Origin of the sequence: Phaeobacter sp. 11ANDIMAR09 (genome assembly GCF_001294455.1) — a bacterium.
In the GTDB taxonomy this organism is placed as follows: Bacteria; Pseudomonadota; Alphaproteobacteria; order Rhodobacterales; family Rhodobacteraceae; genus Pseudophaeobacter.
The window spans coordinates 1-54,899 of the sequence record NZ_LIKT01000026.1 but is presented as its reverse complement, the minus strand read 5'-3'; the positions used below and the strand labels follow the sequence as shown (position 1 = coordinate 54,899).

Genomic DNA, 54,899 nt, shown 5'->3' with positions numbered 1-54,899 from the left:
TGGCCGTCTGGGTGGTGCTGAAATCGCCCGTACCGAATGGTACCGCGAAGGTCGTGTGCCTCTGCACACTCTGCGCGCCGACATCGATTACGCTCACAATGAGGCCATGACACCTTACGGTATCATCGGGATCAAAACCTGGATCTTCAAAGGCGAGATCATGGAACACGATCCTCAGGCACGTGACCGTAAAGCACAGGAACTCCAGGACGGCCCTGCACCTCGTGGTGCTGGTGGCGGTCGTCGCTAAGGAGAGAATAGATGCTTCAACCAAAGCGTACAAAATTCCGCAAGATGCACAAAGGCCGGATCAAGGGCGAAGCCAAAGGCGGCTCTGATCTGAACTTTGGCACCTACGGCCTCAAGGCAACCACACCTGAGCGCGTCACCGCGCGTCAGATCGAAGCTGCCCGTCGTGCCATGACCCGTCACATGAAACGTCAGGGTCGTGTCTGGATCCGTATCTTCCCAGATACTCCAGTCACCTCCAAGCCCGTCGAAGTTCGTATGGGTAAGGGTAAAGGTTCCGTGGATTATTGGGCATGCAAGGTCAAACCTGGCCGCGTGATGTTCGAAATCGACGGCGTCAACGACGACATCGCGCGCGAGGCCCTGCGTCTTGCTGCGATGAAGCTGCCGGTGAAAACCCGCGTCGTGGTTCGCGAAGACTGGTAAGCCCGGTCATCGAGAAAAATCAGAAACCCCCGCTGAGCAATCGGCGGGGGTTTTTCTTTGTCTGGTCCTATCTGCTCTGCTCTCCGGGCCGCAAAGGGTAGCTTGGGGTGGGCGAAACGAGGTCTGCAAGATCTGGCAGTCAAGATCCCTCTTGCCAGGCAAACCCACTTCAACCCTTGGAGAGATTGGTGACAATTTTACTAAACGAAAGATTGTTTACGCATGTTCCATTCTTTGTCTCCAAATTGGCAACAGTTGATGTTTTTATGGAGTAAAGAGTGATGAAGATGCTGCTGCCTGTATCTGCCCTAACCCTCGTGTCAGTCACCGCCTGTGGCGAGGCTGAGTTTGGAGGCAATGACCTGTCTGGAACCTATGGTCCGGCCACCAATTATCGTAACCCGGTTGTACAGCGTCAAAGGATCGATTCCGGGTTGTCGCAGGAAAACATCTCGTTCAGTGGCAATGCCGCCCATTGGACCACTGCCAATGGCTGCACCTATTCGCGCACCCATGACGCTGGCGGCCGTGTGGTCTGGTATCTTGTGCAGAATCCGCATCACGTCGGCCAGCCCAACGCCCATGCGGGCTGTGCGATCTCTGTGGTCGGAGGCTAGCGCACCCTATTGGTATTGCGCGGCAGTGATGAATTCGCCAAAGGCCTCGCACCAGATGACGACGCTGTTGTAGCGCGTGATGTCAACTCCGTCGGGGACGTCGAGGATCAGCCCGTTGAACATCTGGACGTCTCCAATTCGGACCGCCTCGGATTTGAGCGCCAGGAAAGTGGCTTCGTCCTCGACAAAAGCCGGGGTCAGATAGAGTTTGTAGTCAGGCCCCGGCGCCAGGGTTCCGATATGGGTGATCCGCTCAGGTGACAGGCTGATGCTGCCGTCGCCCCAATGCAGAAAGTCGCTGCCTTTCAAATCGCGGGAAAATGCGGCGCTGAACTGTGCCTCATTGGCGGCGCTTTGCAAGCTGCCAGGATCCGGGCCGTCAGGTGCGGTGAGGATCGGCAAGATATAGATGCCAAGCGCGATACCCGCCACGAGAGCGGCACCATGGGTGATAATCCGAAAGATCCATTTCATGTCTTCATCCCTCTGTCCTGTTCCCCACTTTAGGCACAGGCGATGGGATGGGGAAGTGCTGCGATGAACAGGCTCGCGCTCGTGATTTGGATGCTGTAAACCGCCCATATGGCCCAGATAGAATCCCTCTTTGTGACCCGCTTGTACCGTGCTGCTCTGTCCGAATGCGGACCGGCAATTGATGCGCAGGAAATGGAAACCTCTTGCATTGTTATCGCTGAAGATGACGAGGCTGGACAGGATTGGTGCGAGGAGAACGGCTATCCCGGCTATACCTCCTATGCCTCACTCACGGATCTGCCCTGGCGCTTTCCGGTCTTTGCCGATCTGGTGAAGTCGCTGGATGAACATGTGATGAATTTCGCCAAGGATCTGGAGTTTGATCTGGATGGCCGCAAGCTGGTGCTCGAGGATCTCTGGATCAATATCCTGCCAGAGGGCGGCATGCATTCCTCGCATCTGCATCCCCACTCAGTCATCTCTGGCACCACCTATGTGGCGATGCCCGAAGGGGCGAGCGCGCTGAAACTGGAAGACCCGCGTTCTGGCCGGATGATGGCCGCCCCCACCCGCACCAAAGAGGCGCGGCGTGAGCTGAAGCCCTTTATCTACATGAAGCCCGCCGTGGGCGATGTGCTCTTGTGGGAAAGCTGGCTGCGCCACGAGGTCCCGATAAACATGGCCGAAGACGAGCGTATCTCCGTCAGCTTTAATTATCGCTGGGAGTGAGCCCTGGTCAGCGAAGCGGCAATCGTTCCGGGGGAACGATTGAGGGGCGAACGGTCGGAGACCAAAAGCGTCTTGGAGATGGTCCGGGGGATCATGTCGCCTGAGAACAGGCGGAGCTTATCTGGTTGGCCAATGACAAGCCCGTCCCTTTTGGCTCTAAATGGGAGCCTAAAGCATCACATGCAACACAAGGGCGGTGCCTGACCCTGGGTGGGCGTGAAGCGCTCACCTGTAGGGAGGGTCGGGCGGCGCCTATCTTAGCAATTTACACATAAGCCTGGCACAAGGTGGATTCGAGCTGCGTCAGCCTTCTGAAAAAGGTCGGGAATAGTGATCCCTTCGGGCGGAAGCGTATTGTTTTCCTTCTCTTTTTGATGCCCGCATTCTTCAAAACCGTGCTCCAAGCCTCTACAAATGAAGGCAACATGGATGCCATCCTTATCCAATAGCTCAACGGTCACAGAATCTAGCTCATGGGACCGTGAACCCTGTGCTGGTGTTTGAGCGATGGTCGCTGTGAAGGTTGCGTGGTTTTCAGACGTGACTCTAACCTTCAAGTCTTTCCAAGCGATCCAGTGGTGGCCTGTCGCGATGGTCTCAAATACAGCGTATTTGCTGGTTCCTCGCGTCACGAGTTTAGCAGTTTGAGTTGTTTCCGGTCCTCGGCCTGACATATGCTGTTCCCCCTTGCGGTGACTTCCGTTATAAGATTGCAGAATGGGTGAATACCCCCTTTAGATTGTGTTGTCGCGGTGGCAACTTTGCAAGACTAACCTTTCCCTTGCCCCCACCCCCTATCTCCCTTATAGGAGCACATCGCTTGGGCTAAATTCACCTTGGATTTGGCCCCGGCGATTCTTTTCTGCACTTCTCAAGTGCGGGTTTTACATAACCCACCAGATGACAAGGTGACCCTCACGGGGCCTTCTGGTGCTTTGGACAAGGAACAAAGGCGATGAACGCCAATGATCTGCGTGACAAGACCGTGGATGAACTCCGCGATGTGCTTGCCAACATGAAAAAAGAGAGCTTCAATCTCCGTTTTCAACAAGCTACCGGTCAGCTGGAAAACACTGCAGGCATCAAAGCGGCACGCCGCAATGCTGCTCGTGTGAAAACCATCCTGAACGAAAAAGCTGCAGCCGCAGCTGCAGAATAAGGAGCCTGACAGATGCCCAAACGTATTCTCGCAGGCACCGTGACCAGCGACGCCAACGCCCAGACCGTAACAGTTTCGGTTGAACGCCGCTTCACGCACCCTGTTCTGAAAAAGACCATTCGTAAGTCCAAGAAATATCGGGCGCACGATGAACAGAACGCTTTCAAGGTCGGCGACCAAGTCCGCATCATCGAATGCGCGCCGAAATCGAAAACGAAACGCTGGGAAGTTCTGACCGCTTAAGAGACCGTAAGGTCCCATAAGCGGCAAACTGACCAGTTTGTCGAAACCCTGGGGGATTACAGCACGCATCGCTGCCCCATAGGTCGGGAGAAACCACATGATCCAGATGCAAACAAACCTGGATGTTGCTGACAACTCCGGCGCTCGCCGAGTTCAGTGCATCAAGGTTCTGGGTGGTTCCAAGCGTAAATACGCATCCGTAGGCGACATCATTGTTGTCTCGGTTAAGGAAGCCATCCCCCGCGGTCGCGTTAAGAAAGGTGATGTCCGTAAGGCCGTCGTCGTGCGCACCGCAAAAGAAGTCCGTCGCCCCGACGGTACTGCGATCCGTTTTGATCGCAACGCCGCCGTGATCCTGAACAACAACAATGAGCCCGTAGGTACGCGTATCTTTGGCCCAGTTGTTCGTGAGCTGCGCGCTAAAAACTTCATGAAAATCATCTCGCTTGCTCCGGAGGTGCTGTAACCATGGCTGCTAAACTCCGTAAAGGCGACAAGGTTGTCGTACTGGCCGGCAAGGACAAGGGCAAAGAAGGCACCATCGCCTCTGTTGACCCCAAGTCCGGCAAAGCTGTTGTTGATGGTGTGAACATGGCGATCCGCCACACACGTCAGTCGCAGAATGAACAGGGCGGCCGTCTGCCCAAGGCACTGCCAATCGAATTGTCGAACCTGGCCCTGCTGGACAGCAACGGTAAAGCGACCCGCGTTGGCTTCCGCATGGAAGACGACAAAAAGGTCCGCTTCGCCAAAACCACTGGGGAGACTGTCTGATGCTTGATAACGCAACCTACACCCCCCGCCTGAAGACGCTTTACAAGGACAGCATCCGTGCGTCCCTGAAAGAAGAGTTCGGCTATAAGAACGAAATGCAGCTGCCTAAGCTGGAAAAAATCGTTCTGAACATCGGTTGTGGCCGCGCTGCTGTCAAAGACAGCAAGAAAGCCAAATCCGCTCAGGCTGATCTCTCCACCATCGCGGGTCAGAAAGCTCTGACCACCGTGGCAAAGAACTCCATTGCAGGCTTCCGCGTTCGCGAAGGCATGCCAATGGGCGCAAAGGTTACTCTGCGCGGCGACCGGATGTTTGAATTCCTGGATCGTCTGATCACCATCGCGATGCCCCGTATCCGTGACTTCCGCGGCGTATCGGGTACCTCCTTTGACGGTCGTGGCAACTACGCCATGGGCCTGAAAGAGCATCTTGTGTTCCCGGAAATCGATTTTGATAAAATCGACGAGAACTGGGGCATGGATATCGTGATTGCCACCACCGCGAATACCGATGCGGAAGCTAAGGCGCTGTTGAAAGCTTTCAACATGCCCTTCAATAGCTGAGCGCGGGAAGGATAGTAGAGACATGGCTAAGAAAAGCATGATCGAACGCGAGAAAAAGCGCGAGCGTCTGGTGGCAAAATATGCCGCAAAACGCGCCGAGCTGAAAGAAATCGCGAATGACGAGTCCAAGTCGATGGAAGAGCGCTTCAAGGCGCGTCTGACACTGGCGAAATTGCCGCGGAACTCCTCGGCGACACGTTTGCACAACCGTTGTCAGCTGACCGGTCGTCCTCACGCTTACTATCGTAAGCTGAAGGTCAGCCGGATCGCGCTGCGGGAACTGGGCTCGAATGGCCAGATCCCCGGTATGGTGAAATCGAGCTGGTAAGGGAGAGACAGATATGAACGATCCTATCGGCGATATGCTCACCCGTATCCGTAACTCGCAAATGCGTGGCAAATCCACCGTAAGCTCCCCAGCGTCAAAGCTGCGGGCTTGGGTTCTGGACGTGCTGGCAGACGAGGGTTACATCCGCGGTTATGAGAAAACCACTGATGAACGCGGCCACCCGGCCCTGGAAATCAGCCTCAAGTACTACGATGGCGATCCTGTCATTCGCGAAGTGAAGCGGGTTTCCAAGCCTGGCCGTCGCGTTTACATGGGCGTCAATGACATCCCGTCGGTCCGTCAGGGCCTGGGTGTGTCGATTGTCTCCACCCCCAAGGGTGTGATGTCGGACGCAAACGCACGCGCAGCCAATGTTGGCGGCGAAGTGCTCTGCACCGTCTTCTAAGGAGGTCTATCGATGTCCCGTATTGGTAAAAAAGCGGTCCAACTGCCCAGCGGTGTTACCGCAGCAGTTTCCGGCCAGAGCATTGAAGTAAAGGGCCCTAAGGGCACCCGCAGCTTCACTGCTACCGACGACGTCACTCTGACTGTTGAAGACAACGCTGTTTCGGTCACGCCTCGCGGCATGTCCAAGCGCGCCCGTCAGCAGTGGGGCATGTCCCGCACCATGGTTGCAAACCTGGTTGCTGGCGTGACCACCGGCTTCAAAAAAGAGCTGGAGATTCAGGGTGTTGGTTACCGGGCTCAGATGCAGGGGAACACCCTGAAGCTGAACCTGGGCTACAGCCATGATGTCGAATTCGTTGCTCCGGAAGGTATCACCATTACCGCTCCGAAGCAGACCGAAATCGTTGTGGAAGGTATCGACCAGCAGCAGGTGGGCGAAGTCGCGGCTAAGATCCGTGAATGGCGCCGTCCCGAGCCCTACAAAGGCAAAGGCATCCGCTACAAGGGCGAATTCATCTTCCGCAAGGAAGGCAAGAAGAAGTAAGGACCAGCACAATGGCAAACAGCAAACGTACCCTGTTTCTGAAGCGTCGCCTGCGCGTCCGGAACAAACTTCGCAAGGTCAACGCAGATCGCCTGCGTCTTTCCGTGCATCGTTCGAACAAGAACCTCTTTGTTCAGTTGATCGACGATCGCGCAGGCAAGACACTGGCAGCGGCTTCGACCCTCGAAAAAGATCTCGGCTTTGTTGGCAAGAACAACATCGAAGCCGCCACCAAAGTGGGCTCGGTTATCGCCGAGCGCGCCAAGGCGGCTGGTGTTTCCGAGGCCTACTTCGATCGTGGCGGCTTCCTGTTCCACGGCAAAGTGAAGGCTCTGGCCGACGCTGCGCGTGAAGGCGGTCTGAAGATCTAAGACTTGCGGGCGGCGGTGACGCCGCCCCGATGATCCGGGGGATGCTCCTGCGGGAGTGTCCCACCAGGATTGGAACAATAGGCGCCAAGCGCCAGTCAAAAAGGAATGCCCAATGGCAGAACGTGAAAACCGCCGTGGCCGTGGCCGCCGCGAAGAAGAGACCCCGGAATTCGCAGACCGTCTGGTCGCGATCAACCGCGTCTCCAAAACCGTAAAAGGCGGTAAGCGCTTTGGTTTTGCAGCCCTGGTTGTTGTTGGCGATCAGAAAGGCCGTGTCGGCTTTGGCAAAGGTAAAGCAAAAGAAGTACCTGAAGCCATCCGTAAGGCAACCGAGCAGGCCAAGCGTCAGATGGTTCGTGTGCCTCTGAAAGAGGGCCGTACCCTGCACCACGACATCGATGGTCGTCACGGTGCCGGCAAGGTTGTGATGCGTACCGCACCTGAAGGTACTGGTATCATCGCCGGTGGTCCAATGCGTGCCGTTTTCGAAATGCTCGGCGTCAAAGACGTTGTGTCCAAATCGATCGGTTCTCAGAACCCCTACAACATGATCCGTGCCACCATCAACGGCCTGACCAAAGAGCAGAGCCCGCGTTCGGTTGCACAGCGTCGTGGTAAAAAGGTTGCCGACATCCTGCCCAAGCGGGACGAAGCACCTGCTGCTGAAGCAGCAGAAGCGTAAGGAGACGGACAGATGGCTAAAACAATCGTTGTTAAGCAGATCGGTTCCCCGATCCGCCGCCCCGCCGACCAGCGCGCGACGCTGATCGGTCTGGGTCTGAACAAGATGCACAAAACCCGTGAACTCGAAGATACCCCTTCGGTTCGTGGCATGGTTCGCAAGATCTCTCACATGGTAGAGATCATCGAAGAGCGCGACTAAGCCTCTTTCGAGTGACCTGTTGAGGGCGCTTTCGGGAAACCGGGGGCGCCTTCTTCTATTGTGCCCTTTGGACTTTGGGCAGGGGGGAGCAAGGGCCTGCGCAGATCCCTCAAATCTGTCAGATCACGGCCGCGCCCCTGGCCGCCCTAGGCCTGTCTCTGAGCAAAATCTTGGCGCGGTGAGGCGGCCTCTTATGCGCCCCATGCATAGCGGGTTGTCTTGCGGCAGTGGTTGTTTGTGGCAAATTAAATCCTTTATTTCAGGGACACCTAAAACGGGTCTGAAAAGGGCTGGGAAATGGGTTCCAGCCGAAGATAAGGAATACAAAATGGCTTTTGTTCAAAACATCACCTCGGAATTTGGTCCGGTTGCACGTTTGCGCGCCTTTGTGGCGCAAGTCGCGGCTAACTGGGCGATGAGCCGCGAGTACAAGCGCACCTATGCGCAGCTGTCTCGCCTCACCAACCGCGAATTGGCCGATATCGGCGTGCGCCGCTGCGATATCGCTGATATCGCGCGCAAACACGTTCATCAGTGTCACTGACCAGCCAGAGCTCTCCTCCCTCGCTCCTGGTCGCAAGAACGCCTCTGTCTTTGGATGGGGGCGTTTTTGGTTTGTGCCACGGGGGGCGGTGACGAGGGGCATCGTCGCCTTAGCGTCAATGTGAAACCCACGGGGCTGCTAGGGCTTGATCCATTGGGGAAGGGGGGCTATATGCCTGCGGTGGCCTCTTGGGGTCATGGAATCATAAATCAAAGACATGCCGTGGTTGATCCTGTTTACGCTTCTGGGATCACATCCGGCTAAGGAGAAGCGAAATGAAACTTCACGAACTCAGCGACAATCCAGGCGCCTCCAAAAAACGCATGCGCGTTGCCCGTGGTCCCGGCTCCGGCAAGGGTAAAATGGGTGGCCGTGGTATCAAAGGTCAGAAATCCCGTTCGGGTGTTTCGATCAATGGCTACGAAGGCGGCCAGATGCCATTGTACCAGCGTCTGCCTAAGCGTGGCTTTAACAAGCCAAACCGTAAGGCCTACGCCGTTGTAAACCTGGGCCTGATCCAGAAATTCATCGACCTGGGCAAGCTGGACGCAGCCTCGATCACCGAAGACACTCTGGTGGCTTCCGGTCTGATCCGCCGCAAAAAAGACGGTGTGCGCGTTCTGGCCAAAGGTGAATTCACCGCCAAAGCCACCATCGCGGTAACCGGCGCATCCGCCGCTGCTGTTGAAGCAGTTGCAAAGGCCGGTGGCGCATTGACCGTGGCAACAGCAGCCGCAGCTGAGTAACGCCTTGTGAGCGGCGCAAATGCCGCTTACATAGGTCATCAGTTTTCCTATACGCCGTCCGAGCCGGAAAAGGGCTCCGGGCGGCGTTTTCGCAAAAAGAGACCCATTTCATGGTATCAGCAGCAGAACAAATGGCAGCGAACACCAGCTGGTCCGCACTTGGCAAAGCCACGGATCTGCGCAATCGCATCTTGTTTACGCTTGGCCTTTTGATCGTCTATCGCCTCGGCACCTTTATTCCGGTTCCTGGCATCGACGCAAACGCCCTACGCAACTTTATGGAAGCGGCGGGACAGGGCATTGGCGGCATGGTGTCGATGTTCACCGGTGGCGCCCTTGGCCGTATGGGCATCTTTGCCCTTGGGATCATGCCCTATATCTCGGCTTCGATCATTGTCCAGCTGCTGACCTCGATGGTTCCGGCGCTTGAGCAGCTCAAAAAAGAGGGTGCTCAGGGCCAAAAGAAAATCAACCAATACACCCGCTACGGCACCGTGGCGCTGGCAACAGCCCAGGCCTATGGTCTGGCGGTTTCGCTGGAAGCCGGTGATTTGGCGACAGATCCTGGCATGTATTTCCGCATGGCCTGCATGATCACCCTGGTGGGTGGCACCATGTTCCTGATGTGGTTGGGTGAGCAGATCACCCAGCGTGGTCTCGGCAACGGCATCTCGCTCATTATCTTTGTTGGCATCATTGCCGAAGTCCCAGCCTCCATCGCGCAATTCTTTGCCTCCGGTCGCTCCGGTGCAATCAGCCCTGCTGTGATCATTGGTGTGATCCTGATGGTGATCGCGGTGATCATGTTTGTTGTCTTTATGGAGCGCGCCCTGCGCAAGATCCACATCCAGTACCCGCGCCGCCAAGTCGGCATGAAGGTCTATGATGGTGGCTCCTCGCATCTGCCGGTCAAAGTGAACCCAGCAGGCGTTATCCCGGCGATCTTTGCCAGCTCGCTTTTGCTGCTGCCAACCACGATCTCGGCCTTTTCTTCTGGTGCTACCAACGGTCCGGTGATGTCTTGGCTTCTTGCCAACTTTGGCCCCGGTCAGCCGCTGTATCTGTTGTTCTTTGTCTCGATGATCGTGTTCTTTGCCTATTTCTACACCTTCAACGTTGCGTTCAAACCTGAGGATGTTGCGAATAACCTGAAGAACCAGAACGGCTTTGTTCCCGGCATTCGCCCCGGCAAGAAGACAGCCGAATATATTGAATATGTTGTGAACCGGGTTCTGGTTCTGGGTTCGATGTATCTGGCGCTGGTTTGTTTGCTTCCGGAAGTTCTGCGCGGTCAATTTGCTTTCCCGGTCTATTTTGGCGGAACGTCAGTCTTGATTGTTGTTTCGGTTACGATGGATACCATTCAGCAAGCGCAAAGCCATCTTCTCGCCCATCAGTACGAAGGGTTGATCGAGAAGAGCCAGCTGCGCGGCCGCAATAAGAAACGTGCAAAACGGGGACCTTCGCGCCGATGACCAATATTATTCTGCTGGGACCTCCCGGTGCTGGTAAGGGGACGCAGGCGCGTCATCTGACCGAGGCACGCGGAATGGTTCAACTCTCCACAGGCGACATGCTGCGTGAAGCTCAGGCCAATGGCTCGGAAATGGGCAAGAAGGTCGCTGACGTGATCGCGCGCGGTGAACTGGTCACGGATGAGATCGTCATCGGCCTGATCCGCGAAAAGATTGCCGAAGGCGCCGAGGGAGGCTTCATTTTTGATGGTTTCCCACGCACCCTGGGGCAAGCGGATGCTCTGGGTGAGTTGCTGGCGGAAATGGGTCTGACGCTGGATGCCGTGATCGAAATGGCTGTGGATGACAGTGCTTTGGTGGCGCGGATCACCGGCCGGTCGACGTGCGGCGGCTGCGGTGAGGTCTACCATGATGTGACCAAGCCCTGGGCGGCTGATGGCAAATGTACCAATTGTGGCAGCACTGATGTAAAACGCCGAGCAGACGACAATGAGGACAGCCTCAAGACCCGTCTGATGGAGTATTACAAAAAGACCTCGCCGTTGCTTGGGTACTACTACGCCAAAGGCAACCTTCAGTCGGTCAATGGTCTGGGTTCGATGGAAGAGGTTCGGGACGAAATCGCTAAGGTTTTGGGCTGAGCCATAAACGGGTTGATGCAAGAATTAAAAAGGGAGGGCTTGATGCTCTCCCTTTTGTTTTGCAAGGAGTGTTGTGTCCTCTGGGCAACGGCTTTGGAAAGCCTCTCAAAAGCCCTGCGCCGAACTATGGCGCTGCGCCTATCCTTGGGTCTGTCCCTGATTTGGAGAAAGTTATTATGCGCGTTCTTATTGCAGCTTTGGTGGTTGTTGGATCGACCCAGGCTGCTGTCAGTCAAGACATCTATGTCAATGATCTCGAAGGCTGTGCAATGATGGCCAGCAGTCCGGATGGCGATCTCGACTTCGCCGCCGAGGGGGGCTTGCTTTTGGGAGAAACCGGCTATGGCTCGCTTGAGTACCATTGCAGCTTTGAGCCGGTGCTGAAGTTTGACTGGTCCAAACCAAAAGTCACAACCCATGTTGGATATTGTGAAGAGCCGGGCCCCTATATCACGCCAAAGCTTTTTTCGGTTCTGTTGGACCCCTACAGCCCGGGCGAGGTAACCATCTTTACCGGCGAAGAAGAACCTCAGCGGTTCTACGCCTGCAAATTTTGAGGCCAATTGCCTGAAAAGCCCATGTTTTGAGGAAAAAGCCACGGTTCCCCTTTTGACGGGTTGACGCTTTGTTGAAATCCTCATACGCAAGCCCATCCCTTTTGCGGGATGATTCCATGTGGGCGGATTCTTTTGCTCACATGACCACCTCAAAATGCTGGGCTGAACGGCTGAATGCCAAGGTCAAGCGTTGTGAAAAAAGGTTCTGGGACTACGGAACCGCAACGAAAAGGAAAGTGACACGTGGCACGTATTGCCGGCGTAAACATCCCCGCTGCTAAGCGGGTGCCTATCGCCCTCACATATATCACCGGAATCGGAAACACCTCGGCTGCACAGATCTGTGAAGCCGTGGGCATTGACGCCGCTCGTCGCGTCAACGAACTGTCCGATGCCGAAATCCTGTCTATCCGTGAATTCATCGATGCAAACTTCACCGTTGAAGGTGACCTGCGTCGTGAAGTTCAGATGAACGTCAAGCGTCTGATGGACCTGGGTTGCTACCGCGGCCTGCGCCATCGTCGTAACCTGCCCGTTCGCGGTCAGCGTACCCACACCAACGCTCGCACTCGCAAAGGCCCTGCAAAGGCCATTGCCGGTAAGAAGAAGTAAGGGAGGGTTTGATCAATGGCACGCGATAAGACTCGTACGAAGAAAAAAGAACGTAAGAATATCGCCACTGGTGTGGCGCATGTGAATTCCTCGTTCAACAACACCAAAATCCTGATCTCTGACGTTCAGGGTAATGCAATTGCATGGTCCTCTGCCGGTTCCATGGGCTTTAAGGGGTCGCGTAAATCGACTCCCTATGCGGCTCAGATGGCGGCAGAAGATGCGGGCAAAAAAGCCCAGGATCACGGTGTTAAATCTCTTGAAGTTGAAGTTCAGGGCCCCGGTGGCGGTCGTGAATCCGCTCTGCGCGCTCTGGCCGCAATCGGCTTCAACATCACCTCGATCCGCGACGTAACTCCGATGGCGCACAACGGCTGCCGTCCACCAAAGCGTCGTCGCGTCTAAGACGTCGAGCATTACGCTGGGGCCCCGCTTGTTTGCTGGGCCCCAGTCCGTCATTTTAAACCTCGGGCGTCTGCACCTTCGGACATGAGGTACAGACAGGAATGGAGGGACTGCATGATCCATAAAAATTGGGCAGAGCTGATCAAGCCAACACAGCTTGAAGCTAAGCCGGGCAATGATCCCGCACGTCAGGCAACAATTGTTGCTGAACCACTCGAGCGCGGCTTTGGCCTGACGCTGGGCAACGCGCTGCGCCGCGTTCTGATGAGTTCGCTGCAGGGTGCCGCGATCACATCCGTACAGATCGATAACGTTCTGCATGAATTCTCCAGCGTCGCTGGTGTGCGTGAAGACGTGACTGACATCATCCTGAACCTCAAAGGCGTTTCCCTGCGCATGGAAGTCGAAGGCCCCAAGCGCCTGTCGATCAATGCTAAGGGCCCAGCCGTTGTTACCGCTGGTGACATCTCTGAGAGCGCAGGCATCGAGGTTCTGAACCGCGAGCACGTGATCTGCCACCTGGATGATGGCGCTGATCTGTTCATGGAACTCACCGTGAACACCGGCAAGGGCTATGTCTCTGCCGATAAGAACAAGCCAGAAGATGCGCCCATTGGTCTGATCCCAATCGATGCGATCTACTCGCCGGTGAAGAAGGTCTCCTATGATGTTCAGCCCACCCGTGAGGGCCAGGTGCTGGACTATGACAAGCTGACCCTTAAAATCGAAACCGATGGTTCTGTGACCCCGGATGACGCGCTGGCCTATGCCGCACGTATCCTGCAGGACCAGCTGTCGATCTTCGTCAACTTTGAGGAGCCCGAGTCGGCAAACCGTCAGGACGAAGATGATGGTCTCGAGTTCAACCCGCTTCTGCTGAAGAAAGTGGACGAGCTGGAACTCTCTGTCCGTTCGGCAAACTGCCTCAAGAACGACAATATCGTTTACATCGGCGATCTGATCCAGAAGACCGAAGCAGAGATGCTGCGCACGCCAAACTTTGGCCGCAAGTCGCTGAACGAGATCAAAGAAGTGCTGTCCGGAATGGGTCTGCACCTCGGCATGGACGTCGAGGATTGGCCACCGGACAATATCGAAGATCTGGCCAAGAAGTTCGAAGACACTTTCTAAGCCAAACAGATTAGGGGAGGGGTAACCCTCCCCGAAATGCCCGCAGTGGCGGGGAATGCCGGGCATCTGCCCCAAGGAGATCAGCTGACACGCATCGGCTGACAGACAAAGCAAAAACGCAAGATCGAAGGAATAGACATATGCGTCATAAACGTGGTTACCGCCGCCTTAATCGTACACACGAACACCGTAAGGCCCTGTTTGCAAACATGGCCGGCTCGCTGATCGAGCACGAGCAGATCAAAACAACTCTGCCCAAGGCAAAAGAATTGCGCCCGATCATCGAAAAGATGATCACTCTGGCAAAACGCGGCGACCTGCACGCCCGTCGTCAGGCCAACGCGCGCCTGAAAGAAGACCAGTATGTTTCCAAACTGTTCGACGTTCTGGGCCCACGCTACGCTGAGCGTTCCGGCGGCTATGTCCGTATCCTGAAAGCGGGCTTCCGCTATGGTGACATGGCGCCCATGGCGATCATCGAATTCGTCGATCGTGACGTTGCAGCCAAAGGCGCCGCCGACAAGGCCCGCGTTGCGGCCGAAGTCGAAGTTGAAGACGCAGAATAAGACTCTCTGACATCGTCAGATGGCATGGCCCTCGCTCCGCTGGAGCGGGGGCTTTTCTTTTGGAATGTGTCAGAGGCCAGTATTCAGCCGTCTAGCTGCTTTGGAGGTTTTCCGACGCTTCACAAAACCACCGCGTCCGAACCGAGGGGGGAAGCAAAGCGCCCGCCCCGTGGGGGCGGTTCGGGCGCTGCCAAAGCAAGACTTTGGCAATTCACTAAACATTTGATTTCTACAGCAATTGAAGGTTTACAATGCGGACTTTGCTGCCGTTCCTTGAGACCCGCTCAAAGACCGTTCCATCGAGGTAAAGGCATAGTTGCGGTTATTGCCGCGGCTCGACATTATGTCAAAATGCATGATTTACCGCCTTGGAAAGCCAGACCAGAGGATTCGCACACAGGGCGAATTTTGGCATTAGCGAATTGTATTTTTGACCTTCACTACCACACCGAACGTCATGCCATTGATGGACTGGTCGAAACATTCGACAACAAGTGTGCGGGTGATCTTGAAAGAGCTGCCAACGTTCTGGCTCAGTCTGGGTTTACTCGCTTCATAGATGATATTGGTAGACGGAGCATATTTCTGTGTTTCCCCGACAATTTTGCACAAATTGCTTGCGGCGAACAAGCGCAGCGCATCGATGTTCAAGAGGTATGCGAGGCGGTCGTTTGGTTGGCGGAAGGCCACTTCAGGTCGAGCGAAGAAATTGACTATCTGGCAGATTTGATCAAGCAACGATAGTAGACGCTCATTGGGAGCGCCGGATTGGTCAAAGTGGGCTCAGAGCTGACGTTGTACTTTTGTCGAAGTGTTTTCTAGGCTTGGCTAGTACGGTTCTAAAAGTACCACTTCCAACTTTCCTAATGACACCCTTCCGAATCTCCGCTAGCGTCGCCAACATGACCCAAACCTATGCTGCAATCTGGTTTTATTTTTATCCGGGCCGACAGGCGGACGGAGGGGTCTTGGCGTGCAGATGACATAAGCGCGCAACAGCAGATACCACACCAACCGCCCTCAGCAGATGGCGGTTTTTTTGTATCCGCCGCCACGCTCCGGGGCCTCCCGCAAGGAACCTTAGGACCATGACCACCAAAATCGAAAACCTCCGTATCACCGATATGCAGGAACTGATCTCGCCAGATGAACTGGCGGCGAAACTGCCCAGTAATGATCTGGCCAGCGAAACCGTGCTGGATAGCCGCGCCGATATCCAAAGGGTGCTGCGCGGCGGGGATGACCGGCTGATCGTTGTGGTCGGGCCCTGTTCGATCCACGACACCAAGGCGGCGCTGGACTACGCTGAACGGCTGAAACACCTGCGCGATGAATTGGCGGGTGAGCTGGAAGTGGTGATGCGGGTCTACTTCGAGAAACCCCGCACCATCAGCGGCTGGAAGGGGCTGGTGAATGATCCCAGGCTCGATGGCTCCTTCCGCATCAACGAGGGGTTGGAGATGGCGCGCAAGCTCCTGCTCGACATCAACCAGATGGGGCTGCCGGTTGGGACCGAGTTCCTGGATACGGCGGTGCCGCAGTACCTGTCGGATCTGATGGCCTGGGCGGCCATTGGCGCGCGCACCACTGAGAGCCAGATCCACCGGGAGATGGCCTCGGGCCTTAGCTGTCCGGTGGGTTTCAAAAACGGCACCCGTGGTAATGTGCAGATCGCCATTGATGCGGTGCGGTCCTCGGCGCATCCGCATCATTTCATGGCCCTGGCCAAAAATGGCCGCGCGGCGATTGCGGCCACCAGCGGCAACCCCGATTGCCATATCATCCTGCGCGGTGGTGGCGGCACCAACTATGACGCGGGGTCTGTTCATGCGGCCTGTCAGAAGGCCGAGCAAGACGGCATTCGCGGCCATGTGATGATCGACGCCAGCCATGCCAACAGCGACAAAGATCCAGCGAAGCAGCCGCTGGTGCTGGCGGATGTGAGCACCCAGCTGCGTGCGGGGGAGCAGCGCATTACCGGGGTGATGATCGAGAGCCATCTGGTCGCCGGGCGTCAGGATCTGGGCAAGGGGGAGCTGACCTATGGTCAGTCGGTCACCGATGGCTGTATCGGCTGGGAAGATACCGTGGCGGAGCTGCGCAAACTGGCCGAAGCAGTAAAGCAGCGCCGCGCGCGCCCGGCGCAGCTGGCGGGATAAAGGGCAAATCGCTTCCTGCCTGGGCCAAAGACTGATCCAGGCAGGGGGCGCTCAGGCCGCTAGCAAAGCTTGCATTCGCAGGGCGGCCCACGCATATCCTTGGAAGACATTCTTTTGGGGAGTTCCCATGATCCGCTTTGCTGTTTCCACCCGACTCTTTGTGGCCCTTGCCCTGGCCCTTTGCACGCTGACCCCGGCTCAGGCCGAGACTCGCGTGCCGCAATCCCAGGCCGAGATCTCATTGGGCTTTGCGCCACTGGTGAAACAGGCGGCTCCGGCGGTGGTGAACATCTACGCCAAGGTGGTGCGTCAGGCGCGGCAGCGCTCTCCCTTTATGAACGATCCATTCTTTGAGGACTTTTTTCGAGGGTTCTCCAATCCACGCCCCCGGGTTGAAAGCTCGCTGGGCTCGGGGGTCATCCTGTCCGAGGATGGCATCGTGGTTTCCAACTATCACGTGGTGGCCATGGCGACCGAGATCCGGGTGGTGACCACGGACAAGCGGGAATATGAGGCCCGCGTGGTTCTGGCCGATCAGGCCAGCGATCTGGCGATCCTGCAGCTGCAGGAGGTCTCGGGCCTGCCCTATCTGAACCTGCGCAACAGCGATCAGGTTGAGGTGGGGGAGCTGGCCCTGGCCATCGGCAATCCCTTTGGGGTTGGCCAGACAGTCAGCAGCGGCATTGTTTCGGGACTGGCGCGCAGCGGCACCGCCTCGGGTGAGGGCTTTGGCTATTACATCCAGACAGATGCGCCGATCAATCCGGGCAATTCGGGCGGGGCGCTGATTGATGTGAACGGCGATCTCATTGGCATCAACACCCGCATCCTCAGCCGCTCTGGTGGCTCCAACGGCATCGGCTTTGCCATTCCGGCCAATCTGGTGCGGGAATTTGTCAAACAGGCGCGCAATGGCGCCGAAGAGTTCCAGCGCCCCTGGGCGGGCATGGCCGGGCAGCCGGTGGATGCGGATCTGGCGGGATCGCTGGGCATGGAGCTGCCCGAGGGCATGGTGATTTCCGAACTGCACCCCCAAAGCCCCTTTGCCAAGGCGGGTTTTGAGGTGGGGGATGTGATCACCGAAGTTGACGGTGAGGTGGTGAATTCTCCGTCAGAAATGGTGTTCCGCATGTCAGTCGCCGGGCTTGATGGCACCTCGCAGGTGACGCGCCTGCGCGGCGAGACACGTGAGACACGTGAGACTCTTGTGGTTGAGATGTTCACCGCGCCAAATGATCCGCCGGCGCGCTCTGTCGTCATGAACGAAAACAGCGTGCTGCCAGGCTTGACTGTGGGGCTGATCAACCCTGTTGCCATCGTCCGTCTGCAATTGCCGCTTTCGGCGCGGGGCGTCGCGGTTCTGGATCCCGGGCCCTATGCGGCACGGGCCGGGGTCAGGGCTGGGGATATCCTTCTGGCCATCAATGGCAACGAGGTGACAGGCTCGGAAGATGTGCCAGCTCTGTTGGAAGCTTCGGGCCGTCGGCTGCGCTTTGATCTGAACCGTCGCGGTCAGCGGGTCAGCCTGCATATGCGGCGCTGAACCATGGCGGATCTGTTTGATGACGGCGCACCTGCAGCGATTACCGAAAAACCGGACCTAAATCGGCCGCTGGCCGATCGTTTGCGGCCGCGATCCCTGGCGGAGGTGATCGGCCAGCAACAGGTCCTGGGCGAGGAGGCGCCGCTGGGGGTGATGCTTTCCTCGGGCTCCTTGTCGTCGTTGATTTTCTGGGGGCCGCCGGGTGTCGGCAAGACCACCATTGCGCGGCTCCTGGCGCGGGAAACGGATCTGCATTTTGTTCAGATTTCTGCAATCTTCACCGGGGTGCCCGACCTGCGCAAAGTGTTTGAAGCCGCCAAGATCCGGCGTCAGAACGGCCAGGGCACATTGCTGTTTGTCGATGAGATCCACCGCTTCAATAAGGCGCAGCAGGATGGATTTCTGCCCTACATGGAAGACGGCACAATCTTGTTGGTTGGCGCCACCACGGAAAACCCCTCGTTTGAGTTGAACGCTGCTGTGCTGTCGCGGTCCCAGGTCCTGGTGTTGGAGCGGCTATCGCTGGTGGATCTGGAGCTGTTGACGCAGCGCGCCGAGCGGGAGTTGGACAAAGCCTTGCCGCTCAATGGCGAAGCGCGGGATGCGCTGCATGAGATGGCCGATGGCGACGGGCGCACGCTGCTCAATCTGATCGAACAGGTCGCGGCCTGGCGGGTAGCGACCCCCTTGGGGCGGGAGGCGCTGGCCACCCGATTGATGCGTCGGGCAGCAAAGTATGACAAATCCGGCGATGAACATTACAATCTGATCTCTGCCCTGCATAAATCTATCCGGGGATCTGACCCGGATGCGGCGCTCTACTGGCTGGGGCGGATGCTGGAAGGCGGCGAGGACCCGAGGTTTTTGGCACGGCGTCTGACCATGATGTCGACCGAGGATATCGGCCTGGCGGACCCACAGGCCAATACGGTCTGTCTGAATGCCTGGAATACCTATGAACGCCTTGGCAGTCCCGAAGGCGAGCTGGCCCTGGCCAATGCGGCCGTCTATCTGGCCTTGGCGCCCAAATCCAATGCGGTTTATGTCGGCATCAAGGCGGCCCGCCGTCTCGCCAAAGAGACCGGATCAGCGCCGCCGCCCAAACATATCATGAATGCCCCAACCAAGCTGATGGCGGAACAGGGCTATGGCGATGGCTATGCCTATGATCACGATGCCGAAGATGGGTTTTCCGGACAGAACTATTTCCCGGACGGGGTGCGCCGTCCGGTGCTGTATCAGCCAGTGGAGCGTGGATTTGAGCGCGAGTTGAAACGGCGCTCTGAGTATTTTGCCAAGCTGCGGGCGCAGCGCAATAGCTAGGCGCTCAGCGGGGCTATTTCGGGGGCAGGCCGGGGATCAGGAACTCTTCCATCAATTTGACCGGGAGCTTCCAGTCATCTGGCTGATTGTAGTTGCCGGCCTGGATGACCACTACGGTTCCGGTCTTTTGCCCGACGGTTAGGCGCTGACCGCCATTGCCAAAACCCGCAGCCCAGACCGGCGGGGTGCCGACGGGGGCCAGCCACCACTGATAACCATAACGCAATCCACCGGCTGCGGCATGGGCGCTGAAACTGCGCGTGATCCAGTCCTGGGAAACGATCTGCTGGCCTTGATATTGTCCTTTGTTGGCCAGCAGGGTGCCGATCCGCGCCAGATCCGGCGCGGTTAGCCGCAGTCCCGAAGCTGCCGCATGGGTTTTGCCATCCAACCCCAGCACCCAGTCGCTTTTGTTGATGCCAAGCGGTTGAAACAGCGCCTCCTGGGCAAATTCTGCCAGTGTTTGACCCGAACCCCGGCTGATCAGTGCGCCAAGCAAAGCAGTGGAGCCCCCGGAATAGGACCATGTGGTGCCGGGTGTGTCGACGATTGGGCGGGAGAGGATAAAGCGCAGCTTGTCCTCGGCCAGCTCCATAGCGACTTCTGAGTTTTTGGGGTTGGTATAGGGAAGCTGTTCGTTCCACTCCAAACCCATCTGCATGGTCAGCACGTGTTCGATCGTGATCGCATTGCGCTGAGGGTCAGCCAGATCGGCATATTCAGGGAACTGCGCCAGTAATCCGGCCTCGGGTGGGGGCACCAGGTCTCTGTCCAGGGCAATACCATATAAAAGGCTGACGATGCTTTTGGAGATGGAGCGCAGATCGTGCAGTTCTTCGGGCCCAAACTGGCGCTCTCCCAGAGGATCGCCCCAACGTTGGTCCTGGCCTTCGAAATAGGCCTCTGCCAAGGTCTGCCCGTCTCGACGGACCAAGACACCATGCAGCCCTGCCAATTCGCCACTGTCAAAAGCAGCCTGCAACTGGTCTTCTACCTCATTGGCATAGGCGGCCTGTGCGGGCAGAAAAACAGCGCAAATCATTGCCAGGGATCTGAGGGACATCGACATATAGGAGGCTCCTGTTGTTCGCTTTGCATAAGAGCTAGGGCGGCACTGCATGGCTTGCAACGGGAAAACTTGACATCTTTGCTCACCCGCGCCACAGACCCTTGATGATTTCAACGGTATCTCTGGTCGCCCTTGGCGGCGCTTGCGGGGCAGCGCTTCGCTACCTGACGGGCGTCGGGGTTTTGCGCCTGTTTGGTCACCAGGACTTCCCGCTTGCGATCATAACCGTCAACGTGGTCGGCTCCTTTCTGATGGGGGTCTTTGTGGTGGCGGCGGCGCAAAAGGGGCTGACACATCTCAGCCCGCTGGTGATGACCGGGCTGTTGGGGGGCTTTACCACCTTTTCGGCCTTTTCACTGGAGAGCGCCAATCTGATCGAGCGCGGTGCTTTTGGGCAGGCTGCGGTCTATGTGTTTCTATCTGTCGGCCTGTCGGTTGGCGGATTGTTTTTGGGCCTTTGGCTCGCAAGAGGAGTGTTCGCATGAGCGGCGTACAGATGATTACCGTAGCCGAGGCGGATGATGACCAGCGGATTGACCGCTGGCTGCGTCGCTTGTTCCCGCATGTGAACCAGGGCCGCATTGAAAAGATGTGCCGCAAGGGCGAGCTGCGCCTGGATGGCGGTAGGGTCAAGGCCAATACGCGTGTTGCTGCCGGTCAGGTTGTGCGGGTTCCACCCCTGGCCGAGTCGGATATGAAGCCAGCGGCCCCCCGTGCTGCGCGGATTTCAGAGGCGGATGCCAAGATGATCCGGGGCTGTGTCATCTACAAGGATGACGACGTTATTGTCCTGAACAAACCTGCGGGTCTGGCGGTGCAGGGCGGCAGCGGCACCACCAAACATGTGGATGGTCTGGCCGATGCGCTGCGCTTTGACGCCGAGGAAAAGCCCCGGCTGGTGCATCGCCTCGACAAGGACACATCTGGCGTACTGGTACTGGCCCGCACGCGGCTGGCGGCAAAATCGCTGACGGCGGCCTTCCGCCATCGCAACACCCGCAAGATCTACTGGGCGCTGGTTGCAGGCGTTCCCACGCCCTACCTGGGCGAGATCAAAGCGGGGTTGGTCAAAGCTGGCGGACATGGCGCCAGTGGAGAGGGCGAAAAAATGATCGCGGTGCATCCAAATGAGATCGACAGAACTCCTGGAGCTAAGCGGGCGCATACCTATTACGCCACGCTGTACCGGGTCGCCGGGCGCGCCTCTTGGGTGGCAATGGAGCCGGTGACCGGGCGCACCCACCAGCTGCGCGCCCATATGGCCGAGATTGGTCACCCCATCATTGGCGATGGCAAATACGGTGGTTCAGGCCAGGAAAACCTGGGCGATGGCTGGGGGGCGCAGCTGGGCGGAGTGATCAGCAAAAAGCTGCATCTGCATGCACGCCGCTTGGTGTTTGAACACCCGACAACCAAAAAAGACATCGTGATGATGGCGGAGCTGCCGCCACATATGAAGGACAGCTGGGACACCTTTGGCTGGACCGAAGACCTGGCCGCCGATGATCCTTTTGAGGCCTTGATGTGAGCACTGATCTGCGTCTGATCCTGTTTGATGTGGATGGCACTTTGGCGGACAGCCAAAATGCCATTGCTTCGGCGATGGAACGGGCGTTTGCCGGTCAGGGGCTGGCGGTTCCGCCCCATGCCAAAATCCTGTCAATTGTGGGGCTGTCGTTGCCTTTGGCGATGGATCAACTGGCACCTGACCAGCCCGTCGCAGTGCGGGCGCATTTGGTCGAGGGCTACAAACAAGCCTATATGGACAAACGTCTGGCCCAGGGGACGGGGCATTCGCCGCTGTTTCCTGGCGCCGCCGAGGTTCTGGCAGAGCTGCACGCCGTGCCGGAATATCTGCTGGGGGTGGCGACCGGTAAATCACAACGTGGGCTGGAGGCTCTTATTGCCGCCCATAATCTTGAGTGTTTCGTCACGCGCCAAGTGGCGGATCATCACCCCTCCAAGCCGCATCCTTCGATGGTGCTGACGGCCCTGGAGGAAACCGGTGTGGAGCCTGCCGATGCGGTGATGATCGGGGATACAAGCTTTGACATTGATATGGGGCGGGCGGCCGGTGTACGCACCATCGCGGTTGACTGGGGCTATCACCCTGCGGCTGACCTTGGGGCGGATCATATCGTCAGCAGGTTTGACCAGTTGCCCCCTCTGTTGCAACAGATCTGGAAGACATGAGACATGAGTGAGTGGAAGCAAAAGCGGTTCTGGAAAGAGGCCTCGGCGGTTGAGGTCGAGGGCGGATTTACGGTGCAGCTGGACGGGCGCGGGGTGAAAACTCCGGCAAAGGTCGCGCTGCTGCTTCCGAGTCTTGCCATGGCCGAGGCGATTGCCGCGGAGTGGGATGCACAGGTTGAGGGCATCAACCCCGAGACCATGCCCTATACCCGTTCTGCCAATGCAGCCATCGATAAGGTCGCGAATCAGCACGCTGAAGTCGCAGACATGCTGGCCGATTACGGCGATTCGGACCTGTTGTGTTACCGCGCCGACAGCCCACAGGAGCTGGTGGCGCGTCAGACCGAGCAATGGGACCCTGCCCTGAACTGGGCCAGAGAGGCTCTGGGCGCGGCTCTGGAAACCCGCCAGGGGCTGCTTCATGCGGGGCAGGATCCGGCAGTTTTGGCGAGGCTACGTCAGGCTGTTCATGACCTGGACAACTTCCAACTCGCAGCCTTTCACGACTTGGTTTCGATGTCCGGATCCCTGGTTTTGGGCTTTGCAGCAGCCAAAAATTGGCGCACAGCGGATGATATTTGGCAGATTTCGCGTCTGGACGAGACTTGGCAGGAAGAACAGTGGGGTGTTGACGATGAGGCGCAGCAAACCGCTGAGCTGAAGCGAACGGCGTTTTTGCACGCAAAAAGTTTCTACGACATTTGCTGACGAGACAGCAAATTGCGGGCAGGCTTCCCGTTAAGAAATTTTGTATCGAATAGTAAAGAGTTCACTATTCGGACATCGAATTTCATGATCACACACTTGACGTTTGTTGATGAATGCGCCCAAACTCCCTGTACGAATTGGGGTTTCCCCCGGTTCACACCATTTCCGGCATCACTCGTGCTGGGCAAAAAAAACCACCGCAATAGGTGGGACATCAGGAAGAGGTAAACATGAAAAATACCGTAATTTTGGGCGCGCTGACCATTGCTGGTCTGTCGGCTGGTGCAGCTGCTGCTGGCACTCTGGACGACGTGAAAGCCCGCGGCAAACTGAACTGCGGCGTGACCACCGGTCTGGTGGGCTTTGCGGCTCCAAATGCTAGCGGCGAATGGGAAGGCTTTGACGTTGCCGTATGTCGCGCTGTTGCAGCCGCCGTACTGGGCGATTCCAACGCTGTTGAATTCGTGCCAACAACCGGCAAGACCCGCTTCACTGCGCTGGCGTCCGGCGAAATCGACATGCTGGCCCGGAACACCACCTGGACCTTCTCGCGCGATGTTGACCTGAAGTTCGAATTTACCGGCGTAAACTACTACGACGGTCAGGGCTTTATGGTTCCCAAAGAGCTGGGCGTTTCCTCGGCCAAAGAACTCGACGGCGCGACAGTCTGCATCCAGACCGGCACCACCACCGAGCTGAACCTGGCTGACTTCTTCCGTTCGAACAACATCTCTTATGAGCCTGTACCTATTGAGACCAACGCCGAAGCGCAGCAGCAGTATCTGGCTGGCGCCTGTGACGTTTACACCACGGATGCTTCTGGTCTGGCCGCGACCCGCGCCACTTTTGAATCGCCTGACGCGCACACCCTGCTGCCAGAAATCATCTCCAAAGAGCCACTCGGCCCGCTGGTTCGTCACGGCGACCATGCCTGGGGCGATGTTGTTCGCTGGACTCTGAACGCGCTGATCTCGGCTGAAGAGCTGGGTGTGACCTCCGCCAACATCGGTGAGATGGCTGCTGGCACCACCAACCCTGAAATCAACCGTCTCCTGGGCTCCGAAGGTACCCTGGGTGAGATGCTTGGTCTTTCGGCTGACTGGGGCAAGAACGCGATTGCCGCGGGTGGTAACTACGGCGAAGTCTTTGCTGACAATATCGGTGAAGCAACTCCAATCGGTCTGGCACGTGGCCTGAACGCACAGTGGACCAAAGGCGGCCTGCTGTACTCGCCTCCGTTCCGCTAAGATCCATTTAGGAAAGGGCGCAGGACATCCTGCGCCCTTTTTCCTTCTGATACTATCCAACAAAATTTGCTTTAGATCTGACGCGACGAGCAGGGAGCCAACCCCGCCGAAGAATAGATCTGTGAGCTACGGGGATCTCTTTATATGTCAACTCTCACTGACCCTCCGCAGGAGCAGTTTCGGCTCTCCATGTTGGTCAACGATACCCGCTATCGATCATTGACCTTCCAGGCGATAGCCGCGCTGGTGCTGGCGCTGGCCATTTGGTACCTGGGCAACAACCTCATTCAGAACCTGCGTGCCGCCGGCCTGAATATTTCCTATAATTTCCTGGGCGATCGCTCTGGCTATGACATCGCCCAGCGATTGATCGATTATGACAGCCAGTCGAGCCATGCCCGGGCCGCAGTTGTCGGTATCCTCAACACCCTGCTGGTCGCCTTCCTGGCCTGTATCACCGCGACGATCTTTGGCGTTGTTGCCGGTGTTCTGCGTTTGTCGAACAACTGGTTGGTCTCCAAACTGATGGCCGTCTATGTTGAGATCTTTCGCAACATCCCGGTGCTGATCTGGATCATCATCATTTTCACCATCATGACGGCCGTTATGCCGGGCCCACGCGAGTTCCGCGGCGATGACCCCTCGGCCAGTATGCTGTTTGATCTCTTCGCCTTTACCAACCGCGGTGTCTACACACCGATGCCTGTGTTCACCAGCGGGCTGTTTGCCTCGACTGCCTTGAACTGGCTGCTCGTTCTGGCGGTTTTGGTCGGCTCTTTCTTTGTGATGCGCCAGGTCAATGCCAATGCAACGCGCAAGCAGGAAGAGACCGGTATTCGTCCCAATACTCTGCTGATCTCGCTGGCTGTCTGGATCGTTCCAGTTGTTGCGTTGATGCTGATCATGGGCCTGACCTGGGAAGTTCCGGAGCTAAAAGGCTTTAACTTCAAAGGCGGCATCAAAATTGGTGGTCCTCTGATCGCCCTTTGGTTTGCTTTGTCGATCTACACCGGTGCCTTTATCGCGGAAAACGTTCGTGCAGGCATTCAAGCGATTTCCAAGGGTCAGACCGAGGCCGCGGCGGCTCTGGGGCTTCGCCCTGGCCGGATCATGAACCTGGTGGTTCTGCCACAGGCTCTGCGGGTGATTATCCCGCCGCTGATTTCGAACTTCCTCAATATCACCAAAAACTCTTCGCTGGCGATTGCGGTTGGCTATGCGGATATCACTGCGACCCTGGGTGGGGTGACCCTGAACCAGACTGGTCGCGCGATCGAATGCGTGCTCTTGATGATGCTGTTCTATCTGACCGCCTCGCTGCTGATTTCGATGGTGATGAACGTCTATAACGCCTCCGTTAAGCTGAAGGAGCGCTGAGCCATGAGCGATAAACAAAACAATTCTATTGCCTTTGTCGCCACAAGCGTCATCCCTGAATCCCCGCCCCCCGCGCGGGACACTGGGGCCTATAAATGGGTGCGCGAGAACCTGTTCTCGAGCATTCCTAACAGCATCTTGACCCTTGCAGCTCTGGCTCTGCTCTATTCCCTGCTTAGCAACACCCTGCCTTGGATGCTGAATGGGATCTGGACGACCTCATCGCTGGCTGAATGTCGCGAGATCTTGCAAGGGGAATCTGGCGCCTGTTTCTCGGTTCTCACCGAACGCTGGAACCAGCTGCTTTATGGCTTCAAATACCCCACCGACCAATACTGGCGGCCCAATCTGGCTCTGGTGCTCTTGCTGATCGCCATGGCGCCCGTGCTGTTCTTTGATTTGCCGCGCAAGCTGCTGGCCTTTACCGTTGTTTACCCCTTCTTGGCCTTCTGGCTGATCTGGGGTGGAACCATCATGGTGCCAATCGTGGCGCTGATTGGGTTTGCAGTGGCCGCTGTTGTGTTCCAAAACCTGGGTAAAGGCAGCTTTGCCGCCGGGTTCTTTGGCGCCATCGTCGCGGCCCTGGTGGTCTGGAAAGTTGGCGGCATGCTGATCCCCGAAGGTGCTTCTGAGAGCGCGATGCTGTCACCTGTACCGTCCCGTGATCTGGGTGGCTTCATGCTCAACATGATGCTGGGCGTGACCTGCGTGTCGCTCTCGGTTCCCTTGGGTATTGCGCTGGCTTTGGGGCGTCAGTCCTCGATGCCGCTGATCAAGTGGATCTGTGTGGTCTTTATCGAGTTCGTGCGCGGCGTGCCGCTGATCACGCTGCTCTTTGTGGCCTCGGTGATGCTGTCCTACTTCTTCCCGCCAGATGCAACGGTGGATCTGTTCTTGCGCGTGGTCATCATGATCACCCTCTTCTCGGCGGCCTATATCGCCGAGGTGATCCGGGGTGGTCTCGCGGCCCTGCCAAAGGGACAGTATGAGGCGGCGGATAGCCTAGGCCTGGATTATCCACAGGCGATGCGTCTGATCATCCTGCCGCAGGCATTGAAGATCTCGATCCCGGGTATCGTGAACGTGGCCGTTGGCCTGTTCAAAGATACCACGCTGGTCTCGGTCATTTCGATGTTCGACATGGTTGGGATGATCCGTGGTCCTATTCTTGCCTCGACCGAGTGGAACGGCGTCTACTGGGAGCTCCTGGGCTTTGCAGCCGCTTTGTTCTTCGTCGTTTGCTACGGCATTTCTCAATACTCTCAGTGGCTCGAGCGTCGCCTCGCCACTGGTCACCGATAAGGAGGCCGGACAATGGCTGACACTTCTCAAATGCAAGTCTCTGATGAAATCGCAATCACCATCAACCAGATGAACAAGTGGTACGGGTCTTTCCACGTGCTGCGCGACATCAACCTGACCGTAAACCAGGGGGAGCGGATCGTGATCTGTGGCCCCTCGGGCTCGGGTAAATCGACCCTGATCCGCTGCATCAACGCGCTGGAAGAACACCAGCAGGGCAGCATCGAAGTCGATGGCACGCTCTTGTCGAATGATCTGAAGAACATCGACAAGATCCGGTCCGAGGTCGGCATGTGCTTCCAGCACTTCAACCTCTTCCCGCATCTGACCATTCTGGAAAACTGTACGCTGGCGCCGATCTGGGTTCGCAAGACACCCAAGAAAGAGGCCGAAGAGCGGGCGATGCATTTCCTGGAAAAGGTGAAAATCCCGGATCAAGCCAACAAGTACCCTGGCCAGCTTTCTGGTGGTCAGCAGCAGCGTGTGGCGATTGCCCGCTCGCTGTGCATGATGCCACGGATCATGCTGTTTGATGAACCCACCTCGGCGCTCGACCCCGAGATGATCAAAGAAGTGCTCGACACCATGATCGAGTTGGCGGAAGAGGGCATGACCATGCTCTGCGTGACCCACGAAATGGGCTTTGCCCGTCAGGTTGCGAACCGGGTGATCTTTATGGATGCGGGCCAAATTGTGGAACAAAACGAACCAGAAGAGTTCTTCAACAACCCGCAGAGCGAGCGGACACAGCTGTTCCTGAGCCAGATCCTGGGTCACTGATCCAAGAACCTCGCTGCGTGACGTCAAACGGCCCCTCGAAAATTCGGGGGGCCGTTTTTATGTCTGGGGTTTGGCCCGGGCGTCAGAGCCGTTTGTCGGGCACGAGTTTGATCAGGCGATGGTTAGACTAGACCGGGGTTACGCGGGCAGTTCTTCGCCCAGCAGTTCCCGCGGGACGATGAAATCCACTGCCCGGCCTGAGCTCCAGCTCAGCTGACTCCAGCTGTCGATATCAAATTGTACAACCAGGGTGGCCCCCGTCGGGTAGTCATCAAAGCGCACATGATCTGGTGGCGCGGCCACGATGGCATGGGCAAAGGCGGCGATGCCCGGGTTATGGGTGACCAGCAGTACACTTTGGTGCTCGGCTTCGCGCAGCGCCTGAAAAAGGATTTCGGAACTGGCATGATACAGCCGCTCGCTAAATGAGGCCGGGGCCTCAAACCCCATCAGCGCCTGGGTTTCGCGGGTGCGCTGCGAGGAGGAAGACAGGATTTGGTCGGGTATATGGTTGTGTTGGCGCAGCCATTCTCCCAGGGCTTTGGCAGATCGGCGTCCGCGTTTGTTCAAAGGGCGGGCATGATCGCTGGGGGAGTTGCTGTCCCAGGCGGATTTGGCGTGGCGGGTCAAAATCAGGGTACGGGTCATGATGGGTGAAAATACCTCATGTGATGTGCGGTTTGTTCTATGCGTCGTCCAGCCCCCTGGCTCAGAGGGCATGCGCACCGAGCGAGGCATCCCTGCGTCATGCAGGCTACTCCGGCCGGGGTGTCCAGATGTTGGTGACAGGCGGTTAGATCATAGGGGCCGCCATCAGCCAATGCATGTACCGGGCATGTATTCAAACATGGTTGGGTTGTGCATGTCGCGCAGGGAGAGTGTGCCAAAGGAGGGGGGGGGATGTCAAAGCTTTGATCGAAGTGGAGCGCTCCCCGGTAGGATATCAACATGCCGACCTCATCATGCACCATCATTTGTGACGGGGATGTGAAGGCCCGCCCCGTGGCCAGCGCCCAGTCCACAAAGGGCGTATAGGGTGGGCCACCAAAGGGGAAATAGGGCTTAGCCCCCAGTGTCTCGGCCAGATCACCTATGACACGCGCTGACCACTGATCTATCGGGTCTGCTACGGCATCTAGGTGTTCCCGGGAGCTGGTGAAGACTGGCCAGAATGCCTCTCCTGTGCCCAACAGTACCAAAGTCCCGTGCGAGAGCCCCTGCGCAGGATGGAGATTGGGACGCAGGGCACCGTAGATTACCAGACCCTGCTCAGAGGCCGCCTGCGAGACTTGGTCATAGCTCGGGCTCTTTTCAGTCTGCATAGATGGTGTGATGGCCACTGTACCCTCCCCGATATCTGTCAGAGAGAATATCAGACAGCTCAGCAGGAAACGCGCAAAAACGGCTTTACCGGTTCAGATACGCCCTTTGCTAGGTCATTTCGACAGAAAGGGCTCCGGACCCGGAGCCCCTGAGCGTTTAGGCGCGGATCATCGAGCCTGCGCCGTGATCGGTAAACAGTTCCAGAAGAACCGCGTTCTTTACCCGCCCATCGACAATGGTACAGGCGCGCACACCCGAACGTACGGCCTCAAGCGCGGTTTCGGTCTTGGGGATCATGCCGCCGGCAATCACGCCCTCAGCGGTCATCCGCTCGACATCGGCGGCCTTCAGCTCGGTCACAACCTCGCCGGTGGCATCTTTGACGCCAGACACATCGGTGAGCAGCAGCAGCCGGTCGGCATTGAGTGCGGTGGCGATGGCGCCAGCAGCGGTATCGCCATTGATGTTGAAGGTCTCGCCATTGTGACCGGCACCAATTGGGGCAATCACTGGAATGATGTGTTTTTCAAACAGGTCATGCAGCACCTGCGGGTCCATCTGTGAAGGCGCGCCAACATAGCCCAGCTTGGCATTTGCCTGATCGCAGGTGATCAAATTGGCATCTTTTCCCGACAGGCCAACGGCGCGGCCGCCCTGGCCATTGATGGCCTGAACGATCCGCTTGTTGACGACGCCGGACAGCACCATTTCGACGACTTCCATGGTGGCCTGATCGGTGACGCGCTTGCCGTCGACAAATTCCGACTGGATTTGCAGCTTGTTCAGCATGGCGTTGATCATCGGACCACCGCCATGGACGATCACCGGATTGACCCCAACCTGGCGCATCAACACGATATCGCGGGCAAAGGTTTCCATGGCTTCATCGCTGCCCATGGCATGGCCACCCAGCTTGATGACAACAATGGCTCCGTCATAGCGCTGCAAATAGGGCAGGGCGCTCGACAGAGTTTCGGCAGTGGCAATCCAGTCGCGGTTCATATCTTGTTTCTTCATGGCTCAGGGTCCTCTTGGCATCCGGTGTTACGCGGTTCCGCCCGCGCTGCCAAGTGCGACATCAAGTGCGACATTGAGATTGCAGCCCCGGACTGGGCTGATAGGGTCGCCGCATTGATGAAATAGACGGATATGACGCCATGCGCCAAAAGACATTGCTTCTGACCGGCGCCAGCCGGGGCATTGGTCACGCAACTGTGCGACGGTTCAATGCCGAAGGCTGGCGGGTGATCACCTGTTCACGCCAGCCTTTCCCTGAGGAATGCCCCTGGGGCGGTGGTGCAGAGAATCACGTGCAGCTGGATCTGTCGGATCCCTCTGACACTATCAATGCGGTCGGCGTCATCCAGGAACGACTGGGCGGACAGTTGGATGCGCTGGTCAACAATGCCGGCATATCCCCCAAAGGCCCCGAAGGCGAGCGGCTGAGCACTCTGGACACGGATCTGATGACCTGGGGCAAGGTCTTTCATGTGAATTTCTTTTCTTCGGTGGTGCTGGCGCGTGGGCTGAAGGATGAGCTGGCAGCCGCCAAGGGCTCGGTGGTCAATGTGACCTCGATCGCCGGCAGCCGGGTGCACCCCTTTGCTGGCGCAGCCTATGCCACCTCCAAGGCGGCCCTTGCGGCCCTGACCCGCGAGATGGCCCATGATTTTGGCCCCCTGGGCGTGCGGGTGAATGCTATCGCCCCAGGAGAGGTCGAGACGGCGATTCTGTCCCCTGGCACCGATAAGATCGTCGAAAAACTGCCGATGCAGCGGCTGGGCCAGCCCGAAGAAGTCGCGGCGGCGATCTACTTTCTATGTTCGCAGGAAAGCTCTTACATTTCGGGCTCCGAGATCGAAGTGAACGGCGCCCAGCACGTCTGATCCAGCAGGGGGATAAGGCTTGGTAATTAAAAGCCCCGCAGAACCATTTCAGGCTCTGCGGGGCTTTGATGTTTTGGGGCCCTGCGCGGGTGATCCGCAGAGCGGGCTATAGTCTATTCAAGACCGCAGATGATGGAGCGCAGCGTGGCGATGCCATCACCTTTTTCCGAAGAGGTCAGCACGATCTCAGGATAGGCGGCGGGATGGCGCGCCAGGACGGTCCGGACCTGTTCAATCACCCGCTCACGGTCCTTGAGTTTGACCTTATCAGCCTTGGTCATCACCACCTGAAAGGTCACAGCAGAGCTGTCCAGCAGGCTCATGATCTCTTCATCGACATCCTTGGCACCATGACGACTGTCGATGAGCACAAAGGCGCGACGCAGGGTCTGACGCCCCGAGAGATAGCGTTTGAGCAGCTTTTGCCACTTCTCCACCACTGCCAGCGGCGCATTGGCATAGCCATAGCCGGGAAGGTCAACGAGGTAGAGTTCGGGGCCCTGGGTGAAATAGTTGATTTCCTGGGTGCGGCCGGGAGTGTTGGAGGCACGGGCCAGACCCTTGGTGCCCGTGAGGGCATTGATCAGGCTGGATTTGCCAACATTGGACCGGCCCGCAAAACAGACTTCCATCCGGTCCGCTTCGGGCAGGCCGGACATGGCGACAACGCCTTTGACAAAAAGCGATTCGCCAGCAAAGAGCTTGCGACCCTTCTCAGCGGTGATCTGGTCTGGCTCTTCGGCCAGTTGGAATGAAATCTGCATCACAGTACCTCTACACTATCGCTCAGGAGAATGTTGCCACCACTCAGCACCTCGGCATAGACCGAGAAGTTCTGATGTCCCCAGGTCTCCTTGAGCGCCTTGAGAGTGTCGGCGTCGCGTTCGCCGGTTTCCGGGTTGGCTGTGGTTGCCAAGCAGCGCACCACGGGTTCTCGGACCCGGAACACGGCCTCACCGATACGGATGTCTTTGCCGATGAAATCATTCTCGGCCCAGGCCTCGCCCAGGTCGAACCAGATATTGCCGCGCCAGCGCAGTGGCGAGATCTCATGACCAAGGGCCTGTTCGACGGCGCGGTGCGATGCCCAGTTGCACAGGCTTACCGAGGGGTAATCGGTATCGGTCATGCCGCGTCCGGGCACCCGGATGATCCGAGCAGAGGCCGCACGATTGGCTGGGGTCAGGGGCTTTTCCCATTCGAGAAAGCGCTGAAGATCCTGCGGATCTTCGGGGTCAAAGCTGATCTCGGGGCGCGTGGGATGGCTGAGGGTGAGCCGACCGCTGGCATCATCAAGCTGGGCATTGATCGCCATCAACTGCGGGGCCTTGGACCCGCGGGTGAAATTGGCACAGGGCGCCCATGCGGATGCATCCGCCTTGGAGCTCTCATGCGCAACCGCCCAGACGCGATCGCCGGGCATTGTCTGCCCGGCGATCATGGTTACGCTGTCCAGTGCTTCCCGCCCGTGAGATTTGAGCGGGTGGCGCCAGATATTTGTAACGGTGTGGGTCATTTCTGATCCGTCTTTGGCTTACGCTTGACGCTGGCCTTGATGTTGCCAAAGACGTCAGGTTTGTAGCCATGGCTGCGCATGATCAGATACTGCTGGGTAAAGGTGATGGTGTTGTTGGCGATCCAGTAGACAACCAGACCCGAGGCAAAACCACCCAGCATGAACATGAAGACCCAAGGCATCCAGGCAAAGATCATCTGCTGAGTCGGATCCGTTGGCGCCGGGTTCAGCTTTTGCTGCAGCCACATCGAGATACCCAAAAGCAGGGGTAGGATGCCGATAAAGACCAGAGCCAGAAGACTTTCCGGAGCCGGGCCTTCAAAGGGCAGCAGACCAAAGAAGTTCATGATCGAGGTCGGATCCGGCGCGCTCAAATCCTGGAAAGGACCAAAGAAGGGCGCGTGACGCAACTCCAGCGTGACAAAGATCACCTTGTAGAGCGAAAAGAAGATCGGAATCTGGATCAGGATCGGCAGGCAGCCAGCAGCGGGATTCACTTTCTCCCGTTTATAAAGCTCCATGATCTCTTTCTGCTGCTTCTGACGATCGTCGCCAGCGCGTTCTTTCAGCTTCTCCATCTCTGGCTGCAGCTCTTTCATCTTTGCCATCGAGGCATAGGATTTATAAGCCAGCGGGAAGACGATGATCTTGATCAGAACGGTCAGGGCGATGATGGCCCAGCCCATGTTGCCAATCAGCGCATTGAGCCAGTGCAGCACGGCAAAGATCGGTTTGGTCAGGAAGAAGAACCAGCCCCAGTCGATGCTGTCGAGGAAGCCAGCAATGCCGCCCTTTTCATAGGCGCGGATGGTTGCCCATTCCTTGGCGCCGGAAAACAGCTGAGTGGTGACCTCAGAGGTTTCACCAGCCGCAAGGGTCACGGTCGGCAGAACCACATCTGTCTGATAGATGTCGCGGCGCTCGTCATATTTGACCGAAGAGCGGAAGGCCTGGCCGGGTTCTGGGATCAGTGTCGACATCCAGTAGTGATCGGTAAAACCAATCCAGCCGTTCTCTGTGACCTGCTGGAACTCAGAGCGCGATCCATCACGGGGATCTACGTCAAAATCCGCAACGTCGGAGTAATCCAGCTCGGCCAACTCGCCATCAGCCATGCCCACAACGCCTTCGTGCAGGATGAAGAAGTTCTTCATGTCCGCAGGCTCACCATGGCGCGCCAAGGTACCATAGGGGGCGAGCGAAACGCTGGCACCGGAGGCATTGGTCACAGATTGAGTGATCGCGAACATATAGTCTTCGTCCACCGCGATGGTGCGGTTGAAGGTCAGACCTGTGCCATTGTCCCAGGTCAGGGTGATGGGACTGTCAGGCGCCAGCTCAGCGCCTGCAGGCGCGCTCCACAGGGTATTCGCCCCTGGCACATCTGCAGCTGTCAGGCCGCTGCCCGGTGCCCAGCCATAAAGCGCATAATAGGCGCCCTGTTGGCCAACAGGGGACAGGAACTGGACGATTTCCGGCGCATCATTGGTGATCCGGTAGTCTTTCAGTGCCAGATCGTCGATGCGGCCCCCCTGCAGCGAGATGCTGCCAGTGATGCGATCAGACTCGATGCTGATGCGCGGCGCATCAGAGGCGCTGGCCTCTTCGCCTGGCTGGCTGGTTACAGCATCGGCTGCAACGGCACTGGGGCTGCTGGCGGCCGCCTCTGCGGGCGCCGTTTCGGTTGCCACAGCTTCAGGAGCCGGAGCGACCTCTGGGGGTGGGAAAAAGTACATCCACCCAAGAAGCACGAAGCTGCTGAGTGCGATTGCGAGAATGAGATTCTTGTTCTGGTCGTCCATTTGGGACTGCCACCTCGTGTAGGGAATGACAGGGTGTGGTTCAACAGAGAAGACCCCCAAAGGTCAAGCAGAATCACTGATATCCGGGGCGGCAAAGCGCCCCGAGGCGGGAAAACCCGGTTTCAGCAGCTATTTGGAATGGGGTCAGCGGGTATGGCGGCCGATTTCCGGAGCGTCTTGCAGCTTGGCTTCATGGGCGGTGATCCAGTCCAGAGTCTGGTCAAACGGCATGGGGCGACCAATGCCAAAGCCCTGAACATGGCCACAGCCAAGCTGTGACAGCAGGGCGTGTTCGCCAACCGTTTCGACACCTTCTGCCAGCGTATCCAGATCGAGCCGCTCGGCCATGGTCAGAATTGCTGCGATAAGTTTTTGCTGATCCGGGTCCCGATCTGCGCGCAGAACAAAGGAGCGGTCAATCTTGATTCGCGAGATGTTGAACCGACGTACCGCTGAAATCGAAGCATGGCCGGTCCCAAAATCATCCAGTTCGATATGGCAGCCCAGTTCGCTGAGCGCCGCAATATTGCGGGTGACAATATCATCTGGGCGGTCGGTCATCACGGTTTCAAGGATCTCCACCGACAACCGTGCGGCAGGTAGATCGAAACGTTCCAACTCCCATTTGATGTTTTCAGCCAGGTTTGGATTGCGCAGCTCCTGCGTGGCAAAGTTCACTCCAACAGTGGGAACTTTCAGACCCGCAGCATCCCAGGCGTTCAAGGCGGTCAGTGAATGATACAGCATGACCTGGCTCAGCCGTTCCATCAGGCCTGCCTCTTCCAGCACGGGCAGGAACTTGGCAGGGGGGATCAGCCCACGCACCGGATGCATCCAGCGCGCCAGGGCCTCAAAGCCCGAAACACGGCCAGTGTCGGTGCAGATTTGCGGTTGGAACCAGGGTTGGATATGACCCGCTTCCAGCGCTTCGGCAGCCTCTTCGCGCAGGTTGCCGCGGGCTTTGCTGCGTTGGTGCATATCGGCCGAAAACACCCGGATCCCCGAGGGACCGTTTTGCTGAGCTTCGCTCAGCGCCGCGCAGGCTGCAGCGGACCAGTCGGCATAATCCGTGCTGGGGGCCCGTGTATTCAGGCAAAAGCCAATCGAGGAGGTCGCATAGACCGTGGTGCCATCCAGCGAAATTGGCTCTTCGACGGCGGCCTGAATACGCCCGGCCATTTGAACACAGGTTTCCAGGTCCAATTGCAACACCGGGGTCAGGCAAATGGCAAATTTGCAATCGCCAACGCGGGCAACGGTGTCGCCATTGCGCAGGGTGCTGGCAATACGTTCGCCGCAGCTTTGAATGATCCGGTCGCCGGCTTCCTGACCTTCCCGGTCAGTGAGCTCTTTGAATTCATCAATTTCGACATAGTAAAGCGCCGAGCGTAGCTCGGTTTTTGCGCAGTCTTCGACGATGCGCTTCATTTCCAGCTCAAAGCCCTCGCGCAGCATGAGCCCGGTCACGCTGTCGCGGGAGGCAAAGTTTCGTCCCTGCGCGGAAAAGCCACCAAAGGCGGCAAAGATCAGCGGAATGCCCAGAGCCACCCAGAGCAAGGCGACTTCGCCACCAAGCCAGAAGGTGGCCAGAGTTACGGCAGGTAGGAACGCAAGAATGGGGGGCGCCAAGAGCGCTGGAGCCAATCTAGCCCGAATTCGGTAAATGAGACCGGAATTCGATTTATTCATGTTCAGACCTTTCGCCTAAAGCAGGGATGCCTTGGCAGAATAGAGGCCTGTTTCTGACTTCGGAGTTAACGCAAAAGTGGAATCTCGTCTGAATCGGCGCTTTTCGGACCGATTTTACGTTCAAGCCCCGCAAAATCGAAAAGCTTGGGGTCCAGAAGATGCGAAGGGCGGGCATTGGTCAGGGCGCGGAACATCACCTGGCGCCGTCCGGGACTATTGGTCTCCCATTGGTCGAGGATCTGTTTGACCTGCTGGCGCTGCAACCCGTCCTGACTGCCACAAAGGTCACAGGGGATGATGGGATAATTCATTGCTTTTGCAAACTTTTCACAATCCACCTCGGCCACATGGGCGAGGGGGCGATAGACAAAGAGATCGCCCTCTTCGTTGACCAGTTTTGGAGGCATGGTGGCGAGGCGGCCGCCGTGGAAAAGGTTCATAAAGAAGGTTTCGAGGATGTCATCGCGGTGATGGCCGAGAATCACTGCCGAACAGCCCTCTTCGCGAGCAACCCGGTAAAGGTTCCCACGGCGCAAACGTGAGCAGAGCGCGCAGAAGGTCCGCCCCTCGGGCACCTTGTCCATCACGATACTATAGGTGTCCTGATACTCGATCCGATGCGGCACTCCCATCTTTTCCAGGAAAGCCGGAAGCACGGTGGCCGGAAAACCGGGTTGGCCTTGATCCAGGTTGCAGGCCACCAGATCGACTGGCAAAAGCCCACGCCACTTCAATTCATAAAGCACCGCCAGCAGGGTATAACTATCCTTGCCGCCCGATAGGCAGACCAGCCATTTCGGTGTCCCGCCATCAGCAGGACGTTCCACCATGCCATACTGCTCAATCGCTTCGCGGGTCTGCCGCACGATGCGCTTGCGCAGCTTCTTGAACTCGGTGGTCGAGGGCGCCCCGGCAAAGAGCGGGTGTATTTCGGTCTGGTCGTCATCAAACATGGCCGAGCTCCTGATTCATGACCGCGAGGCATAGGCCAGGTTGGCTTGGAAAGTCAAAACCCTATCTGATCAGCTTTAGATTGTGGTACTCTGATCGTGTGAGTATTTTTAGGGAGTGTTTTAATGGACTATTTCTTTTCTGTGCGTGGCCGCTCGGGTGATCTCTATTCTGACAGATTGGGAAAGGCAAAATACCTGGCGATCCCGGGTTCCGTGAAAAAGGCAACGCGCGCCCACGAGATCAATAAGAGTAAATGGTTTAAGGCGGTGCAGTCCAAGGCCGGAGCCAATCCGCCCGCCAAGGGTCATATCGTGATCTTTGTTCACGGCTTCAATACTGAACAATACGACATGCTGGAACGCCACCGTAAGATCAGAAAAGGTTTGGAAGCACATGGCTTTAAGGGAACCTTGATCAGCTTTGACTGGCCCAGCGATGGCTCTGCGCTTGGGTATTCATCGGATCGGCGTGATGCGCGGCTTTCTGCGGACCGTTTGTTCCAGGATGGGCTCACTCAGCTTTCAGCTCTGCAGAAAGAGGATTGTGATTTCAACATCCATGTTCTGGCGCATTCGATGGGGTGCTTCCTGCTGCGCGAAGCCTTTGACTATGCAGATGATGACCACAAAACAGCGCAGCGCAGCTGGACGGTGAGCCAGATTGCTTTGGTTGCGGCGGATATCTCACAAAAATCAATGCGCGAGGGCAGTCCCAAATCATCATCTTTGTTGCGCCATTGCACTCGGGTCACCAGCTATTACAGCCCTTTTGATGACATTCTGTCTATTTCAGAAGTGAAACGCATTGGCGTCAGCCGCCGGTTAGGACGCGTTGGGCTGCCCCAGGATCATGGTGAAAAGGCCGTGAACCTCTATTGCGGGCAATACTACAAAGACAACAGCGATGACTTTGGCGCTGAAATCGGCATCTCCCATCGCTGGTATTTTGATTCCCCGCGCTTTTACGAAGATCTGTACCACACCTTCATGGGCAGGCTGGACCGGGATGTCATCCCGACGCGGACACGGACAGATCAGGGCAATTTGGCGCTGGTCTGATCCTGGGCGGCCGGGTCACGGCCGTTGTCGTGGTCAGGGTCACTACCGGGCACCGGATCATAGCCACTCCCGCCGAGGGGGTGGCAACGGCCGATGCGGCGTATCGTGAGGTATGCGCCCTTGAGGGCGCCGTGTTTTTCCAGGGCTTCCAGGGAATAGGCTGAACAGGTCGGTTGATAGCGGCAGTTAAACCCCACCCAAGGCGAAAAGATCAGCCGATAGGCGCGGACCGGCAGGGCCAGGATATGGGCAAAAGGGGTCATGGTGCCAAGATAGCGGGAGTGATGCGAAGACAGAAGATCATCCGTGGATCTTCTTCACCGCATAGGCCAGATCACGCTTGAGATCTTCAAAGCCACGATTGGCTGTCGCCTCGGCCCGGCCAATCAACACATAGTCCCAGCCGTCGCGGCCAAGAGCGGGCAGCACATGGCGCGCGGCTTCCCGCAGTCGGCGCTTGGCGCGGTTACGGGCCACAGCGTTGCCTACCTTTTTGGAACAGGTGAACCCAACGCGAAAACCCTCGGCCTCGCCCGCTTTACGTTGGCGGCCCTGTACCATCATGCTTTTGGTGCCCTGACGGCGGGCACGGGCAGCGGCCAGAAATTCGCTGCGTTTGCTGAGCACCACCAAAGCGGGGCGCTTCTGTGCTGCCTCCGCGCAAACAGAAACCGCCGAAGGCTGGTTCCCGGCGGCAGCTGAGCTGTCCTGTGGGGCCTTCGGCGGTGTCATATCTGTCAATCCTTGGGGCGTCGCGCTTATGCGCTCAGCTCCTTGCGGCCACGTGCGCGGCGTGCGTTCAGGATCTTGCGGCCTGCCTTGGTGGCCATGCGCGCACGAAAACCGTGGCGACGTTTACGAACCAGGTTCGAAGGCTGATAGGTGCGTTTCATCGCTCCGGTCTCCAATTTCTACATCGGGCAAGCGGAATCGCCACCCGGAAGGTCAATCTCGAAGCCCGGTCTTTAGAAGGGATTCTCTGGCAAGTCAAACGCTGAGCCGGTTGTTTTGGCCTCTTCTGGGCAGATTTCTTTCAAAAACCCCCGAAAAGCGCAATACAGCCTCAGGAATGTTTCAAAGCCTCTGGGCAATTCTGCGAATCCTCACGAAAAGAGCCTAACAGATCAAGGCCGCGTGATCAGCCGCCGCTAAACCTCGCAGGCTCTATAGATTAAGCGTAGCACCATGGACCAAGCCCAATGCAGGGCAGAGTGACAAAAGAGATGAGTAAGATGTCAGAGACGCCAAAACGCGGGATTACCCGTCACCTTCCCCTGATCATCGTACTGGTGATCGCGCTGATCGGGGCCGCAACGCTCAAGGATCATCTCAGCTTTGATACGCTGCGCGACAATCATGAAGTGTTGATGGCCTTCCGCGACCAGAATTTCATCGGTCTGGTGGGGCTCTTTGTTGGCATCTATATCCTGATCGTGGTCTTTTCATTGCCCGGCGCTGCGGTGGCGTCGGTCACTGGGGGCTTCCTGTTTGGACTGACAACCGGGACGGCGCTGAATGTGCTGGCAGCGACCATTGGTGCCTCTGGCATCTTTCTGGCTGCACGGCTGGGGCTGGGGGAAATGCTCACCTCCAAGCTGGAAGCGGCAGAGGGCCGGGTGCAGATGCTGAAGCGGGCGCTGCGCCAGAATGAAATCGAGGTGCTGCTGCTGCTGCGTCTGGTGCCTGCAGTGCCGTTCTTTGTGGCCAATCTGCTGCCTGCGTTGGTTGGGGTGCGCTTTGGCAATTTTCTGTGGACCACTGCGCTGGGCATCATTCCGGGGGCGATTGTCTTTACCTGGATCGGCGTTGGCGTTGGCGAAGTTTTTGATCGCGGTGAAGATCCGGATCTGTCGCTGCTGTGGGAGCCACATGTGATTGGTCCCTTGCTGGGGCTCTGTGTTCTGGCGGCCATGCCCATCATCGTCAAATCCCTGCGTGCAAAGAAAGCGAGCTGAGCCATGACTGTCTCCTCTCAGACCCCGATAAAATGTGACCTCTTGGTGATTGGCGCCGGCTCGGGCGGGCTGTCGGTTGCGGCGGGGGCCAGTCAGATGGGCGCCTCTGTCGTGCTGCTGGAAGGCCATAAGATGGGCGGGGACTGCCTGAACTTTGGCTGCGTCCCCTCCAAGGCCCTATTGGCCAGTGCCAAGGTCGCACAGACCCAGGCGCATTCCGCCGCCTTTGGCGTTGCGGATCAGGTGCCGCAGGTGGATTACGCCGCCGCCAAGACCCATGTGCACAACACTATTGAAACCATCGCGCCAATGGACAGCCAGGAACGGTTCGAAGGCTTTGGCGTCAAGGTCTTTCGCGAATTTGGTGAATTCATCTCCCCAACAGAAGTGAAAGCGGGCGATCATGTGATCTGCGCCCGCCGGGTGGTGATTGCCACCGGCTCTTCGCCGCTGGTGCCGCCGGTGCCGGGGCTGGAGAGCGTGCCCTATGAAACCAATGAGACCCTGTTTGATCTGCGTGAACGCCCCGAGCATCTGCTGATCATTGGCGGTGGTCCCATCGGCATGGAGATGGCCCAAGCGCATATCCGGCTGGGCTGTAAGGTCACGGTGATCGAAGGCGCCAAGGCGCTGGGACGGGATGATCCCGAAGCCGCTGCCATCGTGCTGGAGGCTCTGCGAGATGAGGGTGTGGAAATTGCCGAGGATGCGCTGGCTGCCGAAATAACAGGTGAGGCTGGCGCTATCGAGGTGAAGACCAAAGATGGGCGCAGCTTTGCGGGCTCGCACCTGTTGATGGCGGTAGGGCGCAAAAGCAATGTGGAACGGCTGAACCTCCAGGCCGGCGGGATCGAACCGAGCCGTACAGGGATCAAGGTGGATGCCTCGCTGCGCACCAGCAACAAGAGGGTCTATGCCATCGGGGATGTGGCGGGTGGGCTGCAGTTCACCCATGTGGCGGGCTATCATGCAGGGGTGATCATTCGCTCGGCGCTGTTTGGCCTGCCCTCCAAGGCGCAGGAGCTGCATATTCCGCGTGCCACCTATACCGATCCGGAACTGGCGCAGGTTGGCCTGAGCGAGGCCGCGGCGCGGGCGCAATATGGCGATAGGCTCGAGCTGGCGCGGTTTGATTTTCATCACAACGACCGGGCTCTGGCTGAGCTCAAGACCAAGGGTTTCATCAAAGTGATGGTGGTCAAGGGACGGCCTGTCGGGGCGACAATTGTCGGTCATCAGGCGGGTGAATTGATATCATTGTGGTCGCTGGCTTTGGCGAATAGGCTGAAGATGAGTGAGGTCGCTGCGATGGTGGCACCTTACCCGTCGGTTGGGGAGATCAACAAACGTGTCGCCGGAGCATATTTCTCGCCACGGCTCTTTGAGAGCCGACTGGTCAAACGCGCGGTGCAATTTGTGCAACGCTGGATCCCTTAAGCTGGAAAGGGCTCTATGCTGAACTCGCTCTCAGGCAGGTTTTTGGTCCTGACCGTCGTCTTTGTCATGTTGGCCGAAGTTCTGATCTTTGTGCCATCGGTTTCTCGTTTCCGTCTCGACTACCTGTCCGAACGTCTGGAGCGGGCGCAGATTGCCTCTTTGGCGCTCCTGGCCGATGACATGCTGGAAACCGATCTGGAAGCTGAACTGCTGGAGAATGCGGGGGTCTATAACGTGGTGCTGCGCCGCGATGAGATCCGCCAGCTGGTTTTGTCGTCACCGATTCCAGATCCCATTGCCGGCACCTATGATTTGCGTATGGCCAATGCCTTGACCCTGATTGGCGATGCCTTTCGCCAATTGGCCAGCCCTGAAAACAGAATCATTCGCGTTATTGGCGCGCCGGTCCGTGATGCCGGGCTGCTGATTGAAATCACCATCGAGACCGCGCCGCTGCGCATGGCGATGATCGACTACGGCGTGCGGGTGTTGCTCTTGTCGGCGGTGATTTCTGCCTTCACGGCGGTGTTGTTATTCGCCGCTGTCCGGGTGTTCCTGGTGCGCCCCATCAAGGGGGTGGTTGGCTATATGCAGCGCTATGCTGCCGCACCCGAGGATGCCCGTGGGATCATCCAGCCCAATGCCGGGGTTATCGAGCTGCGTGAGGCCGAAGAGGCCTTGCTGCAGCTGCAGACCGAATTGACCCAGGCGCTGCGGCAACGCGAACGCCTGGCCCAGCTGGGGGGCGCAGTGGCAAAAATCAGCCATGACCTGCGCAATATTCTCACCTCGGCGCAGCTGTTTACCGACCGTATCGAGATGAGCGAAGACCCTTTGGTGCGGCGTCTGGCGCCGAAACTGGTGAACTCGATCACCCGAGCCGTTTCCCTATGCGAGGGCACCCTGGCTTTTGGTCGCGCTGAAGAACCCGCCCCCACCTTTGCTCATGTGGCCTTTTGTGAGTTGGTGGAGGATATCGTCGAAAGCGAATTGCTGGCGCCGGGCGAGGTTGCCGTTGATCTGATCAATGCGGTGCCAAAGGGAATGGTGCTGCGCGGGGATTCCGAACAATTGTTCCGGGTGGTGATGAACCTGGTGCGCAATGCCCGCCAGGCAATCGTGGCAACGGGCAAGCCCGGCAGCGTCACCATCGCTGCCCGCGACGAGGAGGATGCCTGGTGGATCACGGTCTCTGACACCGGGCCGGGTCTGCCCAAACGGGCCCAGGAAAATCTGTTTACCCCCTTCCAGGGCAGTGTGCGCAAAGGCGGCAGTGGTTTGGGCCTGGCTATCGCGGCTGAGTTGACAAAGGGCCATGGCGGTTGGGTGAGGCTCAGCCAGACCGGCCCCGGTGGAAGCAGCTTTGAAATTCATCTGCCAAAAGGCGACGGAACCCTGTGAAGAGGGCGGGGTTGGCCTTGCCAAAAGCAAGATTTCAAAAAGAGGGCAGCTTGGGTGTTTTTGGGGTTGCGCCCCCCATCCCCTAGCACTAAACCCCGCCGCAGTGGACCGATAGCTCAGCTGGATAGAGTACCTGACTACGAATCAGGGGGTCGGGGGTTCGAATCCTCCTCGGTCCGCCACTGCCTTCATTTGCAAATCACCAGGTCGGACATTCGGATGAAACTGATTGTTTGGTGCGACTCCGACTGCTGAAGCGCAACGAAACCTGTCACCCGATCCCCGTCTTTGCGCTGTATTGTTGCCGACACATCCCTCCCGGATTACCTGGAGGCGCGTTCCGAGGGATGCGGTTTTAGCTGGCGGGAATTTGGGCTGGGGAGCCGCTGGAGAAGACAGTCGTGCCGGGCGGTATGTCGCATTTGGGTATTGGAATATGACCGCTAGGCTGCCTGAAATCCGTTGATGGGCCCAACTAAAAGGACGGCGTTATGCGTATGAAGGTTTTCTCAGCGGTCCAAGGCTTGTCGGAGGCGATCCGTGGTCTTGGTCTTTTCGTCGGGCTTTGCCTGCCGGCCTTGGCCTCGGCGCAGGAGCTAGAGGTTCAGCAGGTGACAGCTCAGGTCTGGGCCATCGTTGGCCCCAATGAACAGCGCAACTCTGACAATCTGGCCAATAACGCCACCTTTGGCCTGATCGAAACCGGAGAGGGCGCGATTCTTGTGGATCCGGGCGGCTCTGCAAAAGGTGCGGAGGCCCTGCACGCGATTGTGCAGGGGCTGACGGATCAGCCGGTGAAATATGTGATCAATACGGGCGGGCAAGATCACCGTTGGCTGGGCAATGGCTATTGGCAGGCGCGGGGCGCGCAGGTTATCGCCTCTGAGGCGGCAGTTGCGGATCAAAAGGCGCGTGGTTCGATGCAGATCTCAGCCCTGTCGCAGATGCTGGGGGGCGCTCTGGAGGGCACCGAGCCCTCCTTTGCTGACATCATTTTTAAGACCGACTACCAATTGGACCTCGGGGGCATGCGCTTTGACATCATGCACCGTGGGGCGGCGCATACCCTGGGCGACAGCTTTGTCTGGCTGGCTGCGCAGGATGTGATGTTCACTGGTGATATCGTTTATGTCGACCGTATGTTGGGGATTGGCCCGGCTGGTGACAGTGCGAGCTGGCTGGAGGTCTTTGATGCCATGGCGGGGTTTGACGCGGGCCATATCGTTCCCGGCCATGGCGGCGCCACCGATATGGCGCAGGCCAGAGCAGAGACACGGGACTACCTGGCCCATCTGCGCCATGCGATCGGCCAGATTATCGAGACCGGGGGATCCATCGACGCGGGAACCCATATAGATCAGTCCCAGTTCAGCCATCTGGCGGTCTTTGATCAGATCGCCAGAAAAAACGCGCAGAACCTCTATATGCAGATGGAATGGGAATGACTCTGTGGGCAATCGGGCCGAGATGCCTTTAGCATGGGCGGCAGATTTGATAGGCCAAGTCCAGCACCTGAAATCACCTGAGAGAGACTGACATGCGTAAACTGCTTCGCCCAGAATCCGTTCATTCTGCCATTGAGGACAAGATCAGCAGCTATCACGCGGAAATTGTTCAGCAGGTTGAAGAAGCTGTCGCTGCCAATGGGGTGGTTGTGGTGGGGATGAAATACAATCCCTTTGTATCCAAGGCCCGCAAAGCGCTGCAAGAGGCGGGCATTGCCTTCACCTATCTGGAATACGGCAGCTATACTGCGCAGTGGCACAAACGGCTGGCGCTCAAGATGTGGTCTGGATGGGCGACTTTTCCGATGGTCTTTGTTGATCAGCGGCTTGTGGGGGGCTTTTCTGAACTGCAGGCACTGCTGTCTGGACCGGTCGAGGATTTCCCCGCTTTGCAACGCGGCTGAGGACCGGTGGTTTTGACGCAACCCGGTTTTGCGGCGCGCGCAGTGCTAGATTTTGGGCGGCGCCCGTCCCAGCGGCTCAGAGCTGCCGGCAGGATTCATGGCAGGAGGTTAGGGTTGGGATCGGATGTCCAGGTGATTCCCTAAAACCCAACTCTGTGGTGCATTTTTTAGTCACCTCGGGGGAAAATGCCGTTTTTTTTAGCAATGAACGGTTGTTTGCGCCTTCGGACGTTGAGTTGCGACGTTTGGCTTTAAGAAAAAAAAAGGGTTTTCAGGGGTATTTACTTTGCCAATAGCGAACAGATTACACGCGGAGTATGGCATTGTTTTTTAAAAGAAAGTCTCAAAAAGAGAGTTCCGAAGTTGAGACGAGCAAGGTCATTGCAGGGGTGATAGACCGCACGCAGGCAACTATTCAGTTCGATCCGAAGGGCACAATTCTGACGGCAAACAAGAATTTTCTGCGGGCCGTTGGCTATGATCTGGAAGAAATTGTTGGTCAGCATCATTCGATGTTTGTTGCGCCGGATATTGCCCAAAGCCCTGCATATAAAGAGTTTTGGCAGAGACTGGCCAAGGGAGAGGATATCACCGACCAATTCCCCCGTGTAACCAAGGATGGATCGACGATCTGGATCCAGGCCACCTATGCGGCTTGTCTTGGCGAAGATGGTGTTGTGGACCGCGTGGTCAAGGTCGCCAGCGATGTGACCGGGCGCCGTCGCGGGCTGGGCGCGATTTCCGAAGGGTTGGATGCCCTGCGCCAAGGCGATCTAGTGCACCGGGTCGAAGTGTCTGATATCCCTGACATCGGAAATCTGGGCCGGGCCTTTAATGAATCCGTCGAACAGTTGGAACAGACTGTCTCAAATGCCAAAACCGTATCTGCTGGTGTTGGCCGAACCGCCGGCGAAATCAACCAATCCTCCAGCGATCTGTCGCAGCGCACTGAAAGCCAGGCGGCAACTCTGGAGCAGACCGCCGCTGCGCTGGAAGAGTTGACCACAACGGTCCAGTCCTCGGCGGATGGGGCCAAAAAGGTTGAAGTGATCGTGGGGGAGGCACAGGCCGTCGCCACCCAGAGCGGCGTTGTGGTTGGGAAGGCCATTGACGCCATGTCAAAGATCGAAGGCTCTTCTGATGAGATTGCCAAGATCATCACGGTGATTGATGACATCGCTTTTCAGACCAACCTTCTGGCGCTCAACGCCGGGGTCGAGGCCGCAAGGGCTGGCGAAGCCGGGCGCGGTTTCGCGGTTGTCGCCTCTGAGGTGCGCGGGTTGGCGCAGCGTTCTGCTGATGCGGCGGGCGAGATCAAGGATCTCATTGCTCAGAGCCAGCATCATGTGACCAGCGGTGTAGATCTGGTTGGCAAAACCGGCACCGAATTGGAGCGCATTATCAAAAGCGTTGGCACAATTTCGGTCCATATCGGCGATATCGCGCGTGGCGCGGCTGAACAGTCTTCTGCCCTGTCTGAGATCAATACCGGGGTGGTGCAGCTGGATCAAGTTACCCAGCAAAACGCTGCCATGGTGGATCAATCTGCCGCCGTCAGCCGAACGCTTTCCAATGACGCCGGGCAATTGACCCAGCAACTCGGCGCATTCAAGATATCGGGCGAAGGTCGGGGGCCAAGTGCATCAAACGTGGTACCTATGCCCGCAGTGCCCCCAGTGCAGGCTTCAGCCACTAGCACGCCATTGGCCGAAACCGGAACCGGGGGCGTGGCCTCAGCCCATGGGGCTTCGATTGGCTGGGATGATTTCTAGGCTTTTGCCGACATCAGCTTTGACGCGTTCTGCAACGGTCCGGTTTTCCGGGCCGTTGGCGATTCCGGCCCCGTCTATGACCTGCGAGCGGCCGCTATGGAAAACCCATTGTGATCCAGGTTAAGCTGGTTGAAGGCAAAAGCAATATTGACACTCTCCCCCCCTGCCGCGACGGTGGCGCGATACGCAAGTTGGGGGCAAAAAGGTGACATCAAGCGCGTTGAGTTTTCCAATCATTCGCACCGCCGGCCTCGACGGAATGCTGGTGACATTTGCAGATGCTCTGAGTGAGCCATCCAACCGCGCCACCCTGGCCTTTAGTGCGGCAGTCAGAGCGCGGGACTGGGCGGGCGTGCAGGAGGTCTCGACCTCGCTGGCCTCTGTATTCCTGCGCTTTGACAATACTGCCCTGCAACATGAGGCGCTCAAGGATCTGCTGTGGGCCCTGCTGGAAGAGCAGGATTGGCAACAGGCTCCACTGCCACCGGGTCGGCGCTTGTGGCGGGTGCCGACGGTTTTTGGCACCGACCTGGCGCCACAGCTGGCCGAGGCCGCCGATGCTGCCGGCCTGACCGAAGCCCAGGCGATCGAAAGTCTGGGCAGCGCTCGGGTGCGGGTCCTGACCATTGGTTTTGCGCCGGGACAGCCCTATCTGGGGCCGCTTGGGGCCGAATGGAACCTGCCACGCCAGACCGCGCTAACCCCACAAGTGCCCACCGGGGCGCTGGTGCTGGCGATCAGCCAGTTCGTGCTCTTTGCCACCACAGCGCCGACCGGTTGGCGTCATGTCGGGCAGACCGGCTTTCGCGGTTTTGATCTGGATCGGCCCGAACCCATCGCTCTGCGTCCGGGGGATGAGATGATTTTTACCCCTGTCAGCAGATCCGACTATGATCGCTTTTGTGCGGAAGACAGCCAATATGGTGGCGCCAGCCGCGAGGGGATTCCGGCATGAGCGCTCTCAAGGTTCTTCGCATTGGTCCGCTGGCCTCGATTCAGGATCAGGGGCGACCGGGCCAGTTGCAGCGGGGGGTGTCTCGCGGTGGGGCGGCGGATCTTTTGGCGCTGGCCGAAGGTGCGGCCCTGCTGCGGCAAAAGGCAGATCTGGCAGCGCTTGAGATGGCGGGAATTGGTGGGCTGTTTGAGGCGACGGCGCCTTTGCGGATTGCCCTCACCGGGGCGCCGATGCAGGCGAGCCTTGATGGTGAAAACCTGGCCTGGAATGCCTCGCACCAGATGCAGGCCGGGCAAAAACTCGACATCGGAGCTGCGCGCCAAGGCGTCTACGGCTATCTGCACCTGGGCGGGGGCATCGACAGCGCGGTTCAGCTTGGCGCCCGTGCAGTGCATTTGATGTCTGGTCTCGGCAGTCCGGTGGCGGTGGGCGATCTACTGCCCTGCGGCGCGGACCCAGGGCGTGAGGTCGGGCTTGGGCTGCAGGCTGAGGATCGTTTTCAGGGCGGCGCTTTGCGGATCGTTGCTGGCTTTCAGTCGGATCTCTTTGACGCGGAGGTCCGTGCGCGCTTTGCCGATACTGCTTTTAAACGGGGTGGACGTGCCAACCGGATGGGGGTCGAGATGGTCTCTGGCGGCGCAGGGTTCGCGGCGGCGGGGCAGCTCAATATTCTGTCCGAGATCATTTTGCCGGGCGATGTGCAGATGACCGGCGATGGCAAACCCTTTGTGCTGTTGCGCGAAGCCCAGACCACTGGCGGCTACCCGCGGATTGGTACGGTCCTGCCCTGCGATCTGAGCAAGGTGGCGCAGGCGCAGACCGGGTTGGATCTGCAGTTCACTTGGGTCACATTGGAAGAGGGGCTGGCGATTCAGGCAAAACACGATGCCCTGGTGAAAGCGCTGCCCGCGACCTGCAAGCCTGTGTTACGGGACCCTGCCCGTATGCAGGATCTGCTTTCTTATCAACTGGTCGGCGGGGTGATCTCGGCCCAGGCGGACCCGTTCGACACTGGAGATATCACATGAGCACCACGGATAAGGCAAAAACCGTCGATCTAAACGCGGATATGGGCGAGAGCTTTGGCCCCTGGAACATGGGCGATGACACAGCGCTGCTGGACATCGTGACCTCGGCCAATATGGCCTGTGGCTTTCATGCAGGCGATCCGGATGTGATGGCCGCGACCATGGCGCTGGCCCGGGACAATCGGGTCGGTATCGGCGCGCATCCCGGTTTTCCGGATCTACAGGGGTTTGGCCGACGCAAGATGCAGATGTCGCCAGCCAGCTTGGGCAATATGGTGCGCTACCAGCTGGGGGCCGCGCGCGGTATGGCGACAGCGCTGGGCACCGAGGTGCGCCATCTGAAACTGCACGGGGCGCTGTCCAACATGGCCTGTGTTGATCACGACATGGCGCGGGCCTGTTATGAGGCGGCGCTGGAGGTAGACCCCGATGTCATCATCATGGTCCTGGCGTCGACCGCGATGGAAGAGGTGGTGCGCGAGCTGGGCTGTAACTGGTGCGGCGAGATCTTTGCCGATCGCGCCTACAATGATGATGGGACCCTGGTGGATCGTTCGCTTCCGGGCGCGGTGATTCATGACGCGGCGCTGGCCGGGCCGCGTATTCTGCAAATGGTGCAGGAGGGCGCAATCATTACTGAGAGCGGCAAACGTATTCCGACCTCGATCGACACCATCTGCCTGCATGGCGACACGGCTGAGGCGGTGGCGCTGGCAAAATCGGTACGCAGCAGCCTCGAGGCGGGCGGTGTTAAGCTGGCGCAGTTCAGCGGACGGCAAGGCTAGTCTGTCTTAGCCCATAGCGTTGAGGATCAGCGTGGCAATCTGGGTAGAGGAATGAACCCCCAGTTTGCCATAGGCGCGGCGGCGTAGGGTGCGGATGGTATTCTCTGATACGCCCAGCTCCAGCGCCGTGCCCGCAACACTCAGGCCCTGCACCCCAAGATCACAGACCTCGGCCTCGCGCGGGGTCAGGGCACCAAAGGGGCCTGCATCCTGTTCCCGCAGGGTTGAGGCCCGTGCACTGGCCGCCTGTCCAGTGGCGGCGGCGCCGGCAATCCGGTGGCGCAACCCGATGAGTTCATGCGCCAGCGGCAGAACCTGTTGTAGGCGCTGCATCTCCTGATCGGAAATCCAGCCGGATTTCTCCCCCCGTAGAAAGAAGGTCTGAAAGCCAACGCGATCGCTTAAGGATGATACAGTGACCCGCTCAATCACCTGATCGCGGGCGTAGATCGGGCTGATCGGATCATCTGGTGTGGGGCGCCAGCGTTCGATCACCAGCCCGCTGCCCTCGGCGGCGCGGATCCTTTGCAGGATGCTTTGAATCAGACGCTCATCTTTCAGGATGGTGCTGGCATTGCGGTTGAACCAATAGCCGCTCATCTCTCCGGCCCAGATCGACAGGACTGGCGCGGGGCGGGACATATCAGCGACATAGAAAGTACCAAAATTGGCAATCTCGGCCGCCGCGCGGATATAGCTGAGCAAGTGCTGGGCGAAGTCAGGTCTGACCACCGCGGCAGCCAGTTCTGCGACATCGTCTCTGGGGAGCGGTCTGGGGGGAAAGGTGTCACTCATTCGGGTGACAGACTGAGGCCGTCTCTGTGGAATAGTCAAGGCACTTCAAACCATCTCAGCACAGAGGCCCGGCCACTATGACCAAAGTCTTTTCAACCCGGCAACGCCCTATCCATATGGGCCCCTTTCCGATGGAACGACTGGTGCGGGGGCCAATGCCGGATCTGGATGCGGTGCCGAGGTCGCAGCCGCTGGAGTTTCGCCGACCGACCACGCCTGCCTCAATCGTCAATGCCATGGGGGAATACCAGGCGATGATGGATGCCATCCGCGACGGGTTGGTGAATAGGGCACAGGCCAGTTGCCCCGGTGACCCGCAGGAGCGCGCCGATCATATCAAGGCCTTTGGCTATTTCTCTGACGCGTCGATGGTGGGGATTGGCCCGGTTCCCGCCTCGGCGCGGCTGGCGCAGCCTTATCGCAATCCGGACATTGACCGTTTGTCGGAGGATCTGAAAACCCGCCAGACCAAGACCCTGGCGGCGGGGATCGACCATATCATGGCGGATCTCAAAGAGGCGATGCAGGCGCCGCCCACGACGATTGGCGATCATAAACATGCCATTGTGTTTCTGTATGATATGCCCCGTGATCCACGCCCGGAGGAAGAGGGGGCGGAGTGGATCCAGGGGGCAGAACAGCACCGTGCCTGTTTGCGCGCCAGTGAAACCGCCGTAGTTCTGGCCAACTACATCCGGCTGCTGGGCTGGGACGCCAAGGCGCATACGGGTACCTCGTCGGATGTGGATCTCAACCAGCTGACTGTGGCGGCGGGGCTGGTCACAGTGCAGGACGGGCATCTGGTCAGCCCCTACCTAGGCGCGCGTTTTGGTTTGGCGGTGGTCACCACCGATTTTGATCTGGCAATGGACCGCCCGTTGCTGCCGTTGGATCAGCAGCCGATGATGCAGGTCAAGGGGCCGAAATGGTGGCTGGGCCTTGGCTCAGAACGCTCGGCTTTGAACGGTGATCCCTTTGAGGCGCGCGATTTCAAGGATGGGCCGCATCCCTTTGAAACGCTAAAGCGGGTCGAGGATCCCACCACCTATATTGATGAACCCAATGTGGCGCGGGTGCCAAAGCGCGCGGATATGTTTGCCCGCAGCCAGTTCGGCGACATGGGCAAGGGTAACCAGGCGGCGGCGACTGGCGGGTTTTATGTCCGCAAGGCAGCGCCCTCTATGGCGCAGCGGCGGATGCTGGGGGCCTTTGTGCTGTTGCAGGACGGCGTGCCTGCCAAAGGGCCGCGCCCCAGCGATGCAGCCCGCAACGCGGCCAATGTCAAAGCAGCAAGTTATTGGCTGGGTATTGATGCGGTCGGCATCAGCCGTTGCCCCGACTGGACATGGTACAGCCACGATGCGACGGGGGCCGAGATCCACCCGGAACATGATCAGGCGATCAGCATGATTGTGGATCAGGGCTTTGACACCACCGAGGGCACTTCGGGCGATGATTGGATCGCGGTAGCCCAGTCGATGCGCGCCTATCTGCGGTTCTCCCTGCTCGGCGGCGTGATTGCCCGCCAGATCCGTAACCTCGGCTACAAGGCCAAGGCCCATACGGTGATGGATGGCGAGGTGTTGCAGCCGCCACTGTTGTTGATGGCGGGTCTGGGAGAGGTCAGCCGCATTGGCGAAGTGATCCTCAATCCCTTCCTTGGCCCAAGGCTGAAGTCCGGTGTCGTGACCACGGATATGCCGATGGATCACGACAAGCCGATCGACTTCGGTCTGCAAAAATTCTGCGAAGCCTGCAACAAATGCGCCCGAGAATGCCCTTCGGGGGCGATCACCGCCGGGCCCAAACTGATGTTCAACGGCTATGAGATCTGGAAATCGGACAGCCAGAAATGCACCACCTACCGGATCACCACGCCGGGTGGGGCCATGTGTGGGCGCTGCATGAAGACCTGCCCCTGGAACCTCGAAGGCATCTTTGCCGAACGCCCCTTTCGCTGGGCGGCGATGAATATGCCCAAGGCCGCGCCGGTGCTGGCAAAACTGGATGATGCGCTGGGCAATGGCGAGATGAACCCGGCCAAGAAATGGTGGTGGGATCTAGAGATGGAAGAGGACGGTGGCTATCGCCCGACGCGCCATCCGGTGAATGCACGCGCCCTGCAAAAAGATCTGGATCTGAAGTATGAGGACCAGACCCTGGCGGTCTACCCAGCACATCTGGCGCCACACCCCTGGCCCTATCCTTTCCCGATGGATCGTGAGGCGGGGATCGAGGCCTACCAGCAGATGATCACCGCAGAGGAATACAGGGCCCGGCGCGCCAAAGGTGAGACCGGGGCATGGGATCACCGCTATAGTAATGATGTTGACAGCCCTGTGCTGGGCGTGCGGGTGTCGCGGGTCGAGGCCATGAGCCCGGATGTGACCAAGTATGAATTTGAGAGCCTGGACGGGGCGCCTTTGCCGCGATGGGCGGCTGGGGCGCATCTCGATATCGTGGTGGCGCCGGAATACCTGCGGCAGTATTCCATGTCGGGCGATCCGGCGGACCGCTCAAAATACCAGATTGGGGTGCTGCGCGAAGACGCAGGCCGTGGCGGTTCCCAGCTGTTGCACCGGATCTTTGCCGAGGGGCGCAAGGTCTTCATTTCGAAACCGATAAACCATTTCCCATTGGAAGAGGGGGCGGCGAAATCCTACCTTATGGGTGGCGGCATTGGCGTCACACCGATGATCGCAATGGCGCATCGCCTGCATGCGCTGGGCCAGGAGTTCGAGCTGCATTATTCGATCTCAAACCAGTCGGATGCGGGCTATCTACAGGATCTGGCCGCGGTGCCCTGGTCGGATAGGGTGCAGATCCATGTCTCGGCCGACGGCAGTCGCGCCGATCTGGATCAGCTGCTGTCTGGCTACGCACCGGGTCAGCATGTCTATACCTGTGGCCCCGACCTTTACATGGAGGGGGTGATGCAGGCCGCCGCGCGCCAGGGTTTCCCGGAAGAGGCGCGTCACCTTGAATATTTCTCGGTGCCGGAATTGCCGGAGTATGAAAACCACGCCTTTACTCTGAAACTGGCCCGTTCTGGTCGGGAACTCACGGTACCAGCAGAAAAGACTGCCACCGATGTCTTGCTAGAAAATGGTGTCCAGATTGATGTCAAATGTTCCGACGGGATCTGCGGGGTCTGCAAATGCGGGCTGCTCTCTGGCGAGGTCGAACATCGCGATTTTGTTCTTTCAAAGGCGCAGCGCCAAGACGCGGTCATCCTGTGCCAATCCCGTGCGGCTGCAAAAGACGGTGTTATAGAGGTCGATCTGTAGCGGGTCAGCCTGGGCTATCGCCCAAACCAGTCTGGCAGCCGGGTGCGAAAGGCAAACCGCAGGCTCTTGGCGCGCAAAATTGATTTGTCTTCGTCCCGCACGGGCTGTTGCAACTGCGACCAGGCCTGCTCCTCTGCCTCGGGCCAGGGAAGACAGGGCAGGGCCTGCGCCTTTGCGACCTTCTCTTCGGCCTCCCTGTCGGCCTGGTGCCAGGCCTTTCCTGGCAGGCCGGGAACATTGCTGTTGCCCACCGCCTTGCGGATGTCACTCATGGTGGCGAGGGCCGTCTGATCGGTGAATTTCAGATGGGCCAGATAGACCCCGCGTGGCATGGCAAAGGGAAACTTGGCCAGTCGGTCTGGGCGCAGCTGAACCCCATGGCGGCGCAGCCCAATGGGGCGCCGCACCGCCCAGGCCTTGCTGTAGTGGCCAGTGAACACTCCGTCTCGGGCGCGGGAAAACACCTCGGCGGTTGCCTTGTCGGCTTGCGGCGCGGAAAAATCAAACAGATTGAAGCCAAGCGCAAAAACCGCAGCGGCCTCTTGGGCTTGCAGAAGGTCACCAAAAGAGGTCCACTGATTGGGATCAAGGCAGATCAATTCATCGGCGTCGGTTCGAATGACCCAATCATAGAGCTCCAACAACCCCTGTTGAAACCCGTTCAGCATCCGCCCTCGCCAGTGATCAAACCCCTGCAGGCGGTCACGCGGAATGGTCAGGACCGAAGCGCCGGGGCAGATCTCCTGAATGCGCGGGTCTGCCCCATGGGAGACAATATAGAGATTCTCGGCCCCAAGCAGCCGACTATAGTGGTGAAACCATTGGGTCAGAGCCCAATGATCTTGATAGACCATGGTGAGTGCACAGATTTTCATCCCTTCACTATGAAAGGGAAGCACCGCCGCGCCAAGTGGAAAGCAAATACCGCAGCCCTGCGAGGACCTGGGGTTCAGCCCTGTATCTGCCCAGCGGCGATCGCGGGGCTTGGGGTGGGCGAGGCGAGGAAAACGCCCGGTCGCCGCAGGCGAGAATCGCGGAGAGTCGCTGCGCCTCTTGTGGCTGCGGGCGCAGCAACATCTATATCTAGCAGTGAGGCCAGTTGTGTTGCGAGAGAGGAAGAGAGTTAGGCAGGGATTCTCCAAGGGAAACGCCTAAAGGGTGAGCATTAATCCTTTGTGATTGCTGTGATTTTTGGATTTTT

General features: G+C 58.1%; 63 protein-coding genes and 1 tRNA gene (1 of these 64 running past the window's edge). 49 read left to right on the top strand and 15 right to left on the bottom strand.

Annotated features, from left to right (window positions below; all coding sequences use genetic code 11):
- The 3 genes from rpsC to AN476_RS18350 all read left to right on the top strand — a co-directional run.
- Positions 1–250: the 3' end of a 30S ribosomal protein S3 gene (gene rpsC, locus AN476_RS18360; protein WP_054463239.1), read on the top strand. It extends 461 nt beyond the left edge of the window; the window shows 250 of its 711 coding nt (coding positions 462–711); its start codon lies beyond the left edge, outside the window; it ends in the stop codon at positions 248–250.
- Between the two features lie 11 nt (positions 251–261).
- Complete coding sequence (gene rplP / locus AN476_RS18355; RefSeq protein WP_008207541.1) at positions 262–675, top strand: 50S ribosomal protein L16; 414 nt, start codon at positions 262–264, stop codon at positions 673–675.
- A 287-nt stretch (positions 676–962) separates the two neighbouring features.
- Positions 963–1,292, top strand: a complete 330-nt coding sequence (locus AN476_RS18350) for a hypothetical protein (RefSeq protein ID WP_172684852.1) — start codon at positions 963–965, stop codon at positions 1,290–1,292.
- 6 nt (positions 1,293–1,298) lie between these two features.
- Here AN476_RS18350 and AN476_RS18345 read toward each other — a convergent pair whose 3' ends face one another.
- Positions 1,299–1,766 (bottom strand): DM13 domain-containing protein, encoded by a 468-nt coding sequence (locus AN476_RS18345; protein ID WP_054463237.1) that lies wholly within the window; start codon positions 1,764–1,766, stop codon positions 1,299–1,301.
- Between the two features lie 108 nt (positions 1,767–1,874).
- Between AN476_RS18345 and AN476_RS18340 the strand changes: the two genes are divergently transcribed.
- The 25 genes from AN476_RS18340 (at position 1,875) to AN476_RS18215 (ending at position 19,470) form a co-directional block, all read left to right on the top strand.
- Complete coding sequence (locus AN476_RS18340; RefSeq protein WP_054463236.1) at positions 1,875–2,495, top strand: 2OG-Fe(II) oxygenase family protein; 621 nt, start codon at positions 1,875–1,877, stop codon at positions 2,493–2,495.
- A gap of 955 nt (positions 2,496–3,450) precedes the next feature.
- Positions 3,451–3,654, top strand: coding sequence for a 50S ribosomal protein L29 (gene rpmC / locus AN476_RS18330; RefSeq protein WP_009810825.1), 204 nt, complete (start codon positions 3,451–3,453; stop codon positions 3,652–3,654).
- 12 nt (positions 3,655–3,666) lie between these two features.
- Positions 3,667–3,897 (top strand): 30S ribosomal protein S17, encoded by a 231-nt coding sequence (gene rpsQ / locus AN476_RS18325; RefSeq protein WP_054463234.1) that lies wholly within the window; start codon positions 3,667–3,669, stop codon positions 3,895–3,897.
- A 97-nt stretch (positions 3,898–3,994) separates the two neighbouring features.
- Positions 3,995–4,363 (top strand): 50S ribosomal protein L14, encoded by a 369-nt coding sequence (rplN, locus tag AN476_RS18320; protein ID WP_054463233.1) that lies wholly within the window; start codon positions 3,995–3,997, stop codon positions 4,361–4,363.
- A gap of 2 nt (positions 4,364–4,365) precedes the next feature.
- Complete coding sequence (gene rplX, locus AN476_RS18315; protein WP_054463232.1) at positions 4,366–4,671, top strand: 50S ribosomal protein L24; 306 nt, start codon at positions 4,366–4,368, stop codon at positions 4,669–4,671.
- Positions 4,671–5,234 carry a 50S ribosomal protein L5 gene (rplE, locus tag AN476_RS18310; protein ID WP_054463231.1) on the top strand — a complete coding sequence of 188 codons (564 nt, stop codon included), beginning with the start codon at positions 4,671–4,673 and terminating at the stop codon, positions 5,232–5,234. The genes rplX and rplE overlap by 1 nt, the downstream gene beginning before the upstream one ends.
- A 22-nt stretch (positions 5,235–5,256) precedes the next feature.
- Positions 5,257–5,562 (top strand): 30S ribosomal protein S14, encoded by a 306-nt coding sequence (gene rpsN, locus AN476_RS18305; RefSeq protein WP_054463230.1) that lies wholly within the window; start codon positions 5,257–5,259, stop codon positions 5,560–5,562.
- Between the two features lie 13 nt (positions 5,563–5,575).
- A complete protein-coding gene (gene rpsH / locus AN476_RS18300) occupies positions 5,576–5,968 on the top strand; it encodes a 30S ribosomal protein S8 (RefSeq protein WP_054463229.1) in 393 nt (130 codons plus the stop codon).
- A gap of 12 nt (positions 5,969–5,980) precedes the next feature.
- Entirely contained in the window at positions 5,981–6,514 is a 534-nt protein-coding gene (gene rplF, locus AN476_RS18295) for a 50S ribosomal protein L6 (protein ID WP_054463228.1), read from the top strand.
- Positions 6,515–6,525: 11 nt separating this feature from the next.
- Positions 6,526–6,885, top strand: coding sequence for a 50S ribosomal protein L18 (rplR, locus tag AN476_RS18290; RefSeq protein ID WP_054463227.1), 360 nt, complete (start codon positions 6,526–6,528; stop codon positions 6,883–6,885).
- A 112-nt stretch (positions 6,886–6,997) separates the two neighbouring features.
- The gene (rpsE, locus tag AN476_RS18285) at positions 6,998–7,567 is read left to right on the top strand and encodes a 30S ribosomal protein S5 (RefSeq protein ID WP_054463226.1); all 570 of its coding nucleotides are present in this window, start codon (positions 6,998–7,000) and stop codon (positions 7,565–7,567) included.
- A 12-nt stretch (positions 7,568–7,579) separates the two neighbouring features.
- Positions 7,580–7,768 carry a 50S ribosomal protein L30 gene (rpmD, locus tag AN476_RS18280; protein WP_054463225.1) on the top strand — a complete coding sequence of 63 codons (189 nt, stop codon included), beginning with the start codon at positions 7,580–7,582 and terminating at the stop codon, positions 7,766–7,768.
- A gap of 328 nt (positions 7,769–8,096) precedes the next feature.
- Positions 8,097–8,312: a DUF1127 domain-containing protein gene (locus AN476_RS18275; protein ID WP_054463224.1), complete on the top strand. Its 216-nt coding sequence runs from the start codon at positions 8,097–8,099 to the stop codon at positions 8,310–8,312.
- A gap of 275 nt (positions 8,313–8,587) precedes the next feature.
- Positions 8,588–9,058 carry a 50S ribosomal protein L15 gene (rplO, locus tag AN476_RS18270; protein ID WP_054463223.1) on the top strand — a complete coding sequence of 157 codons (471 nt, stop codon included), beginning with the start codon at positions 8,588–8,590 and terminating at the stop codon, positions 9,056–9,058.
- Positions 9,059–9,168: 110 nt separating this feature from the next.
- On the top strand, positions 9,169–10,533 hold the full coding sequence (secY, locus tag AN476_RS18265; protein ID WP_054463222.1) for a preprotein translocase subunit SecY: 1,365 nt from the start codon (positions 9,169–9,171) through the stop codon (positions 10,531–10,533).
- Positions 10,530–11,174 (top strand): adenylate kinase, encoded by a 645-nt coding sequence (locus AN476_RS18260; protein ID WP_054463221.1) that lies wholly within the window; start codon positions 10,530–10,532, stop codon positions 11,172–11,174. The genes secY and AN476_RS18260 overlap by 4 nt, the downstream gene beginning before the upstream one ends.
- 176 nt (positions 11,175–11,350) lie before the next feature.
- Positions 11,351–11,731: a hypothetical protein gene (locus tag AN476_RS18255; protein ID WP_054463220.1), complete on the top strand. Its 381-nt coding sequence runs from the start codon at positions 11,351–11,353 to the stop codon at positions 11,729–11,731.
- A 243-nt stretch (positions 11,732–11,974) separates the two neighbouring features.
- Positions 11,975–12,343, top strand: a complete 369-nt coding sequence (gene rpsM, locus AN476_RS18250; RefSeq protein WP_054463219.1) for a 30S ribosomal protein S13 — start codon at positions 11,975–11,977, stop codon at positions 12,341–12,343.
- A gap of 15 nt (positions 12,344–12,358) precedes the next feature.
- Positions 12,359–12,748 carry a 30S ribosomal protein S11 gene (rpsK, locus tag AN476_RS18245; protein ID WP_054463218.1) on the top strand — a complete coding sequence of 130 codons (390 nt, stop codon included), beginning with the start codon at positions 12,359–12,361 and terminating at the stop codon, positions 12,746–12,748.
- A 114-nt stretch (positions 12,749–12,862) separates the two neighbouring features.
- Positions 12,863–13,879, top strand: a complete 1,017-nt coding sequence (locus tag AN476_RS18240) for a DNA-directed RNA polymerase subunit alpha (protein WP_054463217.1) — start codon at positions 12,863–12,865, stop codon at positions 13,877–13,879.
- 140 nt (positions 13,880–14,019) lie between these two features.
- Positions 14,020–14,445, top strand: a complete 426-nt coding sequence (gene rplQ, locus AN476_RS18235; RefSeq protein ID WP_054463216.1) for a 50S ribosomal protein L17 — start codon at positions 14,020–14,022, stop codon at positions 14,443–14,445.
- 24 nt (positions 14,446–14,469) lie between these two features.
- Positions 14,470–15,189 (top strand): hypothetical protein, encoded by a 720-nt coding sequence (locus AN476_RS22930; protein ID WP_157063804.1) that lies wholly within the window; start codon positions 14,470–14,472, stop codon positions 15,187–15,189.
- Between the two features lie 344 nt (positions 15,190–15,533).
- Positions 15,534–16,604: a 3-deoxy-7-phosphoheptulonate synthase gene (locus AN476_RS18225; RefSeq protein WP_054463214.1), complete on the top strand. Its 1,071-nt coding sequence runs from the start codon at positions 15,534–15,536 to the stop codon at positions 16,602–16,604.
- Positions 16,605–16,731: 127 nt separating this feature from the next.
- Positions 16,732–18,147, top strand: a complete 1,416-nt coding sequence (locus tag AN476_RS18220) for a trypsin-like peptidase domain-containing protein (protein WP_054463213.1) — start codon at positions 16,732–16,734, stop codon at positions 18,145–18,147.
- 3 nt (positions 18,148–18,150) lie between these two features.
- Positions 18,151–19,470: a replication-associated recombination protein A gene (locus tag AN476_RS18215; RefSeq protein WP_054463212.1), complete on the top strand. Its 1,320-nt coding sequence runs from the start codon at positions 18,151–18,153 to the stop codon at positions 19,468–19,470.
- Positions 19,471–19,483: 13 nt separating this feature from the next.
- On the opposite strand, the gene AN476_RS18210 is transcribed toward AN476_RS18215, so the two are convergent.
- On the bottom strand, positions 19,484–20,539 hold the full coding sequence (locus AN476_RS18210; RefSeq protein ID WP_083464393.1) for a serine hydrolase: 1,056 nt from the start codon (positions 20,537–20,539) through the stop codon (positions 19,484–19,486).
- Positions 20,540–20,643: 104 nt separating this feature from the next.
- Between AN476_RS18210 and crcB the strand changes: the two genes are divergently transcribed.
- The 8 genes from crcB (at position 20,644) to AN476_RS18170 (ending at position 28,146) form a co-directional block, all read left to right on the top strand.
- Positions 20,644–21,024, top strand: coding sequence for a fluoride efflux transporter CrcB (crcB, locus tag AN476_RS18205; protein WP_054463211.1), 381 nt, complete (start codon positions 20,644–20,646; stop codon positions 21,022–21,024).
- The gene (locus AN476_RS18200; protein WP_054463210.1) at positions 21,021–22,067 is read left to right on the top strand and encodes an RluA family pseudouridine synthase; all 1,047 of its coding nucleotides are present in this window, start codon (positions 21,021–21,023) and stop codon (positions 22,065–22,067) included. The genes crcB and AN476_RS18200 overlap by 4 nt, the downstream gene beginning before the upstream one ends.
- On the top strand, positions 22,064–22,732 hold the full coding sequence (locus tag AN476_RS18195) for an HAD-IA family hydrolase (protein WP_054463209.1): 669 nt from the start codon (positions 22,064–22,066) through the stop codon (positions 22,730–22,732). The genes AN476_RS18200 and AN476_RS18195 overlap by 4 nt, the downstream gene beginning before the upstream one ends.
- 3 nt (positions 22,733–22,735) lie before the next feature.
- Positions 22,736–23,440 (top strand): ATP12 family chaperone protein, encoded by a 705-nt coding sequence (locus AN476_RS18190; protein WP_054463208.1) that lies wholly within the window; start codon positions 22,736–22,738, stop codon positions 23,438–23,440.
- Positions 23,441–23,670: 230 nt separating this feature from the next.
- On the top strand, positions 23,671–24,687 hold the full coding sequence (locus tag AN476_RS18185) for an amino acid ABC transporter substrate-binding protein (RefSeq protein ID WP_054463207.1): 1,017 nt from the start codon (positions 23,671–23,673) through the stop codon (positions 24,685–24,687).
- A 144-nt stretch (positions 24,688–24,831) separates the two neighbouring features.
- Complete coding sequence (locus AN476_RS18180; RefSeq protein ID WP_054463206.1) at positions 24,832–26,064, top strand: amino acid ABC transporter permease; 1,233 nt, start codon at positions 24,832–24,834, stop codon at positions 26,062–26,064.
- A gap of 3 nt (positions 26,065–26,067) precedes the next feature.
- Positions 26,068–27,366, top strand: a complete 1,299-nt coding sequence (locus tag AN476_RS18175) for an amino acid ABC transporter permease (protein WP_054463205.1) — start codon at positions 26,068–26,070, stop codon at positions 27,364–27,366.
- A gap of 30 nt (positions 27,367–27,396) precedes the next feature.
- Positions 27,397–28,146, top strand: coding sequence for an amino acid ABC transporter ATP-binding protein (locus AN476_RS18170; RefSeq protein WP_009810857.1), 750 nt, complete (start codon positions 27,397–27,399; stop codon positions 28,144–28,146).
- Positions 28,147–28,284: 138 nt separating this feature from the next.
- On the opposite strand, the gene AN476_RS18165 is transcribed toward AN476_RS18170, so the two are convergent.
- The 3 genes from AN476_RS18165 to argB form a co-directional block, all read right to left on the bottom strand.
- Positions 28,285–28,794 carry a histidine phosphatase family protein gene (locus AN476_RS18165; protein ID WP_054463204.1) on the bottom strand — a complete coding sequence of 170 codons (510 nt, stop codon included), beginning with the start codon at positions 28,792–28,794 and terminating at the stop codon, positions 28,285–28,287.
- Positions 28,791–29,468, bottom strand: coding sequence for a ferredoxin (locus AN476_RS23420; protein ID WP_083464392.1), 678 nt, complete (start codon positions 29,466–29,468; stop codon positions 28,791–28,793). Before AN476_RS23420 ends, AN476_RS18165 begins: the two co-directional genes overlap by 4 nt.
- 157 nt (positions 29,469–29,625) lie before the next feature.
- Positions 29,626–30,486, bottom strand: coding sequence for an acetylglutamate kinase (gene argB, locus AN476_RS18160; protein ID WP_054463203.1), 861 nt, complete (start codon positions 30,484–30,486; stop codon positions 29,626–29,628).
- A gap of 140 nt (positions 30,487–30,626) precedes the next feature.
- Here argB and AN476_RS18155 point away from each other — a divergent pair, with 140 nt between their 5' ends.
- Positions 30,627–31,355: an SDR family NAD(P)-dependent oxidoreductase gene (locus tag AN476_RS18155; RefSeq protein ID WP_054463202.1), complete on the top strand. Its 729-nt coding sequence runs from the start codon at positions 30,627–30,629 to the stop codon at positions 31,353–31,355.
- Between the two features lie 113 nt (positions 31,356–31,468).
- Here AN476_RS18155 and yihA read toward each other — a convergent pair whose 3' ends face one another.
- The 5 genes from yihA to ttcA form a co-directional block, all read right to left on the bottom strand.
- Complete coding sequence (gene yihA / locus AN476_RS18150; RefSeq protein WP_054463201.1) at positions 31,469–32,119, bottom strand: ribosome biogenesis GTP-binding protein YihA/YsxC; 651 nt, start codon at positions 32,117–32,119, stop codon at positions 31,469–31,471.
- Positions 32,119–32,871: an MOSC domain-containing protein gene (locus AN476_RS18145; RefSeq protein WP_054463200.1), complete on the bottom strand. Its 753-nt coding sequence runs from the start codon at positions 32,869–32,871 to the stop codon at positions 32,119–32,121. Before AN476_RS18145 ends, yihA begins: the two co-directional genes overlap by 1 nt.
- Positions 32,868–34,673, bottom strand: coding sequence for a membrane protein insertase YidC (gene yidC / locus AN476_RS18140; protein WP_054463199.1), 1,806 nt, complete (start codon positions 34,671–34,673; stop codon positions 32,868–32,870). The genes AN476_RS18145 and yidC overlap by 4 nt, the downstream gene beginning before the upstream one ends.
- Before the next feature lie 144 nt (positions 34,674–34,817).
- Positions 34,818–36,362: a bifunctional diguanylate cyclase/phosphodiesterase gene (locus AN476_RS18135; protein WP_054463198.1), complete on the bottom strand. Its 1,545-nt coding sequence runs from the start codon at positions 36,360–36,362 to the stop codon at positions 34,818–34,820.
- Positions 36,363–36,427: 65 nt separating this feature from the next.
- A complete protein-coding gene (gene ttcA / locus AN476_RS18130) occupies positions 36,428–37,315 on the bottom strand; it encodes a tRNA 2-thiocytidine(32) synthetase TtcA (RefSeq protein WP_054463197.1) in 888 nt (295 codons plus the stop codon).
- Between the two features lie 123 nt (positions 37,316–37,438).
- On the opposite strand from ttcA, the gene AN476_RS18125 reads away from it, so the two are divergent.
- Positions 37,439–38,374, top strand: coding sequence for an alpha/beta fold hydrolase (locus AN476_RS18125; RefSeq protein WP_054463196.1), 936 nt, complete (start codon positions 37,439–37,441; stop codon positions 38,372–38,374).
- Here the strand turns inward: AN476_RS18125 and yidD are convergent.
- From yidD to rpmH, 3 genes are read right to left on the bottom strand one after another with little or no spacing between them, the layout of a single operon-like run.
- The gene (gene yidD, locus AN476_RS18120; RefSeq protein WP_054463195.1) at positions 38,350–38,637 is read right to left on the bottom strand and encodes a membrane protein insertion efficiency factor YidD; all 288 of its coding nucleotides are present in this window, start codon (positions 38,635–38,637) and stop codon (positions 38,350–38,352) included. The two genes, AN476_RS18125 and yidD, sit on opposite strands and share 25 nt — an antisense overlap.
- 37 nt (positions 38,638–38,674) lie before the next feature.
- Positions 38,675–39,106, bottom strand: a complete 432-nt coding sequence (gene rnpA, locus AN476_RS18115) for a ribonuclease P protein component (protein WP_054463194.1) — start codon at positions 39,104–39,106, stop codon at positions 38,675–38,677.
- Between the two features lie 26 nt (positions 39,107–39,132).
- Positions 39,133–39,267: a 50S ribosomal protein L34 gene (rpmH, locus tag AN476_RS18110; RefSeq protein ID WP_008554144.1), complete on the bottom strand. Its 135-nt coding sequence runs from the start codon at positions 39,265–39,267 to the stop codon at positions 39,133–39,135.
- Positions 39,268–39,597: 330 nt separating this feature from the next.
- Here rpmH and AN476_RS18105 point away from each other — a divergent pair, with 330 nt between their 5' ends.
- From AN476_RS18105 to AN476_RS18060, 10 genes are all read left to right on the top strand, one after another.
- On the top strand, positions 39,598–40,329 hold the full coding sequence (locus AN476_RS18105; protein ID WP_157063803.1) for a TVP38/TMEM64 family protein: 732 nt from the start codon (positions 39,598–39,600) through the stop codon (positions 40,327–40,329).
- 3 nt (positions 40,330–40,332) lie between these two features.
- Complete coding sequence (locus AN476_RS18100; RefSeq protein ID WP_054463192.1) at positions 40,333–41,766, top strand: NAD(P)/FAD-dependent oxidoreductase; 1,434 nt, start codon at positions 40,333–40,335, stop codon at positions 41,764–41,766.
- Between the two features lie 15 nt (positions 41,767–41,781).
- Entirely contained in the window at positions 41,782–43,167 is a 1,386-nt protein-coding gene (locus AN476_RS18095; protein WP_054463191.1) for a HAMP domain-containing sensor histidine kinase, read from the top strand.
- Between the two features lie 105 nt (positions 43,168–43,272).
- A tRNA-Arg gene (locus AN476_RS18090) sits at positions 43,273–43,349 on the top strand.
- A 309-nt stretch (positions 43,350–43,658) separates the two neighbouring features.
- Positions 43,659–44,612 carry an MBL fold metallo-hydrolase gene (locus AN476_RS18085; RefSeq protein WP_054463190.1) on the top strand — a complete coding sequence of 318 codons (954 nt, stop codon included), beginning with the start codon at positions 43,659–43,661 and terminating at the stop codon, positions 44,610–44,612.
- A gap of 92 nt (positions 44,613–44,704) precedes the next feature.
- A complete protein-coding gene (locus tag AN476_RS18080; protein ID WP_054463189.1) occupies positions 44,705–45,076 on the top strand; it encodes a glutaredoxin in 372 nt (123 codons plus the stop codon).
- A gap of 323 nt (positions 45,077–45,399) precedes the next feature.
- A complete protein-coding gene (locus AN476_RS18075) occupies positions 45,400–46,848 on the top strand; it encodes a PAS domain-containing methyl-accepting chemotaxis protein (RefSeq protein ID WP_054463243.1) in 1,449 nt (482 codons plus the stop codon).
- 205 nt (positions 46,849–47,053) lie between these two features.
- The gene (locus AN476_RS18070; protein WP_256363957.1) at positions 47,054–47,803 is read left to right on the top strand and encodes an allophanate hydrolase subunit 1; all 750 of its coding nucleotides are present in this window, start codon (positions 47,054–47,056) and stop codon (positions 47,801–47,803) included.
- Positions 47,800–48,831 carry a biotin-dependent carboxyltransferase family protein gene (locus AN476_RS18065; protein WP_054463187.1) on the top strand — a complete coding sequence of 344 codons (1,032 nt, stop codon included), beginning with the start codon at positions 47,800–47,802 and terminating at the stop codon, positions 48,829–48,831. The genes AN476_RS18070 and AN476_RS18065 overlap by 4 nt, the downstream gene beginning before the upstream one ends.
- Positions 48,828–49,616: a LamB/YcsF family protein gene (locus AN476_RS18060; RefSeq protein WP_054463186.1), complete on the top strand. Its 789-nt coding sequence runs from the start codon at positions 48,828–48,830 to the stop codon at positions 49,614–49,616. The genes AN476_RS18065 and AN476_RS18060 overlap by 4 nt, the downstream gene beginning before the upstream one ends.
- Positions 49,617–49,622: 6 nt before the next feature.
- Here AN476_RS18060 and AN476_RS18055 read toward each other — a convergent pair whose 3' ends face one another.
- Positions 49,623–50,411: a helix-turn-helix transcriptional regulator gene (locus AN476_RS18055; RefSeq protein ID WP_054463185.1), complete on the bottom strand. Its 789-nt coding sequence runs from the start codon at positions 50,409–50,411 to the stop codon at positions 49,623–49,625.
- A 77-nt stretch (positions 50,412–50,488) separates the two neighbouring features.
- Here AN476_RS18055 and AN476_RS18050 point away from each other — a divergent pair, with 77 nt between their 5' ends.
- Positions 50,489–53,698 (top strand): 2Fe-2S iron-sulfur cluster-binding protein, encoded by a 3,210-nt coding sequence (locus AN476_RS18050; RefSeq protein WP_054463184.1) that lies wholly within the window; start codon positions 50,489–50,491, stop codon positions 53,696–53,698.
- A gap of 14 nt (positions 53,699–53,712) precedes the next feature.
- Here the strand turns inward: AN476_RS18050 and AN476_RS18045 are convergent, their stop codons facing one another.
- Complete coding sequence (locus AN476_RS18045) at positions 53,713–54,573, bottom strand: glycosyltransferase family 2 protein (RefSeq protein WP_054463183.1); 861 nt, start codon at positions 54,571–54,573, stop codon at positions 53,713–53,715.
- Positions 54,574–54,899: the final 326 nt, after the last annotated feature.

Coding starts and splice junctions, on each gene's coding strand:
- rplP (WP_008207541.1), top strand. CDS start 262: ATGCTTCAACCAAAGCGTACAAAATTCCGCAAGATGCACAAAGGCCGG.
- AN476_RS18350 (WP_172684852.1), top strand. CDS start 963: ATGCTGCTGCCTGTATCTGCCCTAACCCTCGTGTCAGTCACCGCCTGT.
- AN476_RS18345 (WP_054463237.1), bottom strand. CDS start 1,766: ATGAAATGGATCTTTCGGATTATCACCCATGGTGCCGCTCTCGTGGCG.
- AN476_RS18340 (WP_054463236.1), top strand. CDS start 1,875: ATGGCCCAGATAGAATCCCTCTTTGTGACCCGCTTGTACCGTGCTGCT.
- rpmC (WP_009810825.1), top strand. CDS start 3,451: ATGAACGCCAATGATCTGCGTGACAAGACCGTGGATGAACTCCGCGAT.
- rpsQ (WP_054463234.1), top strand. CDS start 3,667: ATGCCCAAACGTATTCTCGCAGGCACCGTGACCAGCGACGCCAACGCC.
- rplN (WP_054463233.1), top strand. CDS start 3,995: ATGATCCAGATGCAAACAAACCTGGATGTTGCTGACAACTCCGGCGCT.
- rplX (WP_054463232.1), top strand. CDS start 4,366: ATGGCTGCTAAACTCCGTAAAGGCGACAAGGTTGTCGTACTGGCCGGC.
- rplE (WP_054463231.1), top strand. CDS start 4,671: ATGCTTGATAACGCAACCTACACCCCCCGCCTGAAGACGCTTTACAAG.
- rpsN (WP_054463230.1), top strand. CDS start 5,257: ATGGCTAAGAAAAGCATGATCGAACGCGAGAAAAAGCGCGAGCGTCTG.
- rpsH (WP_054463229.1), top strand. CDS start 5,576: ATGAACGATCCTATCGGCGATATGCTCACCCGTATCCGTAACTCGCAA.
- rplF (WP_054463228.1), top strand. CDS start 5,981: ATGTCCCGTATTGGTAAAAAAGCGGTCCAACTGCCCAGCGGTGTTACC.
- rplR (WP_054463227.1), top strand. CDS start 6,526: ATGGCAAACAGCAAACGTACCCTGTTTCTGAAGCGTCGCCTGCGCGTC.
- rpsE (WP_054463226.1), top strand. CDS start 6,998: ATGGCAGAACGTGAAAACCGCCGTGGCCGTGGCCGCCGCGAAGAAGAG.
- rpmD (WP_054463225.1), top strand. CDS start 7,580: ATGGCTAAAACAATCGTTGTTAAGCAGATCGGTTCCCCGATCCGCCGC.
- AN476_RS18275 (WP_054463224.1), top strand. CDS start 8,097: ATGGCTTTTGTTCAAAACATCACCTCGGAATTTGGTCCGGTTGCACGT.
- rplO (WP_054463223.1), top strand. CDS start 8,588: ATGAAACTTCACGAACTCAGCGACAATCCAGGCGCCTCCAAAAAACGC.
- secY (WP_054463222.1), top strand. CDS start 9,169: ATGGTATCAGCAGCAGAACAAATGGCAGCGAACACCAGCTGGTCCGCA.
- AN476_RS18260 (WP_054463221.1), top strand. CDS start 10,530: ATGACCAATATTATTCTGCTGGGACCTCCCGGTGCTGGTAAGGGGACG.
- AN476_RS18255 (WP_054463220.1), top strand. CDS start 11,351: ATGCGCGTTCTTATTGCAGCTTTGGTGGTTGTTGGATCGACCCAGGCT.
- rpsK (WP_054463218.1), top strand. CDS start 12,359: ATGGCACGCGATAAGACTCGTACGAAGAAAAAAGAACGTAAGAATATC.
- AN476_RS18240 (WP_054463217.1), top strand. CDS start 12,863: ATGATCCATAAAAATTGGGCAGAGCTGATCAAGCCAACACAGCTTGAA.
- rplQ (WP_054463216.1), top strand. CDS start 14,020: ATGCGTCATAAACGTGGTTACCGCCGCCTTAATCGTACACACGAACAC.
- AN476_RS22930 (WP_157063804.1), top strand. CDS start 14,470: ATGGCCCTCGCTCCGCTGGAGCGGGGGCTTTTCTTTTGGAATGTGTCA.
- AN476_RS18225 (WP_054463214.1), top strand. CDS start 15,534: ATGACCACCAAAATCGAAAACCTCCGTATCACCGATATGCAGGAACTG.
- AN476_RS18220 (WP_054463213.1), top strand. CDS start 16,732: ATGATCCGCTTTGCTGTTTCCACCCGACTCTTTGTGGCCCTTGCCCTG.
- AN476_RS18215 (WP_054463212.1), top strand. CDS start 18,151: ATGGCGGATCTGTTTGATGACGGCGCACCTGCAGCGATTACCGAAAAA.
- AN476_RS18210 (WP_083464393.1), bottom strand. CDS start 20,539: ATGTCGATGTCCCTCAGATCCCTGGCAATGATTTGCGCTGTTTTTCTG.
- crcB (WP_054463211.1), top strand. CDS start 20,644: ATGATTTCAACGGTATCTCTGGTCGCCCTTGGCGGCGCTTGCGGGGCA.
- AN476_RS18200 (WP_054463210.1), top strand. CDS start 21,021: ATGAGCGGCGTACAGATGATTACCGTAGCCGAGGCGGATGATGACCAG.
- AN476_RS18190 (WP_054463208.1), top strand. CDS start 22,736: ATGAGTGAGTGGAAGCAAAAGCGGTTCTGGAAAGAGGCCTCGGCGGTT.
- AN476_RS18185 (WP_054463207.1), top strand. CDS start 23,671: ATGAAAAATACCGTAATTTTGGGCGCGCTGACCATTGCTGGTCTGTCG.
- AN476_RS18180 (WP_054463206.1), top strand. CDS start 24,832: ATGTCAACTCTCACTGACCCTCCGCAGGAGCAGTTTCGGCTCTCCATG.
- AN476_RS18175 (WP_054463205.1), top strand. CDS start 26,068: ATGAGCGATAAACAAAACAATTCTATTGCCTTTGTCGCCACAAGCGTC.
- AN476_RS18170 (WP_009810857.1), top strand. CDS start 27,397: ATGCAAGTCTCTGATGAAATCGCAATCACCATCAACCAGATGAACAAG.
- AN476_RS18165 (WP_054463204.1), bottom strand. CDS start 28,794: ATGACCCGTACCCTGATTTTGACCCGCCACGCCAAATCCGCCTGGGAC.
- AN476_RS23420 (WP_083464392.1), bottom strand. CDS start 29,468: ATGCAGACTGAAAAGAGCCCGAGCTATGACCAAGTCTCGCAGGCGGCC.
- argB (WP_054463203.1), bottom strand. CDS start 30,486: ATGAAGAAACAAGATATGAACCGCGACTGGATTGCCACTGCCGAAACT.
- AN476_RS18155 (WP_054463202.1), top strand. CDS start 30,627: ATGCGCCAAAAGACATTGCTTCTGACCGGCGCCAGCCGGGGCATTGGT.
- yihA (WP_054463201.1), bottom strand. CDS start 32,119: ATGCAGATTTCATTCCAACTGGCCGAAGAGCCAGACCAGATCACCGCT.
- AN476_RS18145 (WP_054463200.1), bottom strand. CDS start 32,871: ATGACCCACACCGTTACAAATATCTGGCGCCACCCGCTCAAATCTCAC.
- yidC (WP_054463199.1), bottom strand. CDS start 34,673: ATGGACGACCAGAACAAGAATCTCATTCTCGCAATCGCACTCAGCAGC.
- AN476_RS18135 (WP_054463198.1), bottom strand. CDS start 36,362: ATGAATAAATCGAATTCCGGTCTCATTTACCGAATTCGGGCTAGATTG.
- ttcA (WP_054463197.1), bottom strand. CDS start 37,315: ATGTTTGATGACGACCAGACCGAAATACACCCGCTCTTTGCCGGGGCG.
- AN476_RS18125 (WP_054463196.1), top strand. CDS start 37,439: ATGGACTATTTCTTTTCTGTGCGTGGCCGCTCGGGTGATCTCTATTCT.
- yidD (WP_054463195.1), bottom strand. CDS start 38,637: ATGACCCCTTTTGCCCATATCCTGGCCCTGCCGGTCCGCGCCTATCGG.
- rnpA (WP_054463194.1), bottom strand. CDS start 39,106: ATGACACCGCCGAAGGCCCCACAGGACAGCTCAGCTGCCGCCGGGAAC.
- rpmH (WP_008554144.1), bottom strand. CDS start 39,267: ATGAAACGCACCTATCAGCCTTCGAACCTGGTTCGTAAACGTCGCCAC.
- AN476_RS18105 (WP_157063803.1), top strand. CDS start 39,598: ATGAGTAAGATGTCAGAGACGCCAAAACGCGGGATTACCCGTCACCTT.
- AN476_RS18100 (WP_054463192.1), top strand. CDS start 40,333: ATGACTGTCTCCTCTCAGACCCCGATAAAATGTGACCTCTTGGTGATT.
- AN476_RS18095 (WP_054463191.1), top strand. CDS start 41,782: ATGCTGAACTCGCTCTCAGGCAGGTTTTTGGTCCTGACCGTCGTCTTT.
- AN476_RS18085 (WP_054463190.1), top strand. CDS start 43,659: ATGCGTATGAAGGTTTTCTCAGCGGTCCAAGGCTTGTCGGAGGCGATC.
- AN476_RS18080 (WP_054463189.1), top strand. CDS start 44,705: ATGCGTAAACTGCTTCGCCCAGAATCCGTTCATTCTGCCATTGAGGAC.
- AN476_RS18065 (WP_054463187.1), top strand. CDS start 47,800: ATGAGCGCTCTCAAGGTTCTTCGCATTGGTCCGCTGGCCTCGATTCAG.
- AN476_RS18060 (WP_054463186.1), top strand. CDS start 48,828: ATGAGCACCACGGATAAGGCAAAAACCGTCGATCTAAACGCGGATATG.
- AN476_RS18055 (WP_054463185.1), bottom strand. CDS start 50,411: ATGAGTGACACCTTTCCCCCCAGACCGCTCCCCAGAGACGATGTCGCA.
- AN476_RS18050 (WP_054463184.1), top strand. CDS start 50,489: ATGACCAAAGTCTTTTCAACCCGGCAACGCCCTATCCATATGGGCCCC.
- AN476_RS18045 (WP_054463183.1), bottom strand. CDS start 54,573: ATGAAAATCTGTGCACTCACCATGGTCTATCAAGATCATTGGGCTCTG.